This is a genomic window from Yoonia maritima, from assembly GCF_043641945.1.
Lineage (GTDB): Bacteria > Pseudomonadota > Alphaproteobacteria > Rhodobacterales > Rhodobacteraceae > Yoonia > Yoonia maritima_B.
On sequence record NZ_JBHZRX010000001.1, the window covers coordinates 223,645 to 280,734 of the forward strand.

Below are 57,090 nucleotides of genomic sequence, written 5' to 3' on the forward strand. Positions count from 1 at the left end.
TTTCACGCGCGGCGGCCTCTTTGGTTTTCTGGAATTCCATATCTGATGGCGAAAACCCCATTGGCTTCCAATCCAGCCCACCTTCCAACAGCATAGGGCGACCAGCATTACGGGCACCCTGGTGCTGGGTTTCCATCTCACTCAGCAGGCGATCATACTGATCCGCCGACAGTGATGCCTGCCCGTCCGCACCGCGATACACAATCGCACCAGATGGCCGGGCTGCATTATCCAGTAAAGCCTTTGACCAACGAGAAGCAGCGTTGTGAACATCCACCGCATTCGCAGCGGCCTGCAAAGCAGACAGTCCATAATGATCATCCTGCGGGTGGAAATTCTTAATATGGCAAATCGGGCCTTGGCCATCAGAAACCGCAAAGCGATGCTTGCGACCGTTCACACTGTATTCATAGGCCATCGGCCAACCATCAGCACCGGGTACAACCGACATCCGGTCAGAGCGCAAGACATGCATCTCAAGTGGCAGACCATCATCGCCAACAGCCTCAAGATAACCATTCCCAGTCAACAATAGCTGGCCAAACAACGCCTCAAGCAACTCCGCACGGCCCTGCCCAGCATTAGGACGGTTCAACAGCGCCAATACCGGATGGGTGTCATAGCGGCGCTCTGCATCCTGTAAAACAACCGGTACTGCAGCGGCCGCCTCAGCAATCATCTTCACTGCACGAAACCCGATCGGGTTATTCGCAAACCCTGTCCGGGTCAGTGACACGACATCACGCGGGCTCCACGCCACACGGCCCGCACCTGACATCGCCATCACACGCCCCGTGGCCGAGGCTTTGACCTCAGCCACCGGCTGCTCCGACGCAGTGCGGTTCAAGAATTCAAACATTCAAAACTCCTTTGGTGCCAATCGGCCGTTGATGACCGTCTGCGATCCATGAAAACAATTTGCATTTAAATGATTACAAAGATGGTAGGGATGCGTACGCACCCCTACGCAACGGGATCAAAGCCCGCGAATACTGGGGTTGCGCCAGTTCTGTGCTGGTTCAATCATCAAATCATAAAGCGCCCAAACCAACGCATCGACCCGGTCAGGCGATCCGCGACCGACGAATCCTTGGATGGTTAACTGACACATCTGGTCTTCCAGCTTGGCCAACCCGCGCGCATGCCGCACACGACCTTGCTCATAAAGCGCGGCAATCGGCTCTGCCCTCGCGACCTTACCCTTTGAGGCGTGAACAGACCGATAGGATACCAATGGATCGACTTGCCGCAAAACGGCCTCGACCATGTCACCCCCCTGATTAACCTCGGCGACCAAACGATCAGCGCCAAACCGATCCATTGCATTGATCGCAGCTTGCGCCCAATCAGTTGGACGCGCCGCAGACATAGACACATCAGCCAACACATAGGCACGCCAATCCTGTGGGGGGCCATCCATTACGACACCCGCAACCACAATCCCACATTCATCGGATCCTTTATGCGATGTCCCCGGCGGATCAATCGCAACGACGACCCGCGTGCAGGGCGGTAAATGATCGGCCTGCATCCCGGCCAATTGATCGCCCACCCAAAGCGCATCATCGACGTCATCCAATAAGGTACCGTCGATTTCTTGGCGCCCCAAAGAGGTACCACCATAACGCGCCTCAATCTCGGCGATAAAACTCGGGGCAAGGTTAGCACGGTTCGCCTGCGTCGGCGCACGGGTGACCACGGTCGTGTCCAACTCAAGCAAATCACGCAAAACTGCCGCACGGCGCGGTGTCGTCGTCACGCACGCCTGAGGATGATCCCCCAATCGCAAACCAAACTGCAGCATATCCCACGTGTCACCACCTTTGCGCCATTTTGCCAATTCATCCGCCCAGAGCGCATCAAACTGCGGACCACGCAGGCTTTCGGGTTCATGCGCAGAAAACAGCTGCGCTTGCGCACCATTGGGCCAAACGAGTAGCCGACGGGTCGCAATCCAATCTGGGCGGCGATCCGGGGGACTCACAGCCATGATGCCACTTTCACCAAAGACCATCACCTCGCGAGCCTGATCCATAGTTTCGGCGACAATCGCCATTCGGCGGGCCCGGCCGGGCACGGTGGGGCGTGGTCCTTCTAGCATTGCACGCACCCATTCGGCCCCTGCCCGTGTTTTGCCCGCACCGCGGCCGCCCATAATGACCCAAGTACGCCAGTCACCGTCAGGCGGCAATTGATGTGGCAAAGCCCAAAAGTCGAACAGATAAGGCAGTGCTGCGATCTGTGCAGGCGTCAGTTGGTCTAAAAACTCAACCTGCGCGGGTCGCGGCGCGGAGGCGATCAAGCTGGCTCCCGATGTCAGCGCGCAAGGCGTCATAGTCGATATCGGCGTCAGATTGATTGGCTTGCTGTTGGGCATGAAACGCCTCCTCTGCCGCAAGCACCTTGAGATGCGCGGATTGTAATTCACTTAGCTTTGTCAAAAGGGGTTTAGAGGCCACATCAGTCGGCAACCCAATTTCTGCAATCATGTGACGGATAGTATTCCGAACACTCACATATAGCTCCGCAATCTCGGTCACGCGGGCCGATGCATCATCAAGGGCCACCTGCCCCTGATCGTCTAATTTGTTCATGTATATTCGCCTGTAAGGGGTGAGCTTCCGTTACATCGAGAGGCGATAATCGACGCCTTCTAGCACGACAACTATAGGCACAGGCAGGCCCAAAAGTCAATCAGCCGAGGGTACCGACGCGCACCCTCGACTGACTTTTTATTAACCTTTACAGCACATTAATTATCAGATGCACGCTCAGCTTCAATCTCGCGCCAGCGGGCAACATTGCGATTATGTTCGTCCAATGTTGTCGCAAATGCGTGGCCACCAGTACCATCAGCCACAAAGAAGATATACTCTGTGGTGTCTGGGTTCAGCGCCGCTTCGATGCTCGCACGGCCGGGGTTGGCAATCGGTGTCGGCGGCAGCCCCGGGATCACATAAGTGTTCCAAGGCGTCTCACCACGCAATTCACTTTGACGCAAACCACGACCCAGAATCCCCTCACCCTGCGTGATGCCATAGATGACGGTGGGGTCTGTTTGCAGCTTCATGCCTTGGTTCAAGCGGTTCACAAATACGCTCGCAACTTGACGACGTTCTTCAGGAACACCTGTTTCTTTCTCGACGATACTTGCCAGAATCATTGCTTCTTCTGGAGATTCCAAAGGCAAACCATCTGCGCGCTCGGCCCATGCCTCTGCGATGATCGCAGACTGCCGCTCTGTCATCTGCGCAATGATCGATGACACACGCGTGTCTGGCGTAACGTCATAGCTATCAGGCGCAAGCGAACCTTCAGGCGGGGTCTCTTGCACGTCAGCAACCAAAATATCAATCGCGCTCAGCTCGTTTACGATCTGCCAGCTGGTCACACCTTCAGCCAAGGCAACACGATACCGGGTATCGGATGCTTCACGAACTTCGGTGTATTCCGCAGGCGTCTCAACTTCGGACGGATCATAGTTCACAAGTTCAACAAAACGGTTCGTCGCAGGATCAAGCTCACGCACCTGAATCTGCATCTTGTTGATACCAACACGGTAAACGACTTCGGTACCGCAAGTATTCTGACCACCACGGGTCACAATGCTCACGATCTCTTCCATCGAGGCCTGCTCTGGCACCAGAAAGCTACCAGCCTTCAAAAGATGAGATTTCTCAGAATAATCCGCGCCCGTCTCAAAAATGAACTCAGACGAAATTGCACCTTGATCAACCAGTTTCGACGCGACACGAGACATGTTCGTCCCGCGATCGACCTGAAAACAAATTGCCTGCTCCAAGGGGCCCGGCGCAGAATATTGCTTCATCCCCCAGCCGATACCACCGACCAAGAGGAACAAAGCAACAATAAAGAACGTCAGAAAATTAGACGCGATATGGCGCCACATTAGGTGACCTTTCCGAACACGACGCTAGCATTCGTGCCGCCAAAGCCAAACGAGTTCGACAATGCGATGTCGATCTTACGCTCGCGCTTTGCATTCGCACAAAGATCAATCTTGGTTTCAACTGCAGGATTGTCCAAGTTGATTGTCGGCGGCGCAACCTGATCACGGATAGCAAGGATCGAGAAAATCGCCTCAATCGCACCAGCGGCACCCAAAAGGTGACCCGTCGCTGATTTGGTTGAAGACATCGTTAGTTTCTCGGCTGCCTCTGGACCAACCAAACGCTCAACAGCGCCCAATTCAATGGTATCAGCCATCGTCGAAGTACCATGCGCGTTCACATAATCGATCTGCGTCGGTTCAATCCCCGCGTTCCGGCACGCCGCACGCATCGCGCGCTCAGCACCTTCATGATCAGGTGGTGGGGCTGTGATGTGGTGTGCGTCGCCGCTCAGACCATATCCCAGAACCTCTGCATAGATCTTAGCACCACGCGCTTTAGCGTGTTCGTATTCTTCAAGCACGACCATCCCAGATCCCTCGCCCATGACAAAACCGTCACGGTCTTCGTCCCAAGGGCGGCTCGCCTTTGCAGGATCGTCGTTATATTTCGTGCTCAGTGCCTTACAGGCGTTAAAGCCCGCAATGCCAATTTCACAAATCGCAGCTTCAGCACCGCCAGCGACCATAACGTCAGCATCGCCGTGCTGGATCAAACGCGATGCATCACCAATCGCGTGCGCACCAGTTGAACATGCGGTCACAACAGCGTGGTTCGGACCACGGAAACCGTATTTGATCGAAACCTGACCAGAAATCAGGTTGATCAATGCACCCGGCACAAAGAATGGGGAAACGCGACGCGGGCCTTTTTCGGCCATCATCACAGCAGTGTTCGCAATCGAATTCAAACCACCGATACCAGAGCCCATAAGAACACCGGTCCGCTCGAGGCTTTCACGATCTTCGGGCATCCAGCCTGCGTCTTCAATCGCTTGCTGGGCAGCAGCCATACCGAACATGATAAAGGTATCGACCTTACGCTGTTCTTTTGGATCCATGTATTTGTCGGCGTTGAATGTACCATCGGTGCCATCGCCCAACGGAACTTCGCACGCATACTGAGTGGTCAGCTTACTTGCATCAAAACCAGTAATCTTGCCGGCACCAGACTGGCCGTCCAAAATTCGTTCCCAGGATTCGTCAACCCCATCAGCCAGCGGGGTTACCAAACCCAAGCCAGTTACAACTACTCGACGCATATTCTGCCCTCACCTCTTGGCGTATTTGAATGCACTGATAACCTAGCCAGCAGTACAGGGGCAAGACCACGTCACGCTGCCAGCATTGCTTTGCTGATAGCCAGAGTCGGCGCGCGCACCCTACATCACACTCAGACACCATTCAGATGCCGCACTTATTAACTGCTCGGTGTTAAATTAAGTCACGTTAGGTGGCTAAAACAACCTTCAAGCATAAAAAAAACGGCGCCACGAAGGCGCCGTTTCTTTGTTCTGTCGTAACGGCTTATTGTGCGCCGTTGATGAACTTAACCGCGTCACCAAATGTCTGGATGGTTTCTGCAGCGTCGTCAGGGATTTCGATGCCGAATTCCTCTTCGAACGCCATAACCAGCTCAACAGTGTCAAGGCTGTCTGCGCCCAGATCATCGATGAAGGACGCAGTTTCCGTCACTTTGTCTTCTTCAACACCAAGATGCTCTACTACGATCTTGCGTACGCGGTCTGCAACGTCGCTCATATCAATTCCTCATGTCTTTCTGGGCAGATGCCCGTTCTGATTTGGGCTTGCGCCCGACTTAATTTTTCCCCCATCGGGGTTTCACCGATCTGCGCAGCAAACATCCGACGTGACGTCACATGCACTTTTTTCGGCAAATCTGGGTGGCCTATAGCAGAGAATTCCGCTTAGGCAAACGATTTCATGCCCGGCTTTTAGAGCATGGCCATCCCGCCGTTCACATGCAAGGTGGTACCGGTAACATAAGCAGCTTCGGGGCTAGAAAGATACAAAACTGCCGCAGCAATCTCTTCTGCATCGCCCATACGACCGGCGGGAACTTGCGACAAAATACCAGCCTTTTGCTCATCATTCAGCTTATCGGTCATCGCAGTGGTGATAAAACCGGGTGCAACACAGTTTACGGTGATTCCACGGCTCGCAACTTCATAGGCGATGGATTTGGACATTCCGACCATACCAGCCTTTGATGCAGCATAGTTCGCCTGCCCTGGGTTACCTGTCGCGCCAACAATAGACGAAATATTCACGATGCGCCCCCAGCGGGACTTCATCATGCCGCGGATCACACCTTTGCACAGACGCATGGTCGATGTCAGGTTGACCTCTAGAACCGAAGACCATTCTTCATCCGACATACGCATAAAGATGTTGTCTCGCGTGATGCCAGCGTTGTTCACCAATACATCGACTGATCCCATCGCGTCAGCAGCCTGCTTTGGCAATGCATTCACTGCGTCTGCGTCACTTAGGTTACATGGCAGTACATGCGCACGATAGCCCAACTCTGCGGCCAATGCCTCAAGCGGCTCAACGCGTGTACCGGACAGTGCGACGGTTGCACCAGCGCCGTGCAGTGCCTTTGCAATTGCCCCGCCAATGCCACCAGAAGCGCCCGTAATCAGGACATTTTTTCCATTTAAATCAAACATTTCTAATTCCTTCTTCAATCCTTTAGCGCAGCAGCAACGGCAACGACGTCTTCTGGTGTACCAACTGCGGTTGCAGTCAAGCTGCGATCAATACGTTTAACCATCCCGCATAGCGCCTTACCAGCGCCGATTTCGAACACGTCTGTCACGCCTTTCGTCGCCATGTAGGCAACGCTTTCGCGCCAACGCACAGAGCCGGTAACCTGCTCAACAAGCAATGAACGGATCGCAGCAGGGTCGGTGACGCTGCTTGCCTCAACGTTTGCGACCAGCGGTACCGCTGGGGTCTTGATTTCCACATCATCCAGCGCCTCGGCCATCACAGTCGCCGCGGGCGTCATCAAGCTACAATGGAATGGCGCGCTCACTGGCAAAAGAAGCGCGCGCTTTGCGCCCTTTTCCTTTGCAATCACTGTTGCGCGCTCCACGGCTGCCTTGTGCCCTGACACAACCACCTGCCCCGGATCGTTATCGTTTGCAGCTTGGCACACTTCACCCTGTGCAGCCTCTTCGGCGATTTCCGCAACTGTCGCGAAATCCAACCCCAAGATCGCGGCCATTGCGCCAACGCCAACCGGCACGGCCTCTTGCATCGCGGTCCCGCGCAAACGGAGTAGTCGGGCCGTGTCTGCCACAGTCAATGCACCAGCCGCAGCCAATGCCGAATATTCGCCCAACGAATGCCCTGCGACAAAGCTCGCTGCGGAAATTGAAACGCCTTCAGCCTCAAGCGCACGCATTGCAGCCAATGATGTCGCCATCAACGCTGGCTGGGCGTTACGCGTCAGAGTCAGCTCAGCGATATCGCCGTCCCAAATCAAACCAGACAGGTTTTCACCAAGCGCCTCGTCAACTTCGTCAAAAATCGCTTTTGCAGTTGGATAAGCGTCAGCCAAAGCCCGCCCCATTCCAATTGTCTGCGCCCCTTGGCCCGGAAACACGAATGCCCGCATCAGACCTCTCCTCTTTGATAGGTTATTTGCCGCTAGGCTTACCTTGCTGCGTCAAAGCACACAAGCGACCCGTCACCTGATCGGATACGCACACGACCTGTAACCACACACACATAGCCTGCGCTTGCGCGAATCCATGCCGGTGATAGCGTGGCCAGAACGACTAGGAGAACATTCATGCCCGCCACGAACACAGCCAGCACATATGGTTCGATCACCAAAGTTTTTCATTGGCTTACTGCCCTTCTGATTCTTACTGTCATTCCGCTCGGTCTCATTGCCGAAGACCTCGCGTTTGATGCCCCTTTAAAGGTCCCGCTTTTCTCGGCGCATAAGACACTTGGCGTCATCATATTCTTTGTGGCCTTGGCGCGTATCCTCTGGGCGCTGACCCAGACGAAACCTGGTGACTTGCATCCCGATCGCCGCTTGGAAACGCTGGTTGCCCATATCGTGCACTGGCTTTTGTATATTGCGCTCGTAGTCGTTCCACTTTCTGGATGGTTACATCATGCAGCCACATCAGGGTTCGCGCCCATCTGGCTGCCAATCGGCCAAGGCCTGCCATTCATTCCCCAAAGCGAAACGCTCGCCGAAATTTTCTCAGGTCTGCATTGGATTTGGAGCAAGATCCTGATCGTTTCGATCCTGCTGCACATCGCCGGGGCGCTAAAACATCAGATTATCGACAAAGATACGACGCTTGCACGGATGTGGTTCGGTCGGCCACGCCTGCCTGAAACATCAGAACGTAAAAAAGCGCTCGCCGCACCTGCCATCGCCCTCATCATATATGGTCTGGCTGCTGGTGGCGCTGCCGCAGCTGGGATGCTTTCACATAGCGATCGCGCAGCAGCTCCAGTCTTAGAACAAGCAGCATCGGATTGGATGGTCAGTGATGGTACGATTGGCATCACCATTCGCCAGTTGGGCAACCCAGTTTCTGGACAATTCGACGACTGGACAGCGGTTATTAACTTTGACCCAGAGGCAACAGGAACGCTCGGGCACGTGACGGCGACAATCGCAATAGGATCACTACACCTTGGTTCAGTCAGCGATCAGGCAATGGGCAGGGACTTCTTTAACGCTGACACCTTCCCGACAGCGACATTCGATGCCGATATTACAGAAGACGGCAGCACCTACGTTGCGGACGGGACGCTGACGATCAAGGGCATCACCATCCCGGTTACTCTACCCTTTGTTCTGAACCTTCAGGGTGACACTGCAGAAATGGCAGGATCACTATCGCTTGACCGCCGCGACTTTCAAATCGGGCAAAGCATGGCCGACGATACCAACCTTGGCTTTGACGTCGCGGTCACTGTGAACTTAACAGCAACACGCTAACAAAAAGGCTGCGCCCCATCATCTGGGACGCAGCCAATCATTTAAAACGATAGCGAATTTATTCCGCTTTCATCGCCTCAACAGAAATTGTCACTTCAACTTCGTCGCTGACGTAAGGCGCAAACGCACCGACTTCGAAATCTGAACGCAGCAAAGTTGTCGTAGCATCAAAGCCAGCCCATTCTTTTTCGGCCATCGGGTGCATGCCTGTTTGGTTCAGCTTTGCGTCCAAAACGACAGATTTCGTCACACCATTCAACGTCAGATCACCAGTGATCAACGCAGTGCCTTCGCCAGTCACTTCGATGCCAGTCGACGTGAAAGTCACCATTTCGTCGGCATCAGCGCCGAAAAAGTCACCCGACATAAAGTGCTCAAAACGTGCTTCCCAGCCAGTCAGCATGCTGCGCACAGGGAAAGATACGTTCACGCTGGACGCTGATGGGTCTTCTTGATCAAAGCTGATTTCGCCTTCGAACCCTGAAAACATGCCCATCCCGGTCGAAAAACCAAGGTGATTATAGGTGAAAACAATCTGGCTGTGGCTAGAATCAAGCACGTATGCTTCGGGTGCTGCGAATGCTGGGGCAGCGGCGGTCGAGGCAACCATTGCGGCTGCGAAAAGAATGTTCTTCATTGGAATCTCCAGTTACGACTAGTTTACACCCTCTATTGAAGGTGCATCACCGCGCAAAGCAATTCAGCAATTCTGAACAAATTGTGTTCGGCAACATAGGAACCAATGTTGCCGATTGTCGTATTTTACGCCGCTGTCGGCGTCGCGATCATTAAATCCTGCGCCAAACGATCACGCAATGGAATCAACTGTGCCTCAATACCTTCCGCAACGCTAACGCGTTGATCTGTATCGCGATATTTCAACACAAGAGACGCAAGAGCGCCCTCCGGCAGAGGCTCGATATACACGCCGCCAATCGCGTCAAATCCGTATGCGCCAATGGTGGTTGGGCGCCCGGCACGGTTGCTAATCACCTCGCGAATTTCGCCAACACTGGTGTCGACATGAACCTCAGCTTGCGATCCTCGACTTGCAAACCACAGCAAATAAAACCCGACAGCCGCAAAAAGCACCGCCGCTACAACACGAACAACGCCAACCCCGCCATCAAAAAACAGCACAGGCATGACCAACATGCTTACGGCAGCTATCATGAAACAGGCACCGAAAAAGTAAGACAGCGATTGCGCGATAACGACACCCATAGCTGGCGCACGACCAGACCGAATCTGATAGCCCCAAAAGGTGTCTTCAACTGAAAAACTCGATGATTTTGCCATTAGCCCCTGACCGCCTAAATGCTGAGTTGCCACGTTTCCTGTCATGACGCCTCCTTAATGTCGCTTTAATGCTAATTATCAATGAATCGGGGCGATAACTTGGCGCAGTCGTGGCAAAGACAAAAAATTAGACCCGCCGCGCATTCCGCCAAGAAAAATAGGGCTGCGAGACTTGCATCACGACTTGATCGCTGTATAAGGCCGCAACCTTTCTGTGTAATGTTGAACTGCGCAGTCTCTCGTGGGTGGGGTGCAGAAAGGGTCACTGCCCCACGCTTTGAAATGCGCTGATAAATGAACTGGAGTACGCATGCCGCTATACGAGCATGTCATGATTGCGCGTCAGGATCTTTCCAACTCGCAAGCTGAAGCCCTTATCGAACACTTCGGATCCGTTCTTGCTGACAATGGCGGCAAGCTTGTGGAAAACGAATACTGGGGCGTCAAAACGATGGCCTATAAGATCAACAAGAACCGCAAGGGCCACTACGCCCTGCTGCGCACTGATGCGCCAGCACCTGCGATTCAGGAAATGGAACGTCTGATGCGTCTTCACGACGACGTCATGCGCGTACTGACGATCAAAGTCGACGCACACGAAGATGGCCCATCCGTACAGATGCAGAAACGCGAAGAACGTGGCGAACGCCGCGAGCGCCGCTAATCAGATCTTAGATAAGGACAACAATCATGGCTACTAAACCATTTTTCCGTCGTCGTAAGTCCGATCCGTTTGATGGCGAAAACGCGCCAAAGATCGACTACAAAGACACTCGCCTTTTGCAGCGCTACATCTCTGAGCGCGGCAAAATCGTTCCAGCCCGTATCACAGCTGTTGGCGCCAAGAACCAGCGTAAGCTCGCCCAGGCGATCAAACGCGCGCGTTTCCTTGCCCTGCTGCCATACGCAGTAAAGTAAGGACACCAACACATGGATATCATTCTCCTTGAGCGCGTGGCCAAACTGGGCCAGATGGGCGAAGTCGTTTCTGTTAAAGAAGGCTACGCACGTAACTTCCTGCTGCCACAAGGCAAAGCACTGCGCGTAAACGCTGCAAACCTTGCACGTTTCGAAGCAGAAAAAGCACAGCTTGAAGCACGCAACCTCGAAAGCAAAAAAGAAGCAGAAGCACTGGCTGAAAAGCTGGACGGTGAAACATTCATCATCATCCGCTCTGCATCCGACGCTGGTTCGCTTTACGGTTCTGTCACAACACGTGACGCGGCCGATGCAGCAACCGAAGCTGGTTTCTCTGTCGACAAAAAGCAGGTTGTTCTGCTTGGCGCGATCAAAGATCTGGGCCTGCACGACGTTTCCGTCAACCTACACCCAGAAGTCAACGCGACAATCACGCTGAACGTTGCACGTTCTACCGAAGAAGCCGAGCTGCAAGCAGCTGGTAAATCTATCGCAGAGCTGGCCGCCGAAGAAGAAGCAGCTGCTGAATTCGAAATTCAGGAACTGTTCGACGACATCGGCTCTGCCGCTGACGAATTCGGTGACGACGAAGCACCTGCTGCTGAAGTTAACGAAGAAGACTAATACCTTCTTCACTGGCAATGTAATTAGGCCGCTCCTTTTTGGGGCGGCCTTTTTCGTAAACGAGTAACCTGCGGCACATTATGCGGTTGAATGACCTCATAGATCTTTGCACCCGATGAAAACCGGGATCGCAGGACCGGAGTATGTAAATTGAGATTGTTACCTCCCCTGTTTCTTTCGATCCTCACAACGGCGTGTACCGTGCCGGATGGCGATATCCGATGGAAACCTGAACTTCTAAACACTGGTGACTATGTTACGGTCGACCAAAGCCGATCCGGCCGCATTCACCACGTCTATAGTGGACGTCAGGGCAACAACTACGTCATCAATAGCTATCGCGGCGCCACCCCGACAGGAACACCGGCGTTCACGACGCTGCTTGATCGCAATGGAAACTACCTGATTTGGGAACGCGCTGACGGGTATCAAGTTCGCTATGAACCGCACGACTGCACTCGTAAACTTGGCAAATGCCGCTATACCGAAATCCGCCCCAACGATGAACGTATCAGATGGACCCGCATCACGACAGCAACAGAAACCGGCTTCAAATACGTTGAAACCGACCGCAACGGCGAACGCAAAGTGTCCGGCGAAATCTCAATTGATGAACGTGGCTTCGCAGGAAGCGGACAGGTAAGCGGACATTTCGGGGCCCAAACATTTACCTTGGTCGAGCAACACTATTAGGGCGCATTCCACTTAGTAAATGTCACTCCAATCGGCCCTATTCCGGCGTACTGAATACCACACTCTCGGCTGAGCGTTCGGCCGGACCGTGATAGACAGCTTCAATGTTATTACCATCGGGGTCCAACGCAAATGCTGCGAAATAACCAGGGTGATACGCGCGCTCTCCCGGTTGTCCGTTATCAACGCCGCCGCTTGTAATGGCCGCGTGATGAAATGCTTTTACCTCATCATGATCTGCAGCCTGAAACGCGATGTGGACGCGGCTGTGGTCGTCGACGGACTGAGAAACAAAAAGCTCATCCGCTATGAAGAAATGCTCGGCTTCCACTGAGATGCTTTTGCCAAGTGAAGCCAGCACTGCACGATAGAACGCCTTACTCGCGACAATATCCGCCACCTGCAGATGTACGTGATCAATAAGTCGACCTTTGTGAATTTCCATAATCCCGGCCTCCGCTTCTAAACAAAGTATAGCACGGCAGCCGTCACCAATCACGCGTCAACCCGAAGCGATGCCGCTCCCCTGCTCGCTATATCGACTATTTTTACAGCAATTCAAATAACTTACGACACAAACAAGGCATCCAAATATCTGTGCCATTGCCGCCCACAAACACACCCTTGTTACAAACCCCATCCAGATGTCTACTGGTCATACATCTAGAAATCCGGGGGATTATCTCATGTCACTTCGTCTAAATCGTCGTCACTTCATCGCAGGCTCTGCTGGGCTGATCGCGATGCATCCGTTTTCCGTCAGCGCAGCCACCAATCAGGCGCACCTGCGTTTAATGGAAACTACTGACCTTCACGTCCATGTTTTTCCTTACGATTATTACGCTGACCGCCCCGTCGATACGGTCGGCCTAGCCCGCACAGCATCCATCATCGAAGGCGTCCGCGCAGAATCGACCAACTCTTTGCTTCTCGACAATGGTGACTTTCTTCAGGGGAACCCGATGGGCGATTACATCGCCTATGAACGCGGCATGAAAGAAGGCGACATGCACCCTGTCATCACCGCGATGAACACACTTGGGTTTGACGCGTCAACGCTTGGTAACCACGAATTCAATTACGGCATTCCATTCTTGATGAAATCGGTCGCTGGTGCCGCCTTCCCTGTTGTTTCTGCCAACGTGGTCAAAGAAATGGGCGCGACACCGATCGCGGACACAACGCTGCTTCCGCCTTACACGATTCTTGAACGCACGCTGACCGACGGGTCCGGTGTCACACACCCGATCAAGATCGGGCTGATCGGATTCGTGCCACCGCAGATCATGAACTGGGACCGAAAGCATCTAGAAGGCAACGTACAGGCCCGCGATATCGTCGCATCCGCCCGCGCATATGTTCCACAGATGAAGGAGCAAGGCGCAGACATTATCGTCGCGCTTTGCCATTCTGGCATCGGCGAAGCCAACGAAACTGAGGGCATGGAAAACGCGGCAATTCCTTTGGCAGGCGTTGACGGCATCGACGCGATTTTGACAGGCCACAGCCACCTCGTCTTCCCGTCCTCAAACTATGACGACTGGGCGGGTGTCGATGTCGCGGCCGGAACGATCAACGGCAAACCCGGCGTGATGGGCGGCTTTTGGGGCAGCCATATGGGCCTAGTCGATCTACTGCTTGAACGTGACGGCAACGGATGGCGGGTTCTTTCGCACACATCCGAGGCGCGCCCAATCTCGCGCCGCGAAGAAGACCGCAGCATCACCCCACTTGTCGAAGACTTCGTGCCTGTTTTGGAATCAATTCAAGACATCCACGACCAGACGCTTTCCTATGTGCGCACAGCGGTCGGAAAAACCGATGCACCGCTTCACAGCTATTTTGCGCTGGTCGCCGATGATCCATCCATTCAGATCGTATCGAACGCGCAAACTTGGTACATCACGGAACAAATGGTCGGCACCGAATTCGAAGGGCTACCAATCCTATCGGCCGCCGCTCCGTTCAAGGCGGGTGGCCGTGGCGGTCCGGAGTATTTTACCGATGTTCCTGTTGGCGACGTCGCAATCAAAAACGTGGCGGACTTGTACCTCTACCCCAACACAGTGCGGGCCGTGAAAATAACAGGCGCACAGGTCAAGAACTGGCTGGAACGCAGCGCCGGGATGTTCAACCAAATCGAACCCGGCTCATCCGATGCAGTGCTACTGAACCCTGATTTTCCAAGCTACAACTTCGATGTGATTGACGGAGTCACCTACCAAATTGATCTATCCCAACCGGCGATGTTCGACCGTGAAGGCGAAGTGATCAACGCCAATACAAACCGGATCGTAAATCTACAGTTCAATGGTACGCCTATCGACCCATCGCAAGAATTCATCCTAGCGACGAACAACTACCGGGCATCGGGTGGCGGCAGCTTCCCCGGTGCAGATGGATCGACGGTCATTTTTGAAGGGCCCGACACGAATCGCGACGTGATCGTGCGCTACATCGTCGACAAAGGTACGGTCAGCCCACGCGCGGATGCGAATTGGTCATTTGTGCCAATGGACGGCACCTCCGTCATCTTTGAAACGGGACCCGCTGGCGCAGAATACGCAGACAGCGTTGCAGGCATGACCATCACACCCGCAGGCAGCAGCGAATCTGGATTCGCTCTGTTCCGCATCACGCTTTAACAAATTCGGGCCCAGCCTCTGACGGGCGGCTGGGCCAGATCTAATTTGGCTACACTCGCAAAACAAAAGGCGCCCCAAAACCGGAGCGCCTTTTTCAGAATAAATCTGGTGTTGATCTTACTCTTCTTCGAGCTTCTCAACAGCTTTTTGCAGATCGTCTTTGCTGACTTCTTTGTCAGTCACCGCAGCCTTTTCAAAGATGTGGTCAACGACTTTGTCTTCGAACATTGGCGCCTGCAGTTGCTGACGGAACTGAGCGTTCTGCTGTACGAATTCAAAGAACTGACGCTCTTGACCTGGGTACTGGCGCGCTTGGTTCATGATCGCTTGTGTCATTTCCTGATCGGTGACTTTCACGTCAGCCTTCTGACCGATGTCAGCCAACAGAAGACCCAGCTTTACGCGACGCTCAGCAAGCTTCTTGTGCTCGTCAGTTGGTTCGATCTCTGGGTGATCGTGACCTTCAACTTCTGGGTTTTCTTCGTGCCACAGCTGGTGAGCGATCTGGTTTGCTTCAGCAGTAACCAAAGTTTCTGGCAGGTCGAAAGAAACAACTTTGTCCAGCTCGTCCAGCAGCGCGCGTTTTGCAACAGCACGTGATGCACCAGTGTATTCAGCTTCCAGACGCTCAGTGATCTGTGCCTTCAGGCCTTCCAGATCTTCTGCACCGAATTTCTTCGCCAGCTCATCGTCCAGCTCAGGCGTCTTTGGTGCCTTCACTTCTTTGATTGTGCAGGTGAATACAGCTTTCTTACCAGCAAGGTTTTCAGCTTGGTAATCTTCTGGGAAGGTTACTTCGACGTCTTTTTCGTCGCCAGCTTTGACCTTCAGCAGGCCATCTTCAAAGCCGGGAATGAAAGAGTTTGAACCCAGCACGAGCGGGTAATCTTCCGCAGCGCCGCCTTCAAAAGCTTCGCCGTCAACCTTGCCAACAAAATCCAGAACGACTTGGTCGTCTTTCTTTGCTTGCGTTTTTTTCGCTTCGTATGTGACAGCCTGTGGTGAAGACGCAAGGTTATCCAGCGCTTCTTTCACTGAGTCTTCGTCAGCTTTCACAACCAGACGCTCTAGCTTGATTTTGCTGAAATCTGTCTCTGCGATTTCTGGCAGTTTCTCGTAAGAAACTTCAACGGCAACATCGTCGCCCTCTTTCCAGTCTTCGTTGGTCATTTTCATTTCTGGCTGTGCCGCAGGACGGTCACCGGATTCTTCAAGGTGCTTGCTCAGGGCGCCGTCGATGGCTTCCTGCATGCTTTCGCCCATAAGGCGCTGGCCGAACTGCTTGCGCAAGAGTGCCATTGGCACTTTACCTTTGCGGAAACCCTTCATCTCGACGGTTGGCTGTGCTTCTTTCAGCTTTTCATCAACTTTGGCATCCAATTCAGCCGCGGTAACGGTGATGGCATAGCCGCGTTTCAAACCTTCGTTCAGCGTCTCTGTGACCTGCATGGTAGCGTCCTTTTCAAGTCGTCTGGCGTGGAAACCACGCATATCTTCGTCAGGCCGCGCAAGGCGTGGCCACATAAATCGAAGGCACTTCTAGGGATGCACCGCATGGCATGCAAGGGCAATCGTGCGCCAAGCCCCTAGGTATAAGGATTTTCAGCCCTGCCCCTTCTTTTATTGGGGGCACGCGGATCGCCACAACAAATCGCACTCGCGCATTTATAGACGAGATACCTTGATCATGTTTGAAAACATAAAAGTGGTGCGGGTGAAGGGACTTGAACCCCCACGCCTTGCGGCGCCAGAACCTAAATCTGGTGCGTCTACCAATTCCGCCACACCCGCACTTTCAACGCCCGAAGCGTCGATCTGGCGCTACCTAGCAAAGCTATCTCCGGGATGCGAGAGGGAAAATGCGATTTTTTCGTTTATCGCGATTTTTTTTCACCTACATGCCTAAATCCCGGAAAACCGCAGGTAGCTGCTCTGGTAAATCCTCTGCGATCAAACCGGGCCCAAACTTCAAAGCACATTCCGTATGAAGCCATGCACCTGTTTCGGCCGCCTGCATCGGCGCAAACCCACGCGCCAGCAATCCAGTAATAAAGCCCGCCAAAACATCACCTGATCCGGCGGTCGCCAACCAAGGTGCAGCACGTTCATAAACCGATGCATTAATACTGCATCGCCCGGATGGATCAGCAATCACCGTATCCGGCCCCTTAAACAGCACAACACACCCTGCCCGCTTGGCGGCGTCACGCGTGGCATCAACCTTTGAATAGGCCGGGCCAGTCGTTGCGGGCGCATCCAGCTTTTCAGCAATATCCGGAAATAGCCGTGCGAACTCTCCGGCATGTGGCGTCAACACGCAACGGTTATGCAATCGATCGAACAACGCCTTGTCGTTATTCAAGTGCGTCAGCGCATCCGCATCCAAAACCGTGGCACGAGGATTCGTCCCACCTTCGCCCAAAACCGTCGCAAGCAAATCATGTTCGCGATCACGCAACCCGAACCCCGGCCCAATACACAGCGCATTGATACGTTCATCTTCCAAGGTACTCACAAGTGACCCGTCATCTTCGATTACAGTCAGCATAACCGCATTCAACTGCGCCGCATTCTCGATAAGCGCCCTTTCAGGACAACCAACAGTCACAGCGCCCGCGCCAATACGCAAAGCACCACGTGCCGCAAGTCGTGTTGCACCACCTTTGCCGGAACCACCTGATAGAAACAAAGCGTGACCGTGGGAGTATTTATGAAGCGACCTTGGATACGGGTCATCTCGGGTATGACCCTTCCCCAAATAGTTGCCCGAGGAATATGCATTGGAACTATGTCGTCGCGTGGGTTCAGTTGAGAGCGCTACCTGTTCATGCAGCTCAAGCGCTACGAATGCATGGAAACTTGGCTTTAAGCCAATATCGCAAACGGCTACCTTTCTCCCTAGCGCAACCGCCCAATCTAAATACAAGCCAACCTTCGGCTTATGAAATGTCACAGTCAGATGTGATGGAGCAACTGCTTGCAAAAAGCGTCCACTGTCGGCACATATACCCGTCGGCACATCCACCGAGACAAAACGTGGTGATGATGGCTGTTCGATACAAAGGTCCCCGTCAGCGTTCATCGCCCAGATTGCTTCCGCAAGTTCTCCCTCTATCGGACGCGTTAACCCCGTTCCAAAGATCGCATCAAGAACAATATCCGCGCCCCATATAGCTTTATGGGCGTCGCCGCCATCGAAAGTAGCCACGCCCCCCATCTCACACCACCGCTCATAATTCACCTTTGCATCCGGCGGCAGCTTTTCAGCATCACCATACAAAAACACCTCAACACCCCACCCGGCCTCATGCAACAGCCGCGCCACTACAAACCCATCACCACCATTATTCCCCGGCCCGCATAGCACGACCGCCCTATGCTTCCCCTTCTCATCGTCTTGCAACAAATACTCCGGGGGTTTGGGGGTTGGCCCCCAAGACGGCGATAGCTCCGGCCACTCCTCAAAGATGGCTTCAACAACACCCCATCCCGCGCGTTCCATCAGTTCCAACCCCGTGACTTCGCCAGAGGCAATCGCAGCCGCTTCGATGGCGCGCATTTGGGCAGCGGTTAAAAGTTCGGTCATCGCTTAGGCATTCCAATTTACATTTCGCACATTTTTCGGGACAATTGCACAATATTTAATCAGTTGTTGTTCTTTACCCCGTTGCATCTGCCTTCAAGGTTCGCCACGAATTGTCCCGATGCAACAGAAATGTTCTGACCACCATAAATAACCGCTAGGGGAGTCGCGGCCTATGAAAAAGATCGAAGCGATCATCAAACCATTCAAACTCGACGAAGTGAAAGAAGCACTCCAAGAAGTGGGCGTGCAAGGTCTGTCTGTTGTCGAGGTCAAAGGATTTGGCCGCCAAAAGGGTCACACTGAACTGTACCGTGGTGCAGAATACGTGGTCGACTTCCTGCCAAAGGTAAAAATCGAAGTCGTATTGGCCGATGATCAAGTCGATGCCGCCGTTGAAGCAATCATTGGCGCCGCAAAAACCGACAAGATCGGTGATGGCAAAATCTTCGTGTCCCCTGTTGAGCAAGCGATCCGCATCCGGACCGGCGAATCTGGCGACGACGCACTTTAATCACGCCGCGGAATTTATCCGAGGTTTCAAAGAATACCAAAGACGCTAAGAAAGGTACCAATAAATGGACAACAAAGCTGTTCTAAAGCTGATCAAGGACGAGGAAGTCGATTACGTCGATATCCGTTTCACTGATCCACGCGGCAAACTTCAGCACGTAACTGTGGTTGCAGATCTGGTCGACGAAGACTTCCTTGAAGAAGGCTTTATGTTTGACGGTTCTTCCATCGCTGGCTGGAAATCCATCGACAAATCCGACATGAAACTGATGCCACAGGCAAGCAGCGCATATGTTGACCCCTTCTACGCTGAAAAAACTGTCTGCATCCACTGTAACGTGGTCGAACCAGACACAATGGAAGCCTACGACCGTGACCCACGTGGCACAGCAGCAAAAGCCGAAGAATACCTGAAGTCTTCCGGTATCGGTGACGCTGCATACTTTGGTCCAGAAGCTGAATTCTTCGTCTTTGACGACGTACGCTTCCAAGTTTCCATGAACAAAGTGTCTTACCAAGTTGACGCCATCGACGGCGCTTGGAACACAGACACTGAGTACGAAATGGGCAACACAGGCCACCGTCCCGGCATTAAGGGCGGCTATTTCCCTGTGAACCCAGTGGACGACGCACAAGAAATGCGTTCCGAAATGCTGTCCACCATGAAGCGCATGGGCATGAAAGTTGACAAGCACCACCACGAAGTGGCGTCTTGCCAGCACGAACTGGGCCTGATCTTTGGTACGCTGACGCACCAAGCTGACGAAATCCAGAAATACAAATATGTTGTGCACAACGTTGCACAGGCATACGGCAAATCCGCGACATTCATGCCAAAGCCAATCGCAGGCGATAACGGCACTGGTATGCACGTGAACATGTCGATCTGGAAAGACGGCAAGCCACTGTTCGCTGGCGACAAATACGCTGACCTGTCTCAGGAAGCCCTGTACTTCATCGGCGGTATCCTGAAGCACGCGAAAGCGCTGAACGCGATCACAAACCCATCGACAAACAGCTACAAGCGTCTGATCCCAGGTTTCGAAGCACCTGTTCTGCGCGCATACTCTGCGTCTAACCGTTCGGGTTGTGTACGTATTCCTTGGGCAGAATCCCCCAAGGCGAAACGCGTCGAAGCACGTTTCCCTGATCCAGCAGCCAACCCATACCTGTGCTTCTCTGCACTGTTGATGGCTGGCCTTGACGGCATCAAAAACAAAATCGATCCAGGCCCCTCTTCTGACAAAGATCTTTACGATCTGCCACCAGAAGAACTGGCAGGCATCCCAACTGTTTGTGGCTCACTGCGTGAAGCACTGGAAGCGCTGGAAGCTGACCACGAATTCCTGCTTCAGGGTGACGTATTCACCAAGGACCAGCTGGAAGGCTACATGGAACTGAAATGGGAAGAAGTGTACGCATACGAGCACACTCCACACCCAATGGAATACAAGCTGTACTACAGCTGCTAATTCCGCAGATCACACAATTGGAAAAGGCATCGCTACGGCGATGCCTTTTTCGTTTCATAGTTACGGTCAGCCCAAATCCAGCCGTGCCAACACCCCCAGATGATCGGACCCCAATAGTTCGCGATAGCTCACGTTGCCCCCATTGGGCGCGTAAACATGATCCAAGAACAGCGGTGCCCCATAAAGATTATAGGTCGGCCGTACTGGCCCCGCGACCATCGTGCCTGATGCGGCCCTAATGCGCCGCGCCGATGACGCCCATGGAAAAATATTAAAGTCCCCAGCAATCACGACCGGCCCTTCTAATTCATCAAACAAAGCGACTGCCGCCTCGGCGGATTTTTCATGTGCATATGGATAGGGCCACGGCAGATGCACCGAAGTGACCCAAACAAGGTTTCCATCCTTTTGAATTTGCGCCGCTGCCACGCCCCTGTGATCAGAACACTTGGGCGTACCAACAAACGGAGTTTTCGCCAAGACCGCGACACCGCTTCCCCCAATAAACCTGCAAAGATGCTGAAACGGGTAGTCAGGTTCGATCATCGTAAGAAACGCCTCATTCGCCCTGCCCACTTCTTGCAAAGTGACGACTTCTGCACCGCTTGCGCGAATGTCATCCGCCAAAGAGGATAGCTCTGAATTACGGTACAAGAGGTTCTTGGTATAGAGGGTCAGGTTGCCGTCGGACTGCGTTCCCCAAAAAAGTGGCGCAGTGGTCAATAGTGCAAAGAATGCCACCACTGCGACTCCGGCACGGACAATCCGCTGCATAGGGAATGCCAACGACGCAAGGCAAAGCAACCCGGTCGGAATCCGTAACAACGACAGACTATCCCCCAACGGATGCAACTGCCCGGCAAAACCGGCCAGAATGATCAGGCAACACCCCAGTACGAATACGGCGAACACACCGCGTAATAGATTCTTCATAGAATTACTTTCAACCTGCTATGGACTGCGCCCATTCAAGTTGTCTTAGTTGCAGGTGCTCGCCATAGTTTGTGCAGAGTTTGAGCAGACAGAAGGCAAATCAATGCATACGGAAAAGATGACATTCGCGGGTCACGCTGGTGATGCTTTGGCTGCGCGACTTGATTTGCCGCATGGAAAGCCGCGCGCGACTGCGCTGTTTGCGCATTGTTTTACTTGCTCAAAAGACATTACCGCGGCGCGTCGGATCGCCGGACGTTTGGCCGCAATGGGAATCGCCGTGCTGCGTTTTGACTTTACCGGTCTTGGGCATTCTGAAGGCGAATTCGAAAACACGGGGTTTTCATCAAACGTCGACGATCTGATTGCTGCGGCACAGGCGCTGACCGATAAAGGATTGGCGCCCTCCATATTAATCGGTCATTCGCTTGGCGGGGCGGCAGTCCTAAAAGCCACAAACGCGATCCCATCGACAAAGGCTGTCGTGACGATCGGCGCCCCTTTTGATCCGTCACATGTCACACGTCACTTCCAACATGCCATCCCCGAAATCCAAACCAGCGGCACAGCGCAAGTGTCGCTTGGCGGACGCCCGTTTACCATTGGCAAAACATTCATTGACGATGTCTCGACAGTCGCGCTGACCGAAGCCATCAAACATTTAGACGCAGCATTACTAGTGCTTCATTCGCCACGCGACGCCGTTGTTAGCATCGACAATGCAGCCGAGATTTTCATGACCGCCAAACACCCCAAAAGCTTTGTCACTTTGGACGATGCCGACCACTTAATCACCAAGGCAGAAGACGCCGAATATACAGCAGAGGTCATCGCAGCTTGGTCACAACGGTACTTGGATCTGCCTGAAGCTGAAGTACCGGCAAATATCCCCGAAGGAATCACCCGCGTAACCGAGGCTGACCCAAATGGGTATTTGCAGGACGTTCAAACTGGCAGTTTTCACGCTTTGGCGGATGAGCCCGCAAAACATGGCGGAACGGGTAAGGGCTTTACCCCATATGGGTTTGTGTCTGCAGGGCTTGGCGCTTGCACATCCATGACCATCCGAATGTACGCGCGGCGCAAAGGCTGGCCACTAGACGGAGTACATGTTGATGTCAGCCATGCCAAAGAACACGCAACTGACGCCGCGAATCCGGGCGCAAAGGTTGATCACTTTGACCGGGTCATCACGCTTATTGGAAATCTATCGGATGAACAACGCACACGCCTGATGGAAATTGCAGATAAGTGCCCGGTGCACCGCACCCTAGAACGCAGCAGTCATATCACAACAGAAATGGCTAGTAATCACCGCCAATAGCGCGAAACGGACACATAATCTTTGCGTGGCCCGACCACATGCCATGTCGCCTGCCATACGGGCCAATTCGTAAAATCATAGCGCACCTGGTAAAAATCATCGCCACAGGGGTGATCCGTTCCCTGCGCATGGCCGCATGGAACAAAACTGTGGAACGCGGCACCGTTATCAAAATGGACGTCGACGGCATCTTGGCCGAACTGCCAATGATAGCGACGTGTCGCCTCCATCTCAGGCGCGGCACCAAATCGCAGCTTGCCGGCCTCTTCATATGCCAGCGCCCCTGCCCCCACAGAATCAAACCGTGCAGTTCCCAATAACGTACCAGCCTGATCGCTCAGACGGTCTGTAATCACGCGAGACAACTGCCACAGCCCCACAAAGTCCTCGGACCTCAGCATTACAGTCATGTTCCTGTCATCTTCCCTTGAGGCTTTGGCCCGTCCCCCTTATGACGCAGGGGAATATTGCTGCCCACCCCAAGAAAAGGTGCTACCTCATGATCCCTCGCTATTCTCGCCCGGAAATGACCGCAATCTGGGAACCCGCCACCAAATTCAAAATCTGGTACGAGATCGAGGCGCACGCCTGTGACGCTCAGGCCGCGATTGGCGTGATCCCAAAAGAAAGCGCAGCGGCCGTCTGGAAAGCCAAAGACGTTGAATTCGACGTGGCGCGCATCGACGAAATCGAAGCTGTTACCAAACACGATGTCATCGCGTTTCTGACGCACCTTGCCGAACACATCGGATCAACCGAGGCCCGCTTTGTTCACCAAGGCATGACATCATCTGATGTGCTGGACACAACGCTGAATGTTCAACTTGTTCGCGCCGCAGACCTGCTGCTGTCTGGCATGGACCGCGTTCTGACCGCGCTGAAAACTCGCGCGCTAGAACACAAAGACACCGTTCGCATCGGTCGCAGCCACGGTATTCACGCTGAGCCCACAACAATGGGTCTGACTTTTGCCCGTTTCTACGCAGAAATGGACCGCGGTCGTAAACGCCTTGTCGCTGCTCGCGAAGAAATCGCGACGGGTGCAATCTCTGGCGCTGTAGGCACATTCGCGAACATCGACCCATCTGTTGAAGAGCATGTTTGCGCACAGCTGGGTCTATCGCCTGAACCAATCAGCACCCAAGTTATTCCACGCGACCGCCATGCAATGTTCTTTGCCACCTTGGGCGTGATCGCTTCATCCATCGAAAACATCGCGACTGAAGTCCGCCACATGCAGCGGACCGAAGTCCTAGAGGCCGAAGAGTTCTTCTCCAAGGGCCAAAAAGGTTCATCTGCGATGCCACACAAGCGCAACCCAGTTTTGACTGAAAACCTGACTGGTCTTGCCCGTCTGGTGCGTATGTCAGTCGTTCCAGCAATGGAAAACGTGACGCTTTGGCACGAACGCGACATCAGCCACTCATCTGTTGAGCGCGCGATTGGCCCAGATACGACAGTAACACTGGACTTTGCCTTGCATCGTTTGGCTGGCGTGATCGAAAAGCTGGTGATCTATCCCGACAACATGCTTGCCAACATGAACAAGTTCCGCGGACTGGTCATGTCTCAGCGCGTTCTTCTTGCCCTGACCCAAGCAGGCGTGAGCCGTGAAGACGCGTACAAACTGGTTCAGCGCAATGCGATGAAAGTTTGGGAGCAAGGGAAAGATTTCAAAACAGAACTTCTAGGCGATGACGAAGTCCTTGCCGCATTGTCTGCTGAAGAGATCGAAGAGAAATTCGACCTTGGCTATCACACAAAGCACGTTGAAACGATCTTCAAGCGCGTATTCGGCGATAAATAAGAATTTGCGGACGGGTGGGTTCGCCCACCCGTCCGCAAAACATAGACGACTTACACCACTGACGGCGCGTGTAGCGGCACTTGAGCCCCAGCAACTTTTGGCTTCCCAACGGGCATCGCACCCACAACTTTCCGCTCTCTACGTCTGGCTGGCATACTCATTGCGACATACCGACGATTGTCGTGGCAGTTGACGTAAGGATCGCCAATCAGGTCTACTTCGTATCCCAGTTGGCGCAACGTTCGTGCGAATACTGGTGGGCACAAAGCCATGATCTCTGTAGCGCCATGTTCTGTCGCTTGATCCACCACCCCATCAAGCACAAGACCTAAGCACTCCGAACGTTCTGCCTGCGTGGTAACCTCGTCAGAAATCACAACGCGCGTAGCTTCCCATAAATTTGGCGTCACCTTTGCCGCTTTGATAATGTCTTCGGGAATACCAATCAGTTTACCCGCAACCGCGTCACGCAGCATATAAGTGTGCGATCCCCACTGGGCCGTTGTAGCCATCGCACGCATGCCGCCAATTACTTTGCCATCTCGAAGAACCAGTGAGTAATGCGCGTTTGGGTTGTCATACTGATCCATCTCAACGCTATCGTCATGTGGAATATCCCAACCCAGTTGATCTACAAAGAACCGTTTGCGCAAAGCAAGGAATTCATAGAATGCGGTGCCATGCTGGTGAAGCTGAGCAAAATTAAACGAAATATTTTCCATGGTGATTTCTCTCTACCGATAAGCGACACTGGCGCCAGTTTACATCTATTGATTGTCACGAATTTCGTGCCAATGACAAATTAACCTCAAAATTTCAATAATTGATAAAAAAAACGACAGAAATTCTAAATTAAGCCGTATTGGTTCGCGAGTGCTGCCGCTTGTGTGCCCGTTTTAGCACCTAATTTTAATTTAGCGTTTTTCAAGCGCTGTTTTACCGCACCTTCACTAACGCTCAACTCAAAAGCGATTTCCTTTAATCGCTTTCCGTCTTTAACCATCCCCAATGCCTCCAATTCGGCACGTGTTAGGTTCGTCGGTGGCGCGGTTTCGTTGTGCCGTCTAGCGAGTAAAGCCTTTAACAGTTTCACCTCTAGGTCGGTGTATTCACGGTCTCCACGAGTGAAAGATGCAAAAGAACGTTGCGCATCAACATTACCATCAAAAACGGAAACAGTAACACCATACCGCATACCGAATGTCTTTGCTTGCGCAATAATCCGTTTAGGATCTTCGAGCGGAATTTCGCTCCATCGGCAAATTCCTACATTACTGTAGGCCCACCTAACTATTGGATCGAACAACATAAAGCGTTGCGTAGTGTAATGCTGCACCCATTCAGGAGGAAAGGCGTTCACCTCCTCCATTGGAAAGGCAAATCCTATCCGTAGTGCAATGTAATACCCGGACGGAGCTAACTGCTCGATCTCGTCCGGACCCATTAAAGTCGACATCCGTTTACCTCGGGCCCCTTGATTAATGACAAAGGACTTGTTGCTGGTGCACTGTTATCTGTACAATGCAGATACGCAATACTTCGTTGAGATTATTGCCATATGACCACCTTTGGCAACTGGAAAGCGAGTAACAGAATGTCACCAACACAATTTAATATTAGTGAACTTCTGGGAAATTTAGGGAAACTTGCTCCGGCGGGCTATGCCTTAGGATTACACATTGCGTATACAACGCCCAAATTTATGTTCCAATCTTACCCTAAAAAATGGTTGGACTACTATTCACAAAACGGTTTGGTCATGTCTGATCCAATGGTTGCGTGGGGATTTGAGAATGTCGGCACATGCCGTTGGTCCGATTTAGATGACCCAGCAGGTGTCATGCAAAAGGCGGCTGATCACGGTATGACACACGGCGTGGTTTGCGCGATAAAAACCGGCGAAAGCCTTAGTATCTGTGGCTTTGCGCGCGCGGATCGCGAATTCACCGACGAAGAAATTAGCGAAATATTCAATAAAGTTGAATACTTACACGCGAATACAGCTGACAAAGCACAACTTTTACCCGAGACGGTGCAACAGTTGAAAAACATGTCTATTATGGTCACACATCCAGGCTCTTAAACGACTGTTTTAAATATTCATTTACCCAACTGCCTTATGGTTTGGGTATGAATGTTTCGTCCCCTCTCAACAATGAGTTTGCGATTTCTCGCCGACGCAAGGCCGCTATGATCGTCCAAATGATGATCAGCGATGGCGGCAACCTGTCGTTGTCTCAATTACCCGAATCGCTTCAAGAACTTCTAACGGACGAACTTGGCGCGATTCGGCTGGTGGATCGTGACACGGTCCTCGGTGTCGCTGAGGAGTTCATAGCCGAGCTTGGTTCCCTCGGTTTATCGGCACCTGGTTCGCGCGATGGGGCGATTGCCGCGCTTTCAGATCACCTCAGCCCAACAGTCGCCGCGCGTTTGCGCGAGCAGATGGAAAGCGTTCGCTTTGGTGATCATTGGCACATTGTGATCGACTTACCGAATTCGCGTATTGTGGACATCATGAATGCCGAAAGTGTCGAAATTTGTGCGGTCGCGCTGTCGAAATTGCCAACTAGCAAGGCGGCAGCCGTACTGGCTCAAACGCCCGGCGAACGCGCGCGACGCATCACATATGCGATGTCGCTGACAGCTGATATCTCGCCAGATGCCGTACACCGGATTGGCCAATCATTGGCCAAAGAATACGGGCGTCCGGTCAGCTCGGCATTCGATAAAGCCCCCGCTCAACGCCTTGGGGCAATCCTCAATTCAGCGGTCACGCAAACACGCGAAGAAGTGTTAGGAGGACTCGGTGAAGATGACCCCGAGTTCGCCAACGACCTTAGAAAGGCGATCTTCACGTTCAAAGACATCCCAGCGCGCGTTAAGCCGACGGACATCCCCAACTGCATCCGCACCGTTGATCCAGCGCAGCTAAGCTCTGCGATCGCCTCTGCCCTAGCCGCAGACGAACCTGTGATTTCAGCCGCTGAGTTTATATTGAGCAATGTTTCGCAGCGAATGGCGGGTCAAATCCGCGAAGAAGCTGAGGAATTGGGTACAATCAAGAAAGCCGACGCCGAAGCGGCAATGTCGTCTGTCACATCAGCCATTCGCGATTTGGTCGAGAGTGGGACGATTACCTTGCGCGACCCAGAGGCCGACACCGACGAATAGCGCGTGGACACTGCCCATCGAATTGCACTAATCTGCCCAGATGACACAGACCAATGCGCCGCGCGCGAAAGCCCTTCCCAACATTGCGCAGGTTGCCAGTTGAGTAAGCGTGAAACATCCAAAGGCCTTTTCGCTGATTGGGCCGCCGACCGTGTTCTTCGCGGCTTGATCGGGACCATGCTTCGCCTGCCCTATGAAAAACGGGTGCCCGCGATGGGCCGCGCCCTAAGCAGTGCAGTTGCGCCCTTAGCGGGGTATAGCAAACGCGCCGAAGAGAACCTGCAGCTTATCTATCCTGACATGGGCACCGAAGAGCGTCGTAAGATTGCGCGCGATTGTTGCGACAATTTCGGACGGACGCTGATCGAAAACTATTCGTGGCAGGAATTTGGGCAAAGGCTTTGTCAAACAAAGCCAACCGGTGATGGCCTTAACCCGCTTGCAGAAGCGGCAAAAGACAAACGCCCGGTGATCTTTGTTACGGCGCATTATGGAAACCACGAAGCACCACGCCAAGTCCTGAGCGCGATGGGTCTTACCATTGGTGGGCTATATCGCCCGATGCTAAACCCCTATTTTAACGCGCATTATGCAAAGACCATGACGTCATGGGGCGGACCAGTTTTTGAACAAGGCCGCCGTGGGACAATGGGATTCGCACGTCATTTGAAATCTGGCGGGATGGGAACGCTACTGTTTGATGTTTCCGCCAAAGGCGTCAGCATCCCGTTCTTGGGACAACCGGCACACACAGCAACATCAGCTGCAGACATTGCGTTGAAGATGGACGCCCTTGTCATCCCTTACTTTGGGATCAGGCAAGAGGACGGGCTATCATTCGCAGTCGAGGTCGAAGCGCCAATTAGCCACAGTGACCCGTTAACAATGATGACTGAAATGACCCAAAGATTAGAAGCTCAGGTCGCGCGTGATCCATCACAATGGTTCTGGGTTCATCGCCGCTGGAAGGTCCGCAAGAACGGTTAACGCAACTGTGCGGCCCCAACGATGGGGCCATGTCCGGCCTTTTGCACCAGAACTGCGACCGGATCACTGCCGGGCGCAGGTGCTGTGATTTTCAGCGTGCCCGCCCCATCCCATTCGGCGACTGCCTCTAGTGAACTGACTATGTTCGTATAGACCAATTCGCGCCCCGCGTTTTCACCCCGCCGAATATTCACAGTCGCGGCAGGTGTATAGCGCACAAGTTCAACGACGTAATTGTTCATCTCGGTCGAACTCGCTGAAATTTGAACAGTATCGCCATTGCGGGTTATCGACACAGACACCGGATATTCCTGACGACTATGTGCTTGGATCAGGTCCATTACCTGCATTGGCCGCGATCCGATCACGTGATCAACGCCGCCAATAATCATTTGTGGCGTATAAACCGTCGTCGCACGGGCTGCGCGGGCATATGCGTGCTGGCGGGCCGTGTTTTCAGGGCGACCAAAAATATCGGTCCAGCCAATGTAATCCCAATAATCGACATGCAGCGCCAGAGCGAGAACATCGTCGCGCTTGGCAAGGTCATGCAGCATCGCATCAGCGGGCGGACAAGACGAACAGCCTTGCGACGTATATAGTTCTACCACCACCGGATCGGCTTGCGCTGTCGTTGGGGCAAACTGAAGCATCCCGAATACAGCAAGAGCAGAAAAAATCGTACGCATTGTTCGTCCTGTTACTAGTTGCCCATCGGTGTAGCCCGGCCCGCCTGTAATGACCAATCAATGAATTGAGAACAGTTTGTTATGTATGTTTCAACGGCAACACGCCAAATTACGCCGAATTGTGTGCAATGGTATACAAAAAAGCAAAACACCCCCTTGATCGCTCTCGCAGCATGATGCAAAAGCCAATCAATAGCCTTGCACAGCAACTGCCTTGAAAGGGATAGCCATGACGATCACTGTCGGCACAGATACAGCCAAAACCCGCAAAACCCTTACCGTTGGGGACCAGTCGGTCGCCTACTATTCTATTCCAGCGGCACAAGCCGCAGGTCTTGGTGATTTTTCGAAATTGCCAGCCGCATTGAAGGTAGTTCTAGAAAACCTGCTACGCTTTGAAGACAACGGTTTCTCCGTTTCAGTTGACGACATCAAAGCGTTCTCTGAATGGGCTGACAAAGGTGGCAAAAACCCACGTGAAATCGCCTACCGCCCTGCCCGCGTTCTGATGCAGGATTTCACCGGCGTTCCTGCTGTTGTTGACCTTGCAGCGATGCGCGACGGTATCGTGGCACTTGGCGGCGACGCACAGCAGATTAACCCTCTGAACCCTGTTGATCTGGTCATCGACCACTCGGTCATGATTGACGAATTCGGTAATCCACGTGCGTTCCAAATGAACGTGGACCGCGAATACGAACGTAACCTAGAACGCTATACCTTCCTTAAGTGGGGCCAAAAAGCATTCAACAACTTCCGCGTTGTGCCGCCGGGCACAGGTATCTGTCACCAAGTGAACCTTGAATACCTTTCGCAGACTGTTTGGACTGACAAAGACCAAAACGGCGTCGAAGTTGCATACCCTGACACATTGGTCGGTACGGATTCTCACACAACCATGGTGAACGGCCTTGCTGTTCTTGGTTGGGGTGTTGGCGGTATCGAAGCCGAAGCTGCGATGCTGGGTCAGCCAGTTTCCATGCTGATCCCCGAAGTTGTCGGCTTTGAGCTGACAGGCGAAATGGTTGAGGGCACCACGGGTACTGACCTTGTGTTGAAAGTCGTCGAAATGCTGCGCGAACTTGGCGTTGTTGGCAAATTCGTCGAATTCTTTGGTGAAGGTTTGGACCGTCTGCCACTCGCAGACCGTGCGACAATCGCGAACATGGCACCAGAATATGGCGCGACATGTGGCTTCTTCCCAATCGATAACGAAACACTACGTTACCTGCGCAACACTGGCCGTGACGAAGACCGCATTGCCCTGGTCGAAGCCTACGCCAAGGAAAACGGTTTCTGGCGCGATGCGGACTACAACCCAATCTACACCGCAAAACTGCACCTTGACATGGGTGCAATCGTTCCTGCGATCTCGGGTCCAAAGCGTCCACAAGACTACGTTGCACTGACAAGCGCAAAGACCGCCTTCGAAAACGAAATGGAAAACACCTTCAAGCGCCCAATGGGCAAAGAAGTTCCAGTCGCTGGCGAAGACTACACCATGGAATCAGGTAAGGTCGTGATCGCGTCGATCACATCCTGCACCAACACATCCAACCCATACGTCATGATCGGCGCGGGTCTGGTGGCACGCAAAGCGGCGGCACTTGGTCTGGATCGAAAACCTTGGGTTAAGACATCGCTCGCACCTGGTTCACAGGTTGTGTCCGAATACCTAGAGGCCGCTGGCCTGCAGGAAGATCTGGATAAAATCGGCTTCAACCTTGTTGGTTACGGCTGCACAACATGTATCGGTAACTCTGGTCCAATCCAAAAAGAACTGTCTGACGCGATTGCCGAAGGCGATCTGGTCGCGACATCTGTTCTATCAGGTAACCGGAACTTTGAAGGCCGCATCTCGCCTGACGTCCGCGCCAACTACCTTGCCTCGCCTCCTTTGGTCGTGGCTTACGCGCTGGCCGGTACAATGGATATCAACCTTGCCACTGATCCAATCGCGCAGGACAAAAACGGCAATGACGTTTACCTGAAAGACATCTGGCCAACCAACCAAGAGATCAACGAACTGGTTGAAAAGACAGTTACCCGCGAAGCGTTCCTCAAGAAATATGCGGACGTATTCAAAGGCGACGAAAAGTGGCAAGCCGTTCAGACACCTGATTCTGAAACATACGACTGGCCAGCGGCTTCGACATACGTTCAGAATCCACCCTACTTCCGCGGCATGTCCAAGGATGCAGGAACAATCAAAAACGTTGAGAACGCAAAGGTTCTGGCCGTACTTGGCGACATGGTCACAACAGACCACATCAGCCCTGCCGGTTCGTTCAAAGACACCACCCCTGCCGGTCAGTACCTGATCGAACGTCAGGTGCCTGTGCGCGAATTTAACTCTTACGGGTCTCGTCGTGGTAACCACGAAGTCATGATGCGCGGCACATTCGCCAACATCCGCATCAAGAACGAAATGCTGGACGGCGTCGAAGGTGGTTACACCAAAGGCCCAGATGGCGCGCAGACTTCGATCTTTGATGCTGCGATGGAGTACCAAGAAGCAGGCACACCGCTTGTGATCTTCGCTGGTGAACAGTACGGCGCGGGTTCTTCGCGTGACTGGGCAGCCAAAGGTACGGCCCTGCTAGGTGTCAAAGCGGTCATCGCAGAAAGCTTTGAGCGTATCCACCGTTCCAACCTTGTTGGAATGGGCGTTGTTCCATTCGAATTCACTGGTGGCGACAGCCGCAAAACACTTGGCCTGACTGGCGAAGAAACAGTGACTATCGAAGGTTTGGATGCCGTGAAACCGCTGCAGGAAATGACTGCACAGATCACAATGGCAGACGGCACCACCAAAGAGATCACGGTCAAATGCCGGATCGATACAGCGGTCGAGATCGAATACATCGAAAACGGCGGCGTGCTGCACTATGTTCTACGGAACTTGGCAAAAGCGTCTTAAACTGGACCGATATCAACACATAGGGCCCGGTCAATTTGATCGGGCCATTTTCGTGCATACTAAGTTAAATCAGATAATATCTACGTCATCGACGGGCTCGTTGATTGATCCGAGCAGTGACTACGTTTAGGACATAATTATTGCCCCTAAAATAAATGAGTCTCTAGTGGATTGGCCCAACCTGCTTCGTGAATTTGTTACCCTATTCGTTGTCATCGACCCTGTCGGTTCTATCCCGGTCTTTTTGTTCGCGGTCGCTTCGGTCCCCGCAAATCTACATAGACGCTATGCCTTGCGTGCAGTCGTGATTGCGACCTTGGTCCTGATTGGCTTTTTAGTCGGCGGCCAGTTCATGCTAGAGGCATTAGGCTTACGCTTTGGGTCGTTTCAAATCGCAGGTGGGATTATCTTATTTCTCTTTGCCCTGACGATGATTTTTGGGCACTCAAAACCTGAGACCGAAATCGAAGAAGCCGGAAAGGACCACCTAGCAGGGGCAGTTTTCCCGCTTGCGATGCCGTCGATCGCCTCGCCCGGCGCAATGTTGGCCGTGGTCGTTCTAACCGACAATCACGAACAACCGTTGATCGAACAGGCAATTACTGCGGGCCTGTTAGTATTGGTGATGATCTTTACCTTGGGATTGCTGCTGGTCGCCACCTATGTTCACCGTATTATCGGCAATACAGGCGCAAGTGTCATCAGCCGGGTGATGGGCATGATCCTCGCAACAATTGCGATTGATTCAATCATTGGCGGCTTAGAGGCGCTAACAATCCTCGACTTGCCCGCCGCTCAATCAGCAGATGGCCCGCTAACCAACTAGTGTCAACTTACTCAATCGCCTTCATCAACTCAGGCAAAAACCGTTGTTCATAGTCTGACCCGACCAGCGGACCGACGAAGCGGAACAGAACCGTTCCATCCCCATCCACAATGAATGTCTCGGGTGGCGCGGTGACACCCCAGTCGATGGCCACCCTGCCCCGCAGGTCAAACCCTGTGGCAAAGAAAGGGTCTTCATAATCTGTTAGATAGGCAGACGCCTGATCCTGCGCATCGCGGAAATTGACACCTGCGATTCGGTACCCTTGTTCCGCAAGTTCCAACAGTTGCGGATGCTCGGCACGGCAAGGCGGGCACCAGCTCGCCCAGAAATTCACCAGTGTGATTTCACCGCTGCGCAGATCGGCATCGGTAAGTTGCTCTGTGCCATTTACGGCCTCGACCGGAACGGCGGGGGCTTGTTGGCCGATGAATGTGGACGGCAGATCATCGTTTTTACCTTGCCACATGCTGACTGCAAACATGCCAGCGAGTGCCGCAAATATTGCCGGAGGCGCAATCATCAAAGGCGATATTTTAGCCATTGTTTTCAATCCGTTCCAAGGCAGCTCGCACGCGAACAGACCGACGCCAGCTTAGCAGAACGACGACGGCCAACAGCCCAAGGCTCACACCATAGGCAGCTAGGACTTCGACTGCGTATTTTCCCAAATCAGGCACGGCGCGCCCTCGCTTCTAGGGCCCGGATACGGCGGGCACGGATTTCAGTACGGGTGCGCAGCAGCACCAACCCAATAAACAACAGAACAAACCCAGCGATGCAAATCACAAGCGGTTGCCAGAAAACGTCTGATACGTTTTCTTCTTTATCGAGCGACAGCGACGCCCCCTGATGCAGCCCTTGGTTCCAGAAATTCACCGCGTAGCGCGACAAGATCGCAAAGATCGACCCGACCATGCACAAGACAGAAGTTAGATCAGCAGCGGTGTCCGGGTCTTCGATCGCCTCCCACAGGGCGATGTAGCCAAGGTAAAACAGAAACAAGATCAGAAATGACGTAAGCCGTGGGTCCCATGCCCAATAGGTGCCCCACATCGGCTGCCCCCAGATCGCGCCCGTAAACAGTGCAATCAGTGTCATTGTAAGCCCTACGGGCGCTGCGGCCCGTGCTGCTAGTGCCGACACGTGGTGCCGACGCACCACCCAAATCAACGATGCCACCAGCATCATGATCCATGCGTTAATCGCCATCAGCGCGGCTGGCACATGTAGATAGATAATCTTGACCGTCGAACCTTGGCGGTAGTCATCAGGCGTAAAGAAGAACCCCCAGACCAAGCCTACAATCAGGCAGAGCGCAGCCAGCCCAAAAGCGTAGGGCAGCACGGGCGTAGTCCAGCCCATAAACTTTTTCGGATTTGCATATTCCCAGATCGACATTTCGATTACCTATCCTGCCCGTTGCGCCCGATCAACGCAGATTGATGCGTAACGTGGCCGCAGTCGCGAAGGGCAACACCGCAAAGCACCCTGCCGTAATCACCCCAAGCAGGATCAAAGCGCCAGTTGGGTCCAAACCATCGGCACCACGTCGCACGGCTTCTGCCCCGAAAATCAACGTCGGAACGTAAAGTGGCAGAACCAATAGTGACAAAAGCAATCCTCCGCGACGCAGCCCGACTGTCAGCGCCGCGCCAAACGTCCCGATCATCGACAGCGCAGGCGTTCCCAACAACAGCGACAAAAGTAGGTATTTGTAGGCTTCTGGCGCGAGTGACAACAAAAACCCAAGCGCAGGCGCGGCCAACGTCAGCGGCAGTCCCGTCGTGATCCAATGCGCGAGCGCCTTGGCCAATGCGGCCCCCTCTAAAGGCAACGGAGATGTCGCGAGCAAGCCCAGCGACCCATCCTCAAAATCCAAAGCAAAGATGCGGTCCAGCGAAAGAAGGGCCGCCAAAAGTGAAGCCACCCATAAAATCCCTGGTGCAATTCGCGACAGCAATTCGGTCTGAGGCCCCACCCCAAGTGGAACAAGGACAACTACGATCAGAAAAAACGCGAGCCCTAATCCGAACCCGCCCCCTGCCCGGACCGCAAGCCGCAGGTCACGCAGGAGCAAAGCGATCACAAGAATGCCTCGTCTGTGGCACCGCCTGCCTCTGGTGCTGATTTGAATGGGGTTAGGTCAAGTTCAGGAGCGGTAATGCCAAGGTCAATATGCGTGGCAATCACAGCTACACCGCCGCTGGCAAGGTGCTTGTTTTGCAGCCAGTCGGCAAACAGCCGAACCGAAAACCCGTCAAGCGACACAGTAGGTTCGTCTAAGAACAGCACTTTGCGCCCGATCACGCCAAGGCGTGCCAAACCTAGCCGGCGCTTTTGCCCGGCTGAAAGCGTACCGGCAATGCGCTCTCGCAAATCGGCCAAATCGAAGGTGTCCCAAATATCGTCAGGGACTGGTTGGCCGTAAACATCGGCCCAAAACGTCAGATTCTCGGTGACGCTTAGTGCGGTTTTGATACCGTCAGCGTGGCTCGCATAAGCCGCCTCATCCGCCGGGTGGTCGACTTCGCCAGCCAAAGCGGGTTGCAGCCCCGCCAATGTCCGCAGCAACGTCGTTTTCCCGATACCATTTGGGCCTCGCAGGATCAGTGCCTGCCCTGCGGGTACGTCAAAGCTTATGTCGCTTAGCACAGGGATCCCGCCCCGCGCACATGTCACGTTACTAACGCGCAGCATTAGACGGGGATCAGGGCGATAGCGACGCGGCGCCCTTCTGACAGTAGAATATTATAAGTCCGGCAGGCAGCAGGCGATGCCATTGCCTCGACCCCGATGCCAGCGTCTTCTAGTGTAGTACGAAAATCGGCGGGCAAATGCGCAACCTCTGCGCCTGTGCCCACAAACAAAACATCCAGCGTTTCGGCCTGTTCGAGCAAAGTAGCGGTGTCTTCATATCCGCCCCATGCCTTTACCCCGGTCGCGAAAGCCGCGACCGCGCCGTCATATTTCGTGCCACCGATGCGAAAGAAACCTGGACCATATCCATCGACCGGGGCCGCATCGTTATAGCTGATTTCATTTAAACGCATCGGAGCCTCTTAGTTGTCGATATGGGCGTAACGGGTACCTGCGGCTGGATCTTTCTTAGACCAGTCGCGTTTTACACCCAGAACAAGCAGAATTGTCGAAGCAACGAAGATTGACGAATAGGTCCCGATCACAACGCCCCAGATCATCGCAAAAACAAATCCACGGATCACATCACCACCCAGAACGAAAAGCGCGATCAGTGCGATCAATGTCGTGAACGAAGTCATCAATGTCCGGCTTAGTGTTTCGTTGATCGACAGGTTCAGGACTTCTTTCAGCTCTTTTTTCTTGTACTTGCGCAGGTTCTCGCGGACCCGGTCAAACACGATCACCGTATCGTTGATGGAATAACCCACGATGGTCAAAAGTGCCGCAATGATCGCAAGGTCGAACTTGATTTGCAGTTCCGAGAATATCCCGATGGTCAGTAAGACATCGTGTACCAGCGCCAATACGGCACCGACAGCGAACTGCCATTCAAACCGCATCCAGATATAAAGCAAGATCGCAGCCACAGCCAAAGTCACAGCCAGAATGGCAGTGTTGATCAATTCACCCGATACTTTAGGACCAACCGATTCAATCGACTGGAACGTAAGTGTAGGATCGACAGAAACCAGTGCTGCCTCGATGGCATCAACTGTATCCGATGCGATCCGCTCATCACCCTCTTGGGCTTGAATACGGATCATCGCAACGTGCTGGTTATCGGCAAAGCTTGGGTCGTTGACCTCGGCGATGGATACATCACCAAGGCCCAGTGGTTCGAGAGCACCACGGTAAACCGCCACATCAACCGAAACCTCTGACTGGGTACGGATGCTTGTCCCGCCTTGGAAATCAATCCCATAAGCAAGCCCTTGGATCAGAAACGACCCAAGCGCCACAACCATCATGACCAGCGAAATGCCAAGCCAAATCCGAGCCTTGCTGAAAAAGTCGATAGAGGTGTTATCGCGTATAAGTTTCAAGCGCATGTTAAACCTCAATTGTCTTAGGACGGGCGCGGGAGAACCAGATCACAATCAGCGAACGGGTCACAAAGATAGCAGTAAAGACCGAAGTGATGATCCCAAAGCCAAGGGTCACAGCAAAGCCGCTCACCGGACCAGAACCCATCACAAACAAGATGACTGCCGTGATAAAGGTGGTGATGTTCGCATCAATGATCGACGACAGGGCTTTTTCATAGCCAAGCTCAATCGCGCGCGCAGCACCTTTAGCTGTCTTCAGTTCTTCACGGATACGTTCAAAGATGATGACGTTGGCGTCGACGGCCATACCGATTGTCAGCACGATACCTGCGATGCCCGGCAGTGTCAGCGTGGCACCGATTATCGACAGCAGACCAAAGATCAGGCCGACGTTGATGATCAGCGCGATGTTCGCGAACAGGCCAAACAGGCCATAGCTAAGGACCATGAACACAAGGATCGCGATACCAGCGACTATACAAGCGACCTTACCAGCGTCGATGCTGTCTTGGCCCAGCTCAGGGCCAACAGTGCGTTCTTCGAGAACGGTCAGCGGTGCAGGCAACGCACCAGCACGCAGCAAGATCGCAAGATTGGTTGCTTCTTCGACAGTGAAGTTACCCGTGATGATGCCAGAACCACCCGGAATGTGGCTTTGGATACGTGGCGCAGAGATAACTTCGCCATCCAGAACGATCGCAAATGGTGACCCGATGTTTTCTAACGTGTAATCACCGAATTTGCGGGCCGCAGTTGTGTTAAAGCGGAATGCAACAGCAGGTGATCCATTCTGGTCGAAATCAAGCTGCGCGTTTTCCAAATCTTCGCCGGTTACAACCGCGCGCTTTTCCAGAATGTAAAATAGCCCCTCGTTTTCGGCATCCGGCGCAAGGATATTGCCAGTACCGGGCGATTGAGCAGGGTCGCTCGTGCTACCCAAAACCGAATTGAACGTCAGCTTAGCTGTCGTACCGATCAGGTCGATCACCTCTTGTGCGGAACCAACGCCGGGAACTTGAATCAATACACGATCAGTGCCTTGGCGTTGAATGGTTGGTTCGCGTGTACCAGCTTCGTCGATACGACGGCGCACGATTTCTAGCGTTTGTGCCATCGTGCGGTCGTTCATGGCGACCTGCTCTGCCTCGCTGAGCTTGATCGTTAGGACAGGACCGTTGATAGACACATCCAGATTGCTACCCGCCGCCCCTGTCAGGGATGTCACAGGACGGCCAAGACCGCGCACCAATTCCAGTGCACGTGTTGCGCCATCCGTCTGAGAAATACGCACACGCAGTTCGTCAGCGGGGCTGTCATCACGTGTCACGAAACCAACAGTGTCACGCTCAGCTGCTAGTGTATCGCGGACTTCTGGCCAAAACCCTTCGAGATATGATCCATGCACTTCTGACAGTTCGACTTCGACCAGCAGATGCGCACCCCCGCGTAGGTCCAGCCCAAGGTTAACGAGGCCAGAAGGCAGTGCGCTCGGCCATTGGGCCGCATCCGCTTCAAGCGAGGCATTGGTCTGCCCACTATCAATGACAGCCATCGCGTCATTATGTGTTTCTACCCGCGTGTAAAACGCATTGGGCATCGCAAACAGCAAGCCAAGAACAACAGTTCCCCAAATCAGGATCTGCTTCGGCATCGAAATATTCAGCATGACGCGGCCCTTCGGCGGTTAGGATTTCGCCGGTTCGGTTTTGTTCAGAACGGTCGTGATAGTAGATTTAACCACACGCACAATCACGCCTGCAGCAATTTCGACTTCAACTTCGTTGTCGTCTTTTACTTTTACCACTTTGCCCTTCACGCCACCTTGGGTCACGATCTGGTCGCCACGGCGCAGTGCCTCAAGCATCGCCTGATGCTCTTTCAGCTTTTTCTGCTGCGGGCGAATAAGCAAAAAATACATGATCCCGAAGATCAGTAGTAGCATCAACAGGTCAGCAGGTCTCATATCGCAATCCTTTTAATTCGCAGGGGCCGTACGACCCCAAAGTCGCGGCACGTTACTGGCGAGATAAGCAATTGGCAACCAGATGCAAGGTTATATCTCGAATCTAACCGTGGTACCTTATCATTGTTTCTTGAGCGAAAAGCCCAAGCGACAACAAGACCCACGACTTGAGTAATTTTCGGTTCACTTGGCAGACTAGATAGGGCATATCACGCGCAGAATTAACGCCAAAAAGGACCGATGCTATGCATGATATCCGCGCCATCCGTGACAACCCCGCCGCTTTTGATGCGGCTCTGTCTCGTCGTGGGATCTCGGCTGCGTCGTCCGAAATTTTGGAACTCGACGAAGCCCGTCGTGCCAAGATCTTGGCAGCAGAAACTGCGCAAGCTGAAGCCAACAAAGCGGCTAAAGAAGTCGGAGCCGCCAAAGGTCGCGGTGACGAAGCCGAATTTGAACGCCTACGTGCATTGGTTGCTGAAAAGAAATCGCAAATCGCTGCCCTAAACGACGAAGCGAAAGCCCAAGATGCTGCGCTAAACGATCTGTTGATGCGCATTCCGAACCTGCCAGACGAAAGCATTCCAGACGGCGAAGACGAAGAAGACAACGTCGAAATCAAACGTGAGGGCGCTCCGCGCAACTTTAGCTTTACGCCTGTGGAGCATTACGACATCCCCGGCATTCGCCCGGGCATGGATTTCGAAACCGCTGCAAAACTGTCTGGTAGCCGCTTTGTGCTGTTGTCGGGCGCTGTCGCACGGCTACACCGCGCGCTTGCGCAGTTCATGCTTGATACACATGTCGACGAACATGGCTTGACCGAAACCATCACCCCTGTGCTGGTTCGTGAAGAAATGATGTACGGTACGGGTCAGCTGCCAAAATTCGGCGAAGATAGCTATCAAACCACAAACGGTTGGTGGCTTATTCCTACGGCAGAGGTCACGCTGACCAACATCGTTAACGGTGTGACCATCGAAGAAAGCTACCTGCCCCGTCGCTATGTCGCGCATACGCAGTGTTTCCGTTCTGAGGCTGGTTCGGCCGGTCGTGATACATCCGGCATGCTGCGTCAGCACCAATTCGAAAAGGTCGAAATGGTCAGCGTCACAAAGCCAGAAGATAGCGCAGCCGAACACCTTGCGATGACGAAACGCGCAGAAACCATTCTTGATAAGCTTGGTCTTCCTTACCGCACCGTTGTATTGTGCACGGGCGATCTGGGCGCGGGCATGCGCAAGACTCACGATATCGAAGTTTGGCTTCCCGGTCAGAACGCCTACCGCGAAATCGCGTCCATCTCGGTTGCTGGTGATTACCAAGCACGCCGCATGAATGCGCGGTTCAAACCTGCGGCAGGCGGCAAGCCAGAGTATGTGCACACGTTGAATGGCTCTGGCTTGGCTGTCGGGCGCTGCTTGATCGCCGTCGTAGAAAACGGACAGCAAGAAGACGGCTCTGTTGATCTACCAGCCGTATTGCACCCCTACTTGGCCGGTAAAACACGCATTTCTGCCGACGGCCAACTGGCTTAATCAGGCGGGAGCAGATCATCACTGGTGATCTGCTCTTGCAACTTGGTCATGACCTTGGCCAGTGTTTTGGGTTGATAGTCCTTGTCACACGCGATCCGATCCAACGTGATCTGACTGACATCTTCGACCCGTGTCGGGCCATCACGATCAATAGCGCTCCATAACATCGCCTTCTTCATGAGCCCGATCCGGCTTTGATTGATCAATGCTTCGCGAATATTTCGCGTTTCACGCACGCGCTCCAACACGGTGCTATCCATCTCAAGCCCGGCACGCGCTGCCCCTTCGGCGATCCAGTCGCAAGCAAACGACGACAGTCCAACGCGGTCGCCGCCACCGCCAACCGATCCATGATCGCCCGGGAACCATTCCTGCCGATATGCCCATTCTGTGCGGCTCTTTGGATCAAGCGAAACATCGGCATCTAGGCCAAGTGCCGCGCGGTTCATTACATCCAGCTTTTCTGACCACATCGCTGGCGGGAAGGTCTTGCGACGCTCGTCAATTGCGACGGCATGGCGGGCGGATTTAACCATACTGCTCAGGTGTGCGTCATGAAATTGATGTTTTTTGTTGAACAGCTTAGCGGTGATCCAATGGCCCGGAACACCTAGCGCACCGACCGTATCCCAAACACCCAGATAATTGATCCCAAGGTTGACGCATAGGTGTGGGCGGGTCTTTAGCCGCCAGTTCCATTCAGCCTTGCTTGTCGCGGTATAGGGCGCGAAATCAGAGCGGAAAAGAAAGCTTTCGGGATCGTCTGGGTGGGTATTCTTGTCGCGCGAACGATAGCGGGCCATGGCCTCTCCCAAGCGGTGCACATTTTCGCGTGGCGGAATACCACAAGATCGAATGAGCCCTGCAAGTGACCGCGCAGTATACGCACCACGCGAGAAACCAAAGATGTAAATCTCGTCACCCGGCTCATAGGCGAAGACAAGACCGCGGTACGCGTCCTCGATATTCTCGACCATGCCGATACCCATCGCACCGCCCAACGTACGATCAAGCCAACGTGCCACCTTGTTTGAGCCGCGCCCCGTGCCGACACCCAACACATAAAACACCTCTTGTTTGTGCCCATCTGTCGCGGTGTGCTTCACCGCTTGGGCAAGCCGTACAACATTGGTTGGGTGTTCTGCATCGTGGCGGTTCCAGGTGCCGTCACAAAAAATAGCAATACGCTTCATATCAATTTACCCCCATAAAATATGCGTATGTTCAGCAAACCAACCCACTACGGCAAGTCAGCGTTTCCAGACCTTTGTTTGATTTTCACAAACCTGAGCTAGTTCATGCTATATGAAGAATATGCGCTCAGTCCTGACACTCATCCTTACGCTGACATTTGTGGTCTCGCCTTTCCTGACCAGCCCATTCACGGGGTTCACGGCGGATCAACTACCAATTCCGCAGATCGACCCACCGATCCAACCCGCTGGCTATGCCTTTGCGATTTGGGGGCTGATCTACGCGTGGCTGGTGGTGTCGGCTGTTTACGGCGTTTGGAAACACCCGCGAGATCCGCGTTGGGACCATGCACGTACGCCACTGATTGCCAGCCTTGCCGTGGGAACCCCGTGGCTCGCTGTCGCTAATCAAAGCGCCATTTGGGCGACCATCCTTATCTTTGTAATGCTCATCACCGCGATCATGGCGCTGTTGCGCACGCCTAACGACCGCTGGACGTTTCAGGTGCCTGTCGGGCTCTACGCCGGGTGGCTTACAGCGGCTTCTTTTGTTTCGCTGGGCAGCACTGCAGCGGGTTATGGCCTGCTGACTGAACAGCTGGGCTGGGCATATATCGGGATCATTGCAGCGATGGTCGTCGCACTGGCCACCATGCGCCATAGCCGAAGACCAGCCTATGGGCTAGCTGTGGTTTGGGCGCTGGTTGGTATTGTTGTCGCAAACGGCACCGCCCCTCTTGGTGTCAGTATTCTGGCAGGCATCGGGGCGGTGGTATTGCTGGGACTAAGCGTCGCGTCTAGCGGTCACTCGGTCCCTTCTTAAGGTGCTTAGATAGACGTGAAGGCTGCGAAGACTTCTTGTCTTTGTATGGGTTCTTGTCGCCCTGATCGCGCAGGTACAGACGAATTGGCGTACCCGGCATATCAAAATCGACACGCAAGCCATTGATAAGATAACGCTTATAACTTTCCGGCATCAAATCCGGGTGCGAGGTCATCACAACAAACGCAGGAGGACGCGTCTTTACTTGGGTCATGTAACGCATCTTGATGCGCTTACCGCCCGGCGCGGGTGGCGGGTGCTGTTCCAGCATCCCAACTAGCCAGCGGTTCAAGTTCGCGGTGCTCACGCGGCGGTTCCACACATCATGGGCGCGCATGATGGCCTGCTGCAAACGATCAAGCCCCTTGCCTGTCTTAGCAGACACAGTCACCAAAGGCGCACCGCGCAGCTGTGGCAAGTGGCGTTCAAAGCTTTCGCGCAGTTCTTTCAGCTTTGTTTGCTTTTCGTCTTCGATGTCCCATTTGTTGACCGCAACAACCACGGCACGGCCTTCGCGTTCGGCCAAATCGGCGATACGCAAATCTTGCTGTTCAAATGGGATTTCAACGTCCAACAAGACAACGACAACTTCGGCGAATTTAACAGCGCGCAGACCGTCAGAAACGGATAACTTTTCCAGCTTTTCCTGAACCTTGGCCTTTTTACGCATACCAGCGGTGTCAAATATCCGCATAGGCACCCCGCCCCAGTCTTGCTGGACGGAAATCGCATCACGGGTGATGCCAGCCTCTGGGCCTGTCAGCAGGCGCTCTTCGCCGATGATCTTGTTGATCAGCGTGGACTTGCCCGCGTTTGGACGACCGACAACAGCGATCTGAAGCGGCTTGGCATTTGTTGGAACGCGTGGGGCGTCTTCGTCGTCTTCACCAACGTCAACGTCAACCTCTGGCGCGTCAGCGGCAGCGCGTTCTTCGTGTTCGTCATAGATCGGGCGCAACATATCCATCAATTCGCCCATGCCTTCGCCGTGTTCAGCAGACATGCGGATTGGTTCGCCAAGACCAAGCGAATAAGCCTCTAGGATTGTTGCATCGGCGGCTTTGCCTTCGCCCTTGTTGGCAGCAAGGATGACGTTTGCGTTTTTCTTACGCAGGATTTCAGCGAAAACCATATCAGCAGGCAGAACACCCGCACGCGCGTCAATCATGAACAGGCAGACATCAGCCATTTCAACGGCGCGTTCTGTCAGGCGGCGCATACGGCCCTGAAGGCTATCGTCGGTGGCTTCTTCCAGACCAGCACTATCGATCACGGTGAATCGTAGATCCGCGATCCGTCCCTCGCCTTCGCGTAGGTCGCGCGTTACCCCCGGCTGGTCATCGACCAAAGCCAGCTTTTTGCCAACCAAACGGTTGAACAGCGTGGACTTGCCCACATTGGGACGACCCACAATAGCAAGGGTAAAACTCATCTTTTCGGCTCCTGACGGATGTTGAGGCCCGCCGATACACCAATCAGCGGTTAACGGAAAGCATGCAATTTGCCATCTTTGCTGACAACATAAAGCGTTTGCCCCGCAACGACAGGTGCAGATGCCGCACCGCCGGGTAAATCGACAGTCCCGATTAGCGCACCCGATGTTGGATCAAACTGACGGATCACACCGTCCGACGACGTCACAATCAGCCGCCCACCAGCCAAAACAGGGCCATAATGGGCATAAACGCGACGCTGACGTTCAGTTTTACCATCTGTAAAGTTTGGCAGGTTCACGCGCCAAACCGGGTTGCCAGTTTCCGCATCCAAACGAACGAGTTCGTTAATATCATTGATAACGAAAACAGCATTCCCAACCGGCCAGACTGGGCTGATCGCACCTTCGGCGGCTGTCCAGACCCGGCTGCCGTCCTTAAGATCAAGTGCAACGATTCGGCCACCAAAGTTTCCAACATATACGCGGTTTCCAACGATCACCGGATCGCCAGCGATGTCGTTGATCAGCGATGCAGCGCGGCCTAAACGATCACCAGAAACGACAGTAGACCAACGACGAATACCGCCCGCAGGGTAAGTCGCGATAATCTCGCCCGATGGGAACGGCAGTACCACTGTGTCACCTGACACAGCAGGCGAAGCGCCACGGTCGAAATTCGCAATCGACGGTGTACCCGTTTGCTGCCAGCGAATACGGCCAGTGTCGACGTCCAGCGCCCAAGCAGTGCTATCGCGACCAACAACGTAGACCAGATCGCCACGCAGCGTAGCAGATGCATTCACCGGCGCGTCAAGATCCTGCACCCAATAGGTGTCCCCTGTGGCGGCATCCAGCGAAGTGATTTCACCAAAACCGGTCGTCGCATAAACGCGACCGCCGCCAACCATCACCGCACCACCAGAGGCATCGCCTACTTGGTCACGTGATGGGACCAAATTGCGCGACCATAGGGTACGCCCTTCGACAGTTGTCGCCGTTACACGACTTTGGGCATCAACGGTATAAATGACACCACCAGCCACGACAGGTTCTGCCGTGATCCGTGCACGGCGGCTATCGCCGGCGCCAATCTGCACCGCAAATACGGGCGTCAACGACGCACCAAGTGCGGGGTGGCTGATCTGATGCGCAGGACCACCATTGCGGTCGGTCCATTCTGCATTCACCCGCGCCTGTGGCAGGCTGATCGGCTGCACAGCGTTTTCAAAGGCTGGGATGTCACGCAGCGCGAAACGTTCACCGGGAAGGATCACGTCTTCTTCGCCACATGCCGCCAAAAGAGCAATTGCAAGGCCAGCGCCGAGGAGTGTTTTTGCCGTCACGGTGCGTTCCAATCCGGGTGCTATTGCGTCACAGGCTCGGGCATCGGTTCACCCAAAGCAATCATCAAATTTTGTATACGTTCACGCAAGCCCCGCGACGCGGCAGCGTCTTCTTCGATTTGACGCAGAACGGTCAACGCGGCTTCGGTTTCGCCGTTACCCAGTTGGGCATAAGCGATTTGCTCCATTGCAAGTAGATAGTAAGGCTGGCCAGGACGAGCCAATGGCTCCAGCGCTGCGATCTTGGCTGCTGTGTCGTCGTTCGGCAGCATCGCGGCTTTTAACGCCGCCAAATCGCGGTACATTTGCGGAGCTGTATCATCCGCTGCCAAACCATTCAAAATGTCAGCTGCTGCGTCTATCTCGCCTGCTTCCACTTGGGAAGATGCCGCCATCAGCGCCGCAACAGCATTTGCACCGCCTTCCAACGGCATATCTGCAAAGGCAGTCGCCCGTGTAGCTGCGTCAGCTTCGTCAAGCGCGGCATAGATTGCGTCACCAGCGGCTTCGGCGCGGGCTTGTTCTTTGGCAGAGCGATACTCTGTCCAAGCTGCCCCACCGACAAGCGCCAACACCAATGCAACGGCAATCGGGCCGTATTTCCGCATTTGTCCATAGAGTTTGTCGCGCTTCACCTCTTCGGTGACTTCATCGATAAAACTGTCCGAGTTGCTCACCTTGGCCCCCAATTAACGCAAAATGCGATACGCTGTTTGGGCGTTCATATCGTGAAGCTGGCCAGATGGACAAGTAAGAAGGCGCCCCGAGGGGCGCCTAATCAACATTACACAGAAAATTTATCAGCTTGCAGCTGCTGATGCGGCTTGTTCTTTCGACATAATGCCCAGCGTTCGCAGCGCCAAAACAAGCGCCAGAACAGCACAAAGTGCGATTGCCCCGATCATCGGAACAGCTGTTCCGTCAAAGAACAATCCGGTGATGACGACCATCACGCCACCAGTAACCATCTGAAGCGTTCCACCAAGGCTGGACGCGAGGCCGGCAATGTCGCCATGCGGATCAAGTGCAACCACCATTGTCGTTGGCAGAATGAGGCCAAGGCAAGCATTGGCCAAGAAAAGGCCCGCGATGATGACGTAGAGGCTCGCGAAACCTGCGAGACCGATCAGCAGCAACACAAGGGTAAATCCTGCAAACCCGATGATCGCCCAGCGCATCACCGCCAGAATACCAAATTTCTCGCCCAGTGGTCCTGCCAGCTGCGAGGCACCGAAAAAGCCCAGCGCGTTTACAGCAAAGGCAATGCTAAACCCTGTTGGGCTAAGGCCAAATTCTTCGGTATAGACGAACGCCGCGCTGGCGATGAAAACCATAAAGCTGGAAAATCCAAAGCCACCGATCAAGGTCAGCCCCATAAAGACTGGATCACGCATCAGGACTTTGGTGCCTTGCCAAAGGTTGGCGAAGTTCACTTTCACCCGGTGTTCTTCGGTCAATGTTTCAGGCAATACAGTCCCGACCAGTGCCAAGCTTAGCATTGCGACAAAGGCCAGCACCCAAAAGATGATGTGCCAATCGCCCAGCGCGATCAGGCCACTACCCGCAAGTGGGGCAAGCATGGGCGACACAGAAATCACGAGCATAACCATTGCCATCAGCTTTGTGGCTTGGGTTCCCGTGTGCATGTCCCGAATGATCGCGCGCGGCACAACCATCAATACAGCACCACCTAGCCCTTGGACGGCACGGGCAGCGATAAGCCAACCAATGGTCGGGGCTGTCGCACAGCCAATCGAACCGATGATAAAAATACCGATCCCGGTATAAAGCGGTAGCTTGCGCCCGACCTGATCAGCCCACGGGCCATAGAATAGCTGCGCAAGACCAAAGGCGACGAAGTAACCGGTTAGCGTTAGCTGAACTGCCGAAACATCGGCGTTCAGACTAGCGGCAATCGCGGGCATAGCGGGAAGATACATGTCGATTGCAAAGGGACCAACAGCGGAAAGAAGCCCTAGAATAAGGGCAGCGCGTAACATGGACATGGGAGGACCTGAAATTGTGTGAATCGCTGTCACGTTATTCCCGATGGAATGATCTGGCAATCAGGTCAAGAGCGCAGAGCCCTGTGCAAAAATGAACCAAGGCAGCGCCATCGCACTGCAAACAAACAAGAAACCGACGACAGCAAATATGCCGTCACGGGCAAGCATACCAATTGCAAGCAACGATACCCCTGCCCCAATCAACGATGATGACATCGGCACCAGTTCTAACAGCGGAATCATTGACGCCGCTAAGGCACATATCAAATAGATGACGGGCCGCGCAGGTCCGACAACAAGAAACTGAAGGCGCTGGTGGGTCACAGCATCCAGCCAACCTGCGACACGCCCCATGGTCTTAGTCGCGTTATGCGTCTTTTCAGCAGGCAGTCGGCGGCGGCGTAGAAACTGGGGCAGCCACGGCTGCGCACGACCGAACACACCTTGGATCGCGATCAGGACTATTGCGATACCACAAAGCGACGAAAAGAACGGAATAGCGCTAAGCGGTGAAGTGACCAGCAAAGCCGGAACAATCAGCGTTGGCAGCAACGCACTGTGGCCAAAAGCACCAAGGAGCTCTTCTGCTCTGACGTTATCGTCAGTCACAGTCTCATCGATTTTGTCGACGATATCCGAAACTGGTGTCTCTTGCTGCATGTTGCCCTACCCGCGCATTGTGACGCTACAGTAAGGCAACTTCCTCTTCGGACTGTCGGTTCCATAAATTCGCATAACGTCCGGCCTGCGCCAACAGCGTATCATGTTTGCCCTGCTCAACGATCACGCCATTTTCGAGTACGACGATCTGATCTGCATCGGCAATCGTCGACAAGCGGTGCGCAATCGTAATGACGGTACGCCCTTGCCCCATCGCCTTCAGCTCTGCCTGAATTTCCATCTCGGTCTGCGTGTCCAGCGCCGATGTCGCCTCGTCCAGTAGCAGAATCGGTGGGTTCTTTAGCAACGTCCGCGCAATGCCGACCCGCTGCTTTTCACCACCCGACAGCTTTAGGCCGCGTTCGCCAACCGTGGTTTGGTAACCATCAGGTAGGCTGACGATAAAATCGTGGATTTTTGCGGCCTTCGCTGCTGCAATGATATCATCCTCGGAAGCAGTAGGACGGCCATAAGCGATGTTGTAATGCACAGTGTCGTTAAACAGCACCGTATCCTGCGGCACGACACCGATCTGAGCGTGTAGACTGTCTTGGGTCACGTCACGTACATCTTGGCCGTCAATACGCAAGGCACCGCCATTCACATCATAAAAGCGGAACAACAGACGGCCAATGGTAGACTTCCCCGAACCAGACGACCCAACAATCGCAACGGTTTGTCCAGGTTCAATTGTCAGGTCTATGCCCTTCAGAATTGGGCGCTCTGCATCATAGCCAAAAGCAACGTTGTCCAACGTGACCTGCCCGCCAGTGACAGCTAGCGGCTTGGCACTTTGCTTATCTTGGACCTCGGCGGGTTGTTCGAGCAGATCAAACATGTCGCCCATATCGATCAATGCCTGGCGAATTTCGCGGTACACAGTCCCAAGGAAATTCAGCGGCATCGTGATTTGGATCATGTAAGCATTGACCATAACGAAGTCGCCCACTGTTAGATCACCGCGTTCGACACCAATCGCCGCCATCACCATGACAGCAACAAGGCCACTGGTGATCAGGAACGACTGCCCAAAGTTCAGAAAGGCCAAAGAATAGTTGGTACGAATAGCCGCCTTTTGGTACTCGGCCATCGCGCTATCGTAACGATCAGCCTCCCATTTCTCGGCACCAAAGTATTTGACGGTTTCGAAATTCAGCAGGCTATCAATCGCCTTTTGGTTGGCGTCGGTATCCTGTTCATTCATCACCTTGCGAATCTTCACCCGCCATTCAGTCACTTTGAACGTGAAGGCGATGTAAAGCGATATCGTGACAAAAACGACAGCTAAGTACCACACATCAAAAAGGAAAAACAAAACCGCAGCGATCATCAGCAGTTCCAGCACCAACGGACCGATGCTAAATAGCAAAAAGCGAAGCAAGAATTCGACGCCCTTCACACCGCGTTCAATCACGCGGCTTAACCCGCCTGTTTTACGCATGATGTGGTAACGCATCGAAAGACGGTGAATATGCGTGAATGTCTCAAGCGCGAGCTGCCGCAGCGCACGCTGCCCCACGGGCGTAAACACAACATCGCGTAGCTGCTGAAAGCCGACGTTCATTAGCCGCGCAATGCCATAGGCCAATGTCAGGCCAACTGCGCCAAAGCCCAAGAACGTCGCAGCCGATGCGCCCTCTGGGGCCAGTGCGTCAACGGCTTGCTTGTAAAACAATGGGGTCGTGACTGCGATTAGCTTTGCTGTGAACAAAACCACCATGGCGAGCACAACGCGGCGTTTCACCCAAGTTTGCCCGGCTGGCCATAGGTACGGTGCAACACGACGGATCACATCCCACCCCTGCACCTTGGTATTATCGAGATTGGCAGAGGTCGTAGATAGATGACGCATGTGTGGCACTCCGGCTAGCAGCCCCCTTAGTTAGGATGCCGTTCGCGCGAATACCAGACCTACAGGATTATTGATTAACCTCAGGAATGCGGAAGATTTGGCCCGGATAGATCAAATCAGGGTCTCGGATCAGGTCGCTGTTCGCCTCATAGACCTGCACGTAATAGATGCCGTTGCCCAGGTTCGCTTCGGCAATCGCCCAAAGCGTCGACCCAGGCTGAACGGTACGGACAGCCACGTCGAAACCTGCTTCCGTGGTTTCCTCGGCCAACACCGCAGCTACATCGGCCGCTTCTTCACGTTTAAATGGCGTCTCTAGGCGGGACACGACCGTGCCTTCATTGTCCACCTCATCCACGCGCAACGTATAAACACCGGTTTGGACATCAGGCAGATCGATACGCCAGTCTCCACCCTCCATCACGGGCGAGGTCGTGACGGGCTCGTTATCCAAATAAATCTGCACAGAGCCATCGCCCGTGGCGCGGCCAGACAGTTGCACTTCGCCCTGTGGGTCATAGGTGATCGCATCTAGGCCAACGTTGGGCGCCTCAAGGCTCGGGCCTGATTGCACAACCCGGACACCTTCGGCATCAGCCTGCAAAACAGTCGGCGCAGAGGGAATTTCGGGCGCGGTCGTTGGCGTCGCATCAATTTCCGGCAAGGGCGGCGGCGTTGGTGCGGAAGGTGCGGTTTCCGGCGCAGCAATGACTGTATCAAATGTGGTGCTTGGGATCGGTTCTGGCTCTTGCCTCGGCGGCTCCACCTCGGCCACGAAAACTTCGGGTTCCGCAATTGGAGCAACGATATAGCTGGTCTCGGATCGCACGGCCTTGCCATCCGGATCAGCGATTAGCGTTAAACCACGCGGTGTCGCTGACGGACCTGCCATCGGAAGGACAACAAAATTACCAGAGGCATCTGCAGTCGCGCGCTCAAGCTCTACGCCGCCAAGCATAATCGCTACCACCTGCCCGGGCTCTGCGCGGCCTGCGATCACCATGCTGCCGTCTGCCTCGACACGGAAGGTATCGAATTCGGGGCCGACTGGTTTCGGCACGGCGGGTGGGGTTGGCGCGACCGTCTCTGGCTCTGGCACTGCGACGACTTCGGTATTCGCCTGACCGGGAGTTTCTTCCACCTTGCTCGCGGAAACGCTTTCCGGCTGCGGCGCGAACATCACAACGCCCACCCCCACGACAACGGCGGCAACTGCGCCCAGCGCAAGTGGAACGGCGTTTGATTTGGTTTCTTCGGTCACGTCTTTTCCCCTAACAAGCCATTGTAATCGGCGTCCCTACCGCACATGCTTAAGTCACCGTAACAACGCCACAATCAGGCGTCAAAGTTTAGCTGCGCAAAAAGGTTGCCCATGTCCACATTTCCTAAATCCGTTTGTGTCTATTGCGGGTCCCGCGATGGCGTTGCTCCCGCATACGCAGAGGCTGCGAAAGCAACCGGCGAAATGCTGGTGCAAAATGGCTGGCGACTGGTCTATGGCGCAGGGGATGTCGGGCTAATGGGCCGGGTCGCAAATGCGGTCCAAGACGCAGGCGGCAACACATTCGGCGTCATACCCACCCACCTAATGGATTGGGAAGTCGGCAAGCGCGACCTTGATAGCTTTGTCATCACCGAAACGATGCACGAACGCAAAAAGGTGATGTTTATGAACGCCGACGCCGTGGTCGTACTGCCCGGCGGGGCCGGATCACTGGATGAATTCTTTGAGGCGCTCACTTGGCGGCAACTCAAACTCCACGCGAAACCAATCGTACTGCTAAATATCGACGGTTTCTGGGACCCGCTTTGGGCATTGCTAGAACACGTCGTGAAGGAGGGCTTTGCCGGCGACGATATCCTGTCCTTTGTGTCGATCGTACCTGACGTGGCATCGCTTGAGGTGACGCTGAAAGAAGCCCTTTAGATCGTTAGGGAGCCATAATGGCTTATTTCATCACAGGCGGTCATCCACTTCCTGAGGAAAGCTTTCACGCCAAAGAACGCCGAGGAAACTCGTCGTTTGAGGATATGGATGGTGATCGATCGTTGATAAGACTGGTTGATAACTCACAGGATGACGGGCATCGAATAGTAGATGGTACCGGAGCCGTGGGGCGACCGTTGAAACCTGATCATATTCCGACAAAGCTTAGCCGTGAACCGTGGAGTATTGATCGCGTCCCGTTGTTGGACGTCGAAACTTATCTGGGTGGGAGCTTGCTAGTATGCGAGTCTCTCAAAGATCTGTTGGAAGAGCTGGAACCCGCCGTTCATCAATTCTGGCCAATGGAGATTTATGTCAAAGGTGAGATGGTCGCATTGCGGTATTGGTTTGTCGCTTGTCACCGTATTCGTGCGCTCAGTAGAGAGCATTGCTACCCACCACTAAGCGAACGTGGGTGGTGGGATCCAAGCCCATTGGGTCAGAGAGAAAACGACCGCATTGTCTTTTCAAGCGAAGCTATTGGCGGACGCCATGCTTGGGTCGACAAAGCCTATTCTGATCGCATGTTCTCGGATGAGTTCGCCGAGAGATTGATGAAACTCAATCTAACAGGCTTGCAGTTTGTGAAAGAGCAAGAGGCTACGGATGAAACTCCGAAGCTCACAATGCCGAGCGTACAGGTACCAAAACCACGCTCATTCCTTGGCCGCTTACTTGGCAAAACCTAACGTGCCGCCCTGTCCTGCCGGATTGCTGTCACCGAATACAGAACCACCGCTGCCCAGATCATTGGGAATGCGATCATGTGCACGGTGCCGAATGGCTCTGCAAAGATCAGCACGGCGACCAAGAACTGGAGGGTTGGATTGATGTAGAACGCGATGCCTGTTGTCGCCATCGACACCCGGCGCGCGCCATAGCTGAACATCAGTAGTGGGATCGACGTGATCGGCCCCGCGCAGATCAGCAAGATACTATCACGCCAGTTACTGCCGAACGCCCCGCCTGTGGTCGGCTTAAACCCTTCGAACCCAGCAAAATGCACGCCTGCCAGCCAGATTACGGCCAACGGCAGCACAAGCGTGACTTCGGTCGCGACCGTTAGAACTGGCCCTGCCGACACGCCCTTTTTGATCAGCCCATAGATTGCGAATGTCACAGCCAGTGAAAGCGCCACAAATGGCACAACGCCAAGCCCAAGGGTCAGCACTGTCACCGCAGTAAAGACCAAACTAATCGCAATCCATTTCAGGGGGCTGAGCGGCTCTGACAAGACAAAGCGCCCGATCAACACCGATAGCAGCGGATAGATGTAATACCCCACGCTCGCCTCAGTCGACCGATCAATCTGCGACGATAGGATGAACAGAAACCAGTTCGCTGAGATCATCAGCGCGGCCAGTCCCATCAGTACAGGCTGTTCGCGGATCAGGCCAAACATCTGACCAAAACGGCGCTGAACGACCAAGATCACCGCGAACAGCAAAAACGACCAAAGCGCGCGATGCGATAGCACCTCTAGCGGGGGTACATGTGACAATGCTTTGTAATAGATCGGGGATAGCCCCCAGATCACGCAGGTCGCAACAATCGCGATGATACCCTTGACCGTGTCGGTCATTGCGCAAGATCACCCATCAACGCAGCATACCGCGAAATCGAGATATTCGACCCACAAGCGATAATCCCAACATGCCGTCCAGCCAGTTCATTACGCAACGGCCCGAGCACAGCAGCAAGCGACGCAGCGCAGGCCGGTTCAGCCGTGATCCGCAGTATCCGCTGATAGTGGTTCATCGCATTTAGCAGTTCAGCATCTTCGACACGCACAATGCAGTCCACGTTTTCCCGCGCGACACTATAGGAATACGGCATTGCATAGGGCGCACCTAGGCTATCGGCGATGGTATCGACCCGGTCAAGCGTGGCAGGCGCACCTGCCTCAAAACTGCGGTACATGCTATCCGCACCGAATGGTTCAACACCAATGACAGTCGCTTTCGGGTTCAGCTGTTTGATCGCGCAGGACATCCCGCTAATCAGCCCCCCACCCCCGATGGGTACGACATAGGTATCAATCTGTGGTGCTTGGGCATAGTATTCTGCACCGCAGACCGCAGAACCAAGCGTCATATGCTCACCTTCAAACGGGTGCATCAAGGTACGGCCTGCGTCAGCCGCATCGTTCATCGCGGCAAAGGCGGCTGCCATGTCATCGTATAACTGAACAGTGGCACCCAAGGCCTCGCAGCCTTGAATACGTGACGGGTCAACCGCACGCGGCATACAGATCAGCGCATCTAGGCCCGCAGCCTGCGCCGCCCACGACACAGCCAATGCATGATTCCCACCACTTGCTGCAACGACACCAGCAGCGCGCTGGGCGTCATCCAACTGGCTAAGCCCCAAATAGACACCGCGCGCCTTGAACGAACCCGCTTGCTGAAACAGCTCTAGCTTAACCGTTACACTTTCACAGTCGGGCAAAACACCGTTCCACCGCGCCGAAGCTAACGGCAGTACGGGCGTTTCGATTACCCTACCCTTTAGGGCAGCGGCGGCATGGTTGATTTCAGCTAAGGAAGGTCCGGACATTGTGGCCTCAGAATAAAAGACCCGCAGGTGTCCCACGGGTCCAAGCCATTGTCCACACGTGATTAGGCCGCGATGTCGGACTTTACGATTTGTTCAATCTCGTTCAGCGGATGATTGGTGAGCGTCTTGGGGATTTCGGCAACCACCTTGTCCAATACTTCTTGGTGTAATTGGTCTCGCAGCTCGCCTAGGACATGAGGGGCAGCGACCAAGACGATCCGATCGAAGTCGCCGTGGTGCGCATAGCCATATAGCAATTCAGCCAAATCTGCAGCAAAACGATCCTTCGCCAGCTCATGCCAATCGGTTTCTTCCAAAGCAGATTTCTGCCCGTGGCCACCATCGCTAACCCGCCCCGGCCGGCTCTCTGATTGTGCGATAGCGGCGGGGTTATCTTGCTGTTTCTTGCGAACGACTTGTAGAAACGGATCTTCGCCGTCGGTCTTATTGGCCAAGAACAAGGCCTTCTCACCGTCGGCAACCAGCACCCATGTCCCTTTGCGTAGCTTTGTCATTGATCCTATCCTCCGTTTGAAATGGTTTGTTAATCTTTATGCAGCGTTGGCTGATATCTTTGGCATGCGTCGGGCGTCTTGATGATGTGCCTTTTCGCAGCGGCCTATGCTGCTAAACGTTTACGCCCGAGCGGCACGAAAGCATTGACCCACATCAATTCGCCCTTTGGTATGAGACCAACCTATGGGGTTCCCGCGCGAGCCCATCAGCCTAACAACAGCCGACGGGCGAATAGGTTTCATCGTTTGTGTTCAAGCGCGGTGGTAAGTGAATGCCCACAAAGTTCGGCTCTGTTATTTTGGATGCTTCGGCATCCGAGAGCGAAGCAATTCACCGATATCATCTGAGCGTGCCTGTTGGGCCTGAACCGCAACCTCGCGGCGCGATACACTTTGTTCAGCGCGGCTTGCATAGCTAAGGGCCGCTCCTGCACATTGCAGACAAAACAGCCAGATCGATACTAGAATGGCAGTGGCCACCATGAATGCGTGAAGCATCGTGAAAGACACATCCTTATCGCCAAAGACGAAAAGAACAATATCGCCCAGTTCATTCGTCAAAACATTCGTCAGGCCTAGGTATTCAAAGGCATCGCCCGCGACCGGAATAATCACAGCAGAGATAGCAGTGATCATCAGCAACAAAGCCATCATCATGACGAAGTTAGCCCCGAACCCATCAACCGATGAATACGAAACGCCATTGGGGCTACGCCCTGCCGCAAAATTCGCGAGCGCTGGAAGTATAGCAGCGCGCAACGCCATCACGGCAACGGCGCTTAGAAACGAAAGTACCGTCATCGCACCAAAGGCCAGTTCCCTTGATAGGGTCGCGATCGGGTCAACCGCTGGATCAACCTGCAATGCTGCCAACAAGCCCACTTCGCTTCGTAGCAAAATCAAGGACCCCGCAAACAGGATTGATGTAAATATGAATGCGACGATTGCCTCGAGTAACCCATAGCCTGTCGCACCGATAAGCAGCCTCTTTTGCGAGGGGTCCGTTCTAAAACCGAGTACCCGCAAACCTATCCTGATCCCAATAAGGTAAGGGTGCATCGAAATAATATAGACGATCGCCGTCATCACGAACGGAATAACGATCATCGCGAAAATCGTTACAATCAGATTGCTACCAATGAGCATCAGACTGCCAAAGACAGAGAACGTCGTAATCACGAGATAGAATACGATCCATAGCGGCAAAACGAGCAAAAAGCGCCAAAAGATGGACAATGAAAGCGGAAAGCTACGCAATAGGATCAAACTGGTTTCCTTTCAAAAGATCGGTTTTCTCACGGCAGACCACGACCAACGCTGCGAAAGCATTCGCAGTGATCTTCTTGCCGAATGTCAGGCGATGCGTTTTCCTGCTGAATGCGGGAACGCGTGGCTAGATGCGCATGATTTGCGCGAAAATAGTTTTAGTTATTAATAGTCTAGCTAAATATATGTGTGTATGCGCTTGGCAATTTTCAAGACAAAGGCCCGCCACGCGATGCGTGACGGGCCTTCAAATCAGCTTTTCAGGATAGTGTTACAGGCGGCCTGCAACGTTTTCCCAGTTGACCAAGTTATCTAGGAAGTTGGTCAGGTAGACAGGACGCTTGTTACGGAAGTCGATGTAGTATGAGTGCTCCCACACATCACAACCAAGCAGCGCAGTCTGACCAAAGCAAAGTGGGTTCACGCCGTTTTCTGTTTTGGTCACTTTCAGGCTGCCGTCGGTGTCTTTTACCAACCAAGCCCAGCCAGAACCAAACTGACCAGCGCCAGCAGCAGAGAACTGCTTTTTGAATTCGTCTACAGAGCCAAAGCTCTCGTTCAGCGCTTTTTCAAGCTCACCTGGGATCGCTGTGTCGTTCGGGCTCATCA

The 57,090-nt window shown here is 53.8% G+C and carries 59 protein-coding genes and 1 tRNA gene (2 of these 60 cut by a window edge); 19 read left to right on the forward strand and 41 right to left on the reverse strand.

The window, feature by feature from the left end; genetic code table 11:
* From ACHUEV_RS01220 to fabD, 8 genes are all read right to left on the reverse strand, one after another.
* A protein-coding gene (locus ACHUEV_RS01220; protein ID WP_394177249.1) for a phage portal protein crosses the window boundary here: on the reverse strand, positions 1-859 show its 5' portion. Its footprint begins 323 nt before the window's first position; the window shows 859 of its 1,182 coding nt (coding positions 1-859); it begins with the start codon at positions 857-859; the stop codon falls past the left edge of the window.
* A gap of 117 nt (positions 860-976) precedes the next feature.
* Complete coding sequence (locus ACHUEV_RS01225; RefSeq protein ID WP_394177682.1) at positions 977-2,335, reverse strand: DNA-packaging protein; 1,359 nt, start codon at positions 2,333-2,335, stop codon at positions 977-979.
* A complete protein-coding gene (locus ACHUEV_RS01230) occupies positions 2,268-2,594 on the reverse strand; it encodes a hypothetical protein (protein ID WP_106744052.1) in 327 nt (108 codons plus the stop codon). Before ACHUEV_RS01230 ends, ACHUEV_RS01225 begins: the two co-directional genes overlap by 68 nt.
* Positions 2,595-2,752: 158 nt before the next feature.
* The gene (gene mltG, locus ACHUEV_RS01235; protein WP_394177250.1) at positions 2,753-3,910 is read right to left on the reverse strand and encodes an endolytic transglycosylase MltG; all 1,158 of its coding nucleotides are present in this window, start codon (positions 3,908-3,910) and stop codon (positions 2,753-2,755) included.
* Positions 3,910-5,172, reverse strand: a complete 1,263-nt coding sequence (gene fabF / locus ACHUEV_RS01240) for a beta-ketoacyl-ACP synthase II (protein WP_394177251.1) — start codon at positions 5,170-5,172, stop codon at positions 3,910-3,912. The genes mltG and fabF overlap by 1 nt, the downstream gene beginning before the upstream one ends.
* Positions 5,173-5,437: 265 nt before the next feature.
* Positions 5,438-5,671 (reverse strand): acyl carrier protein, encoded by a 234-nt coding sequence (locus ACHUEV_RS01245; protein WP_045996352.1) that lies wholly within the window; start codon positions 5,669-5,671, stop codon positions 5,438-5,440.
* A 194-nt stretch (positions 5,672-5,865) separates the two neighbouring features.
* Complete coding sequence (gene fabG / locus ACHUEV_RS01250) at positions 5,866-6,603, reverse strand: 3-oxoacyl-[acyl-carrier-protein] reductase (protein ID WP_394177252.1); 738 nt, start codon at positions 6,601-6,603, stop codon at positions 5,866-5,868.
* Between the two features lie 14 nt (positions 6,604-6,617).
* Positions 6,618-7,556: an ACP S-malonyltransferase gene (fabD, locus tag ACHUEV_RS01255; RefSeq protein ID WP_394177253.1), complete on the reverse strand. Its 939-nt coding sequence runs from the start codon at positions 7,554-7,556 to the stop codon at positions 6,618-6,620.
* Positions 7,557-7,733: 177 nt separating this feature from the next.
* Between fabD and ACHUEV_RS01260 the strand changes: the two genes are divergently transcribed.
* The gene (locus ACHUEV_RS01260) at positions 7,734-8,909 is read left to right on the forward strand and encodes a cytochrome b/b6 domain-containing protein (protein WP_394177254.1); all 1,176 of its coding nucleotides are present in this window, start codon (positions 7,734-7,736) and stop codon (positions 8,907-8,909) included.
* Between the two features lie 58 nt (positions 8,910-8,967).
* Here the strand turns inward: ACHUEV_RS01260 and ACHUEV_RS01265 are convergent, their stop codons facing one another.
* Together ACHUEV_RS01265 and ACHUEV_RS01270 are read right to left on the reverse strand one after the other, a co-directional pair.
* Entirely contained in the window at positions 8,968-9,546 is a 579-nt protein-coding gene (locus ACHUEV_RS01265; protein WP_394177255.1) for a YceI family protein, read from the reverse strand.
* Positions 9,547-9,671: 125 nt separating this feature from the next.
* Complete coding sequence (locus ACHUEV_RS01270; protein ID WP_394177256.1) at positions 9,672-10,253, reverse strand: hypothetical protein; 582 nt, start codon at positions 10,251-10,253, stop codon at positions 9,672-9,674.
* A 265-nt stretch (positions 10,254-10,518) separates the two neighbouring features.
* On the opposite strand from ACHUEV_RS01270, the gene rpsF reads away from it, so the two are divergent.
* The 4 genes from rpsF (at position 10,519) to ACHUEV_RS01290 (ending at position 12,443) form a co-directional block, all read left to right on the forward strand.
* Positions 10,519-10,872, forward strand: coding sequence for a 30S ribosomal protein S6 (gene rpsF / locus ACHUEV_RS01275; RefSeq protein ID WP_394177257.1), 354 nt, complete (start codon positions 10,519-10,521; stop codon positions 10,870-10,872).
* Positions 10,873-10,898: 26 nt separating this feature from the next.
* Positions 10,899-11,126 carry a 30S ribosomal protein S18 gene (gene rpsR / locus ACHUEV_RS01280; RefSeq protein ID WP_394177258.1) on the forward strand — a complete coding sequence of 76 codons (228 nt, stop codon included), beginning with the start codon at positions 10,899-10,901 and terminating at the stop codon, positions 11,124-11,126.
* 12 nt (positions 11,127-11,138) lie between these two features.
* Positions 11,139-11,750, forward strand: a complete 612-nt coding sequence (gene rplI / locus ACHUEV_RS01285; RefSeq protein WP_394177259.1) for a 50S ribosomal protein L9 — start codon at positions 11,139-11,141, stop codon at positions 11,748-11,750.
* A 150-nt stretch (positions 11,751-11,900) separates the two neighbouring features.
* A complete protein-coding gene (locus ACHUEV_RS01290; protein ID WP_394177260.1) occupies positions 11,901-12,443 on the forward strand; it encodes a hypothetical protein in 543 nt (180 codons plus the stop codon).
* Between the two features lie 37 nt (positions 12,444-12,480).
* On the opposite strand, the gene ACHUEV_RS01295 is transcribed toward ACHUEV_RS01290, so the two are convergent.
* The gene (locus ACHUEV_RS01295; RefSeq protein ID WP_394177261.1) at positions 12,481-12,888 is read right to left on the reverse strand and encodes a VOC family protein; all 408 of its coding nucleotides are present in this window, start codon (positions 12,886-12,888) and stop codon (positions 12,481-12,483) included.
* A 241-nt stretch (positions 12,889-13,129) separates the two neighbouring features.
* Here ACHUEV_RS01295 and ACHUEV_RS01300 point away from each other — a divergent pair, with 241 nt between their 5' ends.
* A complete protein-coding gene (locus ACHUEV_RS01300) occupies positions 13,130-15,088 on the forward strand; it encodes a bifunctional 2',3'-cyclic-nucleotide 2'-phosphodiesterase/3'-nucleotidase (RefSeq protein ID WP_394177262.1) in 1,959 nt (652 codons plus the stop codon).
* A 117-nt stretch (positions 15,089-15,205) separates the two neighbouring features.
* Here ACHUEV_RS01300 and tig read toward each other — a convergent pair whose 3' ends face one another.
* From tig to ACHUEV_RS01315, 3 genes are all read right to left on the reverse strand, one after another.
* Positions 15,206-16,537: a trigger factor gene (gene tig, locus ACHUEV_RS01305; protein ID WP_394177263.1), complete on the reverse strand. Its 1,332-nt coding sequence runs from the start codon at positions 16,535-16,537 to the stop codon at positions 15,206-15,208.
* Between the two features lie 257 nt (positions 16,538-16,794).
* Positions 16,795-16,879, reverse strand: a tRNA-Leu gene (locus ACHUEV_RS01310).
* Positions 16,880-16,982: 103 nt separating this feature from the next.
* Entirely contained in the window at positions 16,983-18,674 is a 1,692-nt protein-coding gene (locus tag ACHUEV_RS01315; protein WP_394177264.1) for an NAD(P)H-hydrate dehydratase, read from the reverse strand.
* Between the two features lie 172 nt (positions 18,675-18,846).
* Between ACHUEV_RS01315 and ACHUEV_RS01320 the strand changes: the two genes are divergently transcribed.
* Positions 18,847-19,185 carry a P-II family nitrogen regulator gene (locus tag ACHUEV_RS01320; protein WP_045996366.1) on the forward strand — a complete coding sequence of 113 codons (339 nt, stop codon included), beginning with the start codon at positions 18,847-18,849 and terminating at the stop codon, positions 19,183-19,185.
* A 64-nt stretch (positions 19,186-19,249) separates the two neighbouring features.
* Positions 19,250-20,656, forward strand: a complete 1,407-nt coding sequence (glnA, locus tag ACHUEV_RS01325) for a type I glutamate--ammonia ligase (RefSeq protein ID WP_394177265.1) — start codon at positions 19,250-19,252, stop codon at positions 20,654-20,656.
* Positions 20,657-20,722: 66 nt separating this feature from the next.
* On the opposite strand, the gene ACHUEV_RS01330 is transcribed toward glnA, so the two are convergent.
* Positions 20,723-21,589: an endonuclease/exonuclease/phosphatase family protein gene (locus ACHUEV_RS01330; protein WP_394177266.1), complete on the reverse strand. Its 867-nt coding sequence runs from the start codon at positions 21,587-21,589 to the stop codon at positions 20,723-20,725.
* Positions 21,590-21,692: 103 nt separating this feature from the next.
* Here ACHUEV_RS01330 and ACHUEV_RS01335 point away from each other — a divergent pair, with 103 nt between their 5' ends.
* Positions 21,693-22,913, forward strand: coding sequence for a bifunctional alpha/beta hydrolase/OsmC family protein (locus ACHUEV_RS01335; RefSeq protein ID WP_394177267.1), 1,221 nt, complete (start codon positions 21,693-21,695; stop codon positions 22,911-22,913).
* Here the strand turns inward: ACHUEV_RS01335 and ACHUEV_RS01340 are convergent.
* On the reverse strand, positions 22,901-23,323 hold the full coding sequence (locus tag ACHUEV_RS01340; RefSeq protein WP_394177268.1) for a DUF6314 family protein: 423 nt from the start codon (positions 23,321-23,323) through the stop codon (positions 22,901-22,903). The genes ACHUEV_RS01335 and ACHUEV_RS01340 overlap by 13 nt on opposite strands.
* A gap of 89 nt (positions 23,324-23,412) precedes the next feature.
* Here ACHUEV_RS01340 and purB point away from each other — a divergent pair, with 89 nt between their 5' ends.
* On the forward strand, positions 23,413-24,720 hold the full coding sequence (gene purB / locus ACHUEV_RS01345) for an adenylosuccinate lyase (protein ID WP_394177269.1): 1,308 nt from the start codon (positions 23,413-23,415) through the stop codon (positions 24,718-24,720).
* 50 nt (positions 24,721-24,770) lie between these two features.
* Here the strand turns inward: purB and ACHUEV_RS01350 are convergent, their stop codons facing one another.
* Both ACHUEV_RS01350 and ACHUEV_RS01355 read right to left on the reverse strand, forming a co-directional pair.
* Positions 24,771-25,442 (reverse strand): acyl-homoserine-lactone synthase, encoded by a 672-nt coding sequence (locus ACHUEV_RS01350; RefSeq protein ID WP_394177270.1) that lies wholly within the window; start codon positions 25,440-25,442, stop codon positions 24,771-24,773.
* Between the two features lie 125 nt (positions 25,443-25,567).
* A complete protein-coding gene (locus ACHUEV_RS01355) occupies positions 25,568-26,164 on the reverse strand; it encodes an autoinducer binding domain-containing protein (RefSeq protein ID WP_463602997.1) in 597 nt (198 codons plus the stop codon).
* A 150-nt stretch (positions 26,165-26,314) separates the two neighbouring features.
* On the opposite strand from ACHUEV_RS01355, the gene ACHUEV_RS01360 reads away from it, so the two are divergent.
* The 3 genes from ACHUEV_RS01360 to ACHUEV_RS01370 all read left to right on the forward strand — a co-directional run bounded on the left by ACHUEV_RS01360 (position 26,315) and on the right by ACHUEV_RS01370 (position 28,881).
* On the forward strand, positions 26,315-26,803 hold the full coding sequence (locus ACHUEV_RS01360) for an autoinducer binding domain-containing protein (RefSeq protein ID WP_394177272.1): 489 nt from the start codon (positions 26,315-26,317) through the stop codon (positions 26,801-26,803).
* A 47-nt stretch (positions 26,804-26,850) separates the two neighbouring features.
* Positions 26,851-27,894, forward strand: coding sequence for a FliG C-terminal domain-containing protein (locus ACHUEV_RS01365; protein WP_394177273.1), 1,044 nt, complete (start codon positions 26,851-26,853; stop codon positions 27,892-27,894).
* Between the two features lie 99 nt (positions 27,895-27,993).
* The gene (locus ACHUEV_RS01370; RefSeq protein ID WP_394177274.1) at positions 27,994-28,881 is read left to right on the forward strand and encodes a lysophospholipid acyltransferase family protein; all 888 of its coding nucleotides are present in this window, start codon (positions 27,994-27,996) and stop codon (positions 28,879-28,881) included.
* Here the strand turns inward: ACHUEV_RS01370 and ACHUEV_RS01375 are convergent.
* On the reverse strand, positions 28,878-29,570 hold the full coding sequence (locus ACHUEV_RS01375) for a DUF1223 domain-containing protein (protein WP_394177275.1): 693 nt from the start codon (positions 29,568-29,570) through the stop codon (positions 28,878-28,880). The two genes, ACHUEV_RS01370 and ACHUEV_RS01375, sit on opposite strands and share 4 nt — an antisense overlap.
* Before the next feature lie 229 nt (positions 29,571-29,799).
* Here ACHUEV_RS01375 and acnA point away from each other — a divergent pair, with 229 nt between their 5' ends.
* Entirely contained in the window at positions 29,800-32,490 is a 2,691-nt protein-coding gene (gene acnA / locus ACHUEV_RS01380; protein ID WP_394177276.1) for an aconitate hydratase AcnA, read from the forward strand.
* Between the two features lie 166 nt (positions 32,491-32,656).
* Positions 32,657-33,316: a MarC family protein gene (locus tag ACHUEV_RS01385; RefSeq protein ID WP_106353773.1), complete on the forward strand. Its 660-nt coding sequence runs from the start codon at positions 32,657-32,659 to the stop codon at positions 33,314-33,316.
* Positions 33,317-33,323: 7 nt separating this feature from the next.
* Here the strand turns inward: ACHUEV_RS01385 and ACHUEV_RS01390 are convergent, their stop codons facing one another.
* The 9 genes from ACHUEV_RS01390 to yajC are packed head-to-tail and all read right to left on the reverse strand — an operon-like array spanning position 33,324 to position 39,307.
* The gene (locus ACHUEV_RS01390) at positions 33,324-33,860 is read right to left on the reverse strand and encodes a DsbE family thiol:disulfide interchange protein (RefSeq protein ID WP_394177277.1); all 537 of its coding nucleotides are present in this window, start codon (positions 33,858-33,860) and stop codon (positions 33,324-33,326) included.
* Positions 33,853-33,996, reverse strand: coding sequence for a heme exporter protein CcmD (gene ccmD / locus ACHUEV_RS01395; protein ID WP_394177278.1), 144 nt, complete (start codon positions 33,994-33,996; stop codon positions 33,853-33,855). The genes ACHUEV_RS01390 and ccmD overlap by 8 nt, the downstream gene beginning before the upstream one ends.
* Positions 33,989-34,717 carry a heme ABC transporter permease gene (locus ACHUEV_RS01400; RefSeq protein WP_394177279.1) on the reverse strand — a complete coding sequence of 243 codons (729 nt, stop codon included), beginning with the start codon at positions 34,715-34,717 and terminating at the stop codon, positions 33,989-33,991. The genes ccmD and ACHUEV_RS01400 overlap by 8 nt, the downstream gene beginning before the upstream one ends.
* Before the next feature lie 31 nt (positions 34,718-34,748).
* Complete coding sequence (ccmB, locus tag ACHUEV_RS01405) at positions 34,749-35,405, reverse strand: heme exporter protein CcmB (RefSeq protein ID WP_394177280.1); 657 nt, start codon at positions 35,403-35,405, stop codon at positions 34,749-34,751.
* Positions 35,402-36,016: a heme ABC exporter ATP-binding protein CcmA gene (gene ccmA, locus ACHUEV_RS01410; RefSeq protein ID WP_394177281.1), complete on the reverse strand. Its 615-nt coding sequence runs from the start codon at positions 36,014-36,016 to the stop codon at positions 35,402-35,404. Before ccmA ends, ccmB begins: the two co-directional genes overlap by 4 nt.
* On the reverse strand, positions 36,016-36,369 hold the full coding sequence (locus tag ACHUEV_RS01415) for an Mth938-like domain-containing protein (protein WP_394177282.1): 354 nt from the start codon (positions 36,367-36,369) through the stop codon (positions 36,016-36,018). The genes ccmA and ACHUEV_RS01415 overlap by 1 nt, the downstream gene beginning before the upstream one ends.
* 9 nt (positions 36,370-36,378) lie before the next feature.
* A complete protein-coding gene (gene secF / locus ACHUEV_RS01420) occupies positions 36,379-37,347 on the reverse strand; it encodes a protein translocase subunit SecF (RefSeq protein WP_394177283.1) in 969 nt (322 codons plus the stop codon).
* Position 37,348: 1 nt separating this feature from the next.
* Positions 37,349-39,010 carry a protein translocase subunit SecD gene (gene secD, locus ACHUEV_RS01425; RefSeq protein ID WP_394177284.1) on the reverse strand — a complete coding sequence of 554 codons (1,662 nt, stop codon included), beginning with the start codon at positions 39,008-39,010 and terminating at the stop codon, positions 37,349-37,351.
* Positions 39,011-39,028: 18 nt separating this feature from the next.
* Entirely contained in the window at positions 39,029-39,307 is a 279-nt protein-coding gene (gene yajC, locus ACHUEV_RS01430; protein WP_394177285.1) for a preprotein translocase subunit YajC, read from the reverse strand.
* Positions 39,308-39,552: 245 nt separating this feature from the next.
* Here yajC and serS point away from each other — a divergent pair, with 245 nt between their 5' ends.
* Positions 39,553-40,845 (forward strand): serine--tRNA ligase, encoded by a 1,293-nt coding sequence (gene serS, locus ACHUEV_RS01435; RefSeq protein ID WP_394177286.1) that lies wholly within the window; start codon positions 39,553-39,555, stop codon positions 40,843-40,845.
* On the opposite strand, the gene ACHUEV_RS01440 is transcribed toward serS, so the two are convergent.
* Positions 40,842-42,038, reverse strand: a complete 1,197-nt coding sequence (locus ACHUEV_RS01440) for a DUF2235 domain-containing protein (protein WP_394177287.1) — start codon at positions 42,036-42,038, stop codon at positions 40,842-40,844. The two genes, serS and ACHUEV_RS01440, sit on opposite strands and share 4 nt — an antisense overlap.
* Before the next feature lie 112 nt (positions 42,039-42,150).
* Here ACHUEV_RS01440 and ACHUEV_RS01445 point away from each other — a divergent pair, with 112 nt between their 5' ends.
* On the forward strand, positions 42,151-42,861 hold the full coding sequence (locus ACHUEV_RS01445) for a hypothetical protein (RefSeq protein ID WP_394177288.1): 711 nt from the start codon (positions 42,151-42,153) through the stop codon (positions 42,859-42,861).
* Here ACHUEV_RS01445 and der read toward each other — a convergent pair.
* The 7 genes from der to ACHUEV_RS01480 all read right to left on the reverse strand — a co-directional run bounded on the left by der (position 42,836) and on the right by ACHUEV_RS01480 (position 51,418).
* Positions 42,836-44,293 (reverse strand): ribosome biogenesis GTPase Der, encoded by a 1,458-nt coding sequence (der, locus tag ACHUEV_RS01450; protein WP_106353741.1) that lies wholly within the window; start codon positions 44,291-44,293, stop codon positions 42,836-42,838. The two genes, ACHUEV_RS01445 and der, sit on opposite strands and share 26 nt — an antisense overlap.
* A gap of 50 nt (positions 44,294-44,343) precedes the next feature.
* Positions 44,344-45,639 (reverse strand): PQQ-like beta-propeller repeat protein, encoded by a 1,296-nt coding sequence (locus ACHUEV_RS01455; RefSeq protein ID WP_394177289.1) that lies wholly within the window; start codon positions 45,637-45,639, stop codon positions 44,344-44,346.
* A 20-nt stretch (positions 45,640-45,659) separates the two neighbouring features.
* The gene (locus ACHUEV_RS01460; protein WP_394177290.1) at positions 45,660-46,316 is read right to left on the reverse strand and encodes a tetratricopeptide repeat protein; all 657 of its coding nucleotides are present in this window, start codon (positions 46,314-46,316) and stop codon (positions 45,660-45,662) included.
* Between the two features lie 123 nt (positions 46,317-46,439).
* A complete protein-coding gene (locus ACHUEV_RS01465) occupies positions 46,440-47,639 on the reverse strand; it encodes a multidrug effflux MFS transporter (RefSeq protein ID WP_394177683.1) in 1,200 nt (399 codons plus the stop codon).
* A gap of 66 nt (positions 47,640-47,705) precedes the next feature.
* Positions 47,706-48,305 carry an exopolysaccharide biosynthesis protein gene (locus ACHUEV_RS01470; protein WP_394177291.1) on the reverse strand — a complete coding sequence of 200 codons (600 nt, stop codon included), beginning with the start codon at positions 48,303-48,305 and terminating at the stop codon, positions 47,706-47,708.
* 25 nt (positions 48,306-48,330) lie between these two features.
* On the reverse strand, positions 48,331-50,157 hold the full coding sequence (locus ACHUEV_RS01475) for an ABCB family ABC transporter ATP-binding protein/permease (protein WP_394177292.1): 1,827 nt from the start codon (positions 50,155-50,157) through the stop codon (positions 48,331-48,333).
* A 67-nt stretch (positions 50,158-50,224) separates the two neighbouring features.
* Positions 50,225-51,418 (reverse strand): LysM peptidoglycan-binding domain-containing protein, encoded by a 1,194-nt coding sequence (locus ACHUEV_RS01480; protein ID WP_394177293.1) that lies wholly within the window; start codon positions 51,416-51,418, stop codon positions 50,225-50,227.
* Positions 51,419-51,529: 111 nt separating this feature from the next.
* Between ACHUEV_RS01480 and ACHUEV_RS01485 the strand changes: the two genes are divergently transcribed.
* Both ACHUEV_RS01485 and ACHUEV_RS01490 read left to right on the forward strand, forming a co-directional pair.
* Positions 51,530-52,084 (forward strand): LOG family protein, encoded by a 555-nt coding sequence (locus ACHUEV_RS01485; RefSeq protein ID WP_394177294.1) that lies wholly within the window; start codon positions 51,530-51,532, stop codon positions 52,082-52,084.
* A 17-nt stretch (positions 52,085-52,101) separates the two neighbouring features.
* Complete coding sequence (locus ACHUEV_RS01490; protein WP_394177295.1) at positions 52,102-52,833, forward strand: imm11 family protein; 732 nt, start codon at positions 52,102-52,104, stop codon at positions 52,831-52,833.
* Here the strand turns inward: ACHUEV_RS01490 and rarD are convergent.
* From rarD to ACHUEV_RS01515, 5 genes are all read right to left on the reverse strand, one after another.
* Positions 52,830-53,726 carry an EamA family transporter RarD gene (rarD, locus tag ACHUEV_RS01495; RefSeq protein WP_394177296.1) on the reverse strand — a complete coding sequence of 299 codons (897 nt, stop codon included), beginning with the start codon at positions 53,724-53,726 and terminating at the stop codon, positions 52,830-52,832. The two genes, ACHUEV_RS01490 and rarD, sit on opposite strands and share 4 nt — an antisense overlap.
* On the reverse strand, positions 53,723-54,700 hold the full coding sequence (locus ACHUEV_RS01500; RefSeq protein ID WP_394177297.1) for a threonine ammonia-lyase: 978 nt from the start codon (positions 54,698-54,700) through the stop codon (positions 53,723-53,725). The genes rarD and ACHUEV_RS01500 overlap by 4 nt, the downstream gene beginning before the upstream one ends.
* Before the next feature lie 62 nt (positions 54,701-54,762).
* Entirely contained in the window at positions 54,763-55,215 is a 453-nt protein-coding gene (locus ACHUEV_RS01505) for a host attachment family protein (protein ID WP_394177298.1), read from the reverse strand.
* Between the two features lie 294 nt (positions 55,216-55,509).
* Positions 55,510-56,481, reverse strand: coding sequence for a hypothetical protein (locus ACHUEV_RS01510; protein WP_394177299.1), 972 nt, complete (start codon positions 56,479-56,481; stop codon positions 55,510-55,512).
* Positions 56,482-56,752: 271 nt separating this feature from the next.
* A protein-coding gene (locus tag ACHUEV_RS01515) for a superoxide dismutase (protein WP_394177300.1) crosses the window boundary here: on the reverse strand, positions 56,753-57,090 show its 3' portion. It continues 262 nt past the right edge of the window; the window shows 338 of its 600 coding nt (coding positions 263-600); its start codon lies off the right edge, out of view; the stop codon is at positions 56,753-56,755.

Bases quoted from the DNA above. Each gene is read 5' to 3' on its own strand.
- ACHUEV_RS01225 (WP_394177682.1), bottom strand. From the start codon at position 2,335: ATGACGCCTTGCGCGCTGACATCGGGAGCCAGCTTGATCGCCTCCGCG.
- ACHUEV_RS01230 (WP_106744052.1), bottom strand. From the start codon at position 2,594: ATGAACAAATTAGACGATCAGGGGCAGGTGGCCCTTGATGATGCATCG.
- mltG (WP_394177250.1), bottom strand. From the start codon at position 3,910: ATGTGGCGCCATATCGCGTCTAATTTTCTGACGTTCTTTATTGTTGCT.
- fabF (WP_394177251.1), bottom strand. From the start codon at position 5,172: ATGCGTCGAGTAGTTGTAACTGGCTTGGGTTTGGTAACCCCGCTGGCT.
- ACHUEV_RS01245 (WP_045996352.1), bottom strand. From the start codon at position 5,671: ATGAGCGACGTTGCAGACCGCGTACGCAAGATCGTAGTAGAGCATCTT.
- fabG (WP_394177252.1), bottom strand. From the start codon at position 6,603: ATGTTTGATTTAAATGGAAAAAATGTCCTGATTACGGGCGCTTCTGGT.
- fabD (WP_394177253.1), bottom strand. From the start codon at position 7,556: ATGCGGGCATTCGTGTTTCCGGGCCAAGGGGCGCAGACAATTGGAATG.
- ACHUEV_RS01260 (WP_394177254.1), top strand. From the start codon at position 7,734: ATGCCCGCCACGAACACAGCCAGCACATATGGTTCGATCACCAAAGTT.
- ACHUEV_RS01265 (WP_394177255.1), bottom strand. From the start codon at position 9,546: ATGAAGAACATTCTTTTCGCAGCCGCAATGGTTGCCTCGACCGCCGCT.
- ACHUEV_RS01270 (WP_394177256.1), bottom strand. From the start codon at position 10,253: ATGACAGGAAACGTGGCAACTCAGCATTTAGGCGGTCAGGGGCTAATG.
- rpsF (WP_394177257.1), top strand. From the start codon at position 10,519: ATGCCGCTATACGAGCATGTCATGATTGCGCGTCAGGATCTTTCCAAC.
- rpsR (WP_394177258.1), top strand. From the start codon at position 10,899: ATGGCTACTAAACCATTTTTCCGTCGTCGTAAGTCCGATCCGTTTGAT.
- rplI (WP_394177259.1), top strand. From the start codon at position 11,139: ATGGATATCATTCTCCTTGAGCGCGTGGCCAAACTGGGCCAGATGGGC.
- ACHUEV_RS01295 (WP_394177261.1), bottom strand. From the start codon at position 12,888: ATGGAAATTCACAAAGGTCGACTTATTGATCACGTACATCTGCAGGTG.
- ACHUEV_RS01300 (WP_394177262.1), top strand. From the start codon at position 13,130: ATGTCACTTCGTCTAAATCGTCGTCACTTCATCGCAGGCTCTGCTGGG.
- tig (WP_394177263.1), bottom strand. From the start codon at position 16,537: ATGCAGGTCACAGAGACGCTGAACGAAGGTTTGAAACGCGGCTATGCC.
- ACHUEV_RS01315 (WP_394177264.1), bottom strand. From the start codon at position 18,674: ATGACCGAACTTTTAACCGCTGCCCAAATGCGCGCCATCGAAGCGGCT.
- ACHUEV_RS01320 (WP_045996366.1), top strand. From the start codon at position 18,847: ATGAAAAAGATCGAAGCGATCATCAAACCATTCAAACTCGACGAAGTG.
- glnA (WP_394177265.1), top strand. From the start codon at position 19,250: ATGGACAACAAAGCTGTTCTAAAGCTGATCAAGGACGAGGAAGTCGAT.
- ACHUEV_RS01330 (WP_394177266.1), bottom strand. From the start codon at position 21,589: ATGAAGAATCTATTACGCGGTGTGTTCGCCGTATTCGTACTGGGGTGT.
- ACHUEV_RS01335 (WP_394177267.1), top strand. From the start codon at position 21,693: ATGCATACGGAAAAGATGACATTCGCGGGTCACGCTGGTGATGCTTTG.
- ACHUEV_RS01340 (WP_394177268.1), bottom strand. From the start codon at position 23,323: ATGACTGTAATGCTGAGGTCCGAGGACTTTGTGGGGCTGTGGCAGTTG.
- purB (WP_394177269.1), top strand. From the start codon at position 23,413: ATGATCCCTCGCTATTCTCGCCCGGAAATGACCGCAATCTGGGAACCC.
- ACHUEV_RS01350 (WP_394177270.1), bottom strand. From the start codon at position 25,442: ATGGAAAATATTTCGTTTAATTTTGCTCAGCTTCACCAGCATGGCACC.
- ACHUEV_RS01355 (WP_463602997.1), bottom strand. From the start codon at position 26,164: ATGGGTCCGGACGAGATCGAGCAGTTAGCTCCGTCCGGGTATTACATT.
- ACHUEV_RS01360 (WP_394177272.1), top strand. From the start codon at position 26,315: ATGTCACCAACACAATTTAATATTAGTGAACTTCTGGGAAATTTAGGG.
- ACHUEV_RS01365 (WP_394177273.1), top strand. From the start codon at position 26,851: ATGAATGTTTCGTCCCCTCTCAACAATGAGTTTGCGATTTCTCGCCGA.
- ACHUEV_RS01375 (WP_394177275.1), bottom strand. From the start codon at position 29,570: ATGCGTACGATTTTTTCTGCTCTTGCTGTATTCGGGATGCTTCAGTTT.
- acnA (WP_394177276.1), top strand. From the start codon at position 29,800: ATGACGATCACTGTCGGCACAGATACAGCCAAAACCCGCAAAACCCTT.
- ACHUEV_RS01390 (WP_394177277.1), bottom strand. From the start codon at position 33,860: ATGGCTAAAATATCGCCTTTGATGATTGCGCCTCCGGCAATATTTGCG.
- ACHUEV_RS01400 (WP_394177279.1), bottom strand. From the start codon at position 34,717: ATGTCGATCTGGGAATATGCAAATCCGAAAAAGTTTATGGGCTGGACT.
- ccmA (WP_394177281.1), bottom strand. From the start codon at position 36,016: ATGCTGCGCGTTAGTAACGTGACATGTGCGCGGGGCGGGATCCCTGTG.
- ACHUEV_RS01415 (WP_394177282.1), bottom strand. From the start codon at position 36,369: ATGCGTTTAAATGAAATCAGCTATAACGATGCGGCCCCGGTCGATGGA.
- secF (WP_394177283.1), bottom strand. From the start codon at position 37,347: ATGCGCTTGAAACTTATACGCGATAACACCTCTATCGACTTTTTCAGC.
- secD (WP_394177284.1), bottom strand. From the start codon at position 39,010: ATGCTGAATATTTCGATGCCGAAGCAGATCCTGATTTGGGGAACTGTT.
- yajC (WP_394177285.1), bottom strand. From the start codon at position 39,307: ATGAGACCTGCTGACCTGTTGATGCTACTACTGATCTTCGGGATCATG.
- serS (WP_394177286.1), top strand. From the start codon at position 39,553: ATGCATGATATCCGCGCCATCCGTGACAACCCCGCCGCTTTTGATGCG.
- ACHUEV_RS01440 (WP_394177287.1), bottom strand. From the start codon at position 42,038: ATGAAGCGTATTGCTATTTTTTGTGACGGCACCTGGAACCGCCACGAT.
- ACHUEV_RS01445 (WP_394177288.1), top strand. From the start codon at position 42,151: ATGAAGAATATGCGCTCAGTCCTGACACTCATCCTTACGCTGACATTT.
- der (WP_106353741.1), bottom strand. From the start codon at position 44,293: ATGAGTTTTACCCTTGCTATTGTGGGTCGTCCCAATGTGGGCAAGTCC.
- ACHUEV_RS01465 (WP_394177683.1), bottom strand. From the start codon at position 47,639: ATGTTACGCGCTGCCCTTATTCTAGGGCTTCTTTCCGCTGTTGGTCCC.
- ACHUEV_RS01470 (WP_394177291.1), bottom strand. From the start codon at position 48,305: ATGCAGCAAGAGACACCAGTTTCGGATATCGTCGACAAAATCGATGAG.
- ACHUEV_RS01475 (WP_394177292.1), bottom strand. From the start codon at position 50,157: ATGCGTCATCTATCTACGACCTCTGCCAATCTCGATAATACCAAGGTG.
- ACHUEV_RS01485 (WP_394177294.1), top strand. From the start codon at position 51,530: ATGTCCACATTTCCTAAATCCGTTTGTGTCTATTGCGGGTCCCGCGAT.
- ACHUEV_RS01490 (WP_394177295.1), top strand. From the start codon at position 52,102: ATGGCTTATTTCATCACAGGCGGTCATCCACTTCCTGAGGAAAGCTTT.
- rarD (WP_394177296.1), bottom strand. From the start codon at position 53,726: ATGACCGACACGGTCAAGGGTATCATCGCGATTGTTGCGACCTGCGTG.
- ACHUEV_RS01500 (WP_394177297.1), bottom strand. From the start codon at position 54,700: ATGTCCGGACCTTCCTTAGCTGAAATCAACCATGCCGCCGCTGCCCTA.
- ACHUEV_RS01505 (WP_394177298.1), bottom strand. From the start codon at position 55,215: ATGACAAAGCTACGCAAAGGGACATGGGTGCTGGTTGCCGACGGTGAG.